This is a genomic window from Geminocystis sp. M7585_C2015_104 (genome assembly GCA_015295805.1).
Lineage (GTDB): Bacteria > Cyanobacteriota > Cyanobacteriia > Cyanobacteriales > Cyanobacteriaceae > DVEF01.
In genome coordinates this window covers 1-46,148 of sequence record DVEF01000096.1, presented here as the reverse complement: position 1 = coordinate 46,148, position 46,148 = coordinate 1, and the positions used below count along the sequence as shown (strand labels likewise).

Genomic DNA, 46,148 nt, shown 5'->3' with positions numbered 1-46,148 from the left:
GGATGGGGGGGCTAGATTGTTGGAAGCTTGGCAGGGGCAGCTAATAAATCCTCCTAAGTGGCTAATTGGCTTTTCTGATGTGACTAGTCTGTTATGGAGTTTGTATCGTCAGGGGATTGTAAGTCTTCATGCCCCGCTTTTGACTACCATTGCCCACGAGTCAGAGTGGTCATTGAATAGGCTTTTTGACTATCTGGAGGGAAACGGATTGCCGCCTTTGAGGGGGAAAGGCTGGGGGGGAGGCAAGGCAAAAGGGAGACTGTTGCCTGGCAATCTCACCGTAGCCACTCATCTGTTGGGCACCCCCCTTTGTCCGGACCTTAGAGGAGTTATTTTGGCTTTAGAAGACGTCCAAGAGGCCCCCTATAGGATTGATCGCATGTTAACCCAGTGGCGACTAATGGGCATTTTCTTGCAGGTGAGAGGCATACTGTTGGGGCGTTTTAGTGGCTGTAATTTCCCCCGTGAAGGTGACAGTTGGACTGTAGAGGAAGTATTGAGGGATAGACTGGGAGATTTGAATATCCCTATTATTAGTGATTTGCCTTTTGGTCATGATGGCGACAACGCCTGTCTGCCGGTGGGGGGATTGGTAGAAATAGATGGGGATGAGGGGGAGGTGCGATTTTTGTAAAAGAGGGAATAGAAATTAAAAAGCCCCCTACTAGGGGCAGTGGTTGAGTCTTAGAGATGGTAATACTCACACGGGTGACATTTACAGAGGACAATAATAGCTAAACGGAAACATCACTCAATTCCCGGGTGAGGTGATCAAAGGGGGAATCGATAAAACTGGTATCTTCGATTCCCTCTTGGGCTGCCATTTCCTTTACAATCTCCTTCATTATCTGAATACCACGGACAGTGGGGCCAATGGGTACACCTAGGGAGTTATAAGTTTCTTTTAATCCCTGTAAAACCCTTTCGTCCAAAACACTATTATTACCGGCCACTAGGGCATAGGTGGCATAACGAAGATAATAATCCATGTCCCTGAGACAGGCGGAATAGCGACGAGTGGTATAAGCATTGCCGCCAGCACGGATTAACTCGGGGATTTCCTCAAATAGCCGACGAGAGGCGGACTTTACAATATCGGCAGAGTTACCGTTAATCATGGCGGCCACTTTCACCCTAGCGGTGCCAGATTTGAAGTATTCTTTTAGAGTATCCAGGGCATCACGATCTAAATAACGCCCTGTCACGTCGTAATTCTTAATAAGACTGGTGACAGCATCCACTAACATTTTTTTTCTCCCTATATAAGCCAACCAGGAAATAATTAGTTTTTAAAATCCGGCCCTCTCCCCACTGACTGAGGCGGCCATTGCCTATATTTTAGAATGGTAGATGGTATGGACAGCGAAACCATTATCTTATTTGTTGGCGTCTGTTGATTAAGAAAAGTATAAAATCTTTACATGGCATTGAAAAACCATGAGGATTCCTAAACCGTTGCGTCAGTTTGTCTCCCATCTACTGGCTTTGGTGGTGGGAATGGGGTTGGCCCTTGGGGGAATGACACATTTAACTGCCCAGGCCCTGGTAGATGAAAGCAGTGTTGCTCAACGTAATATCCCCCTTACAGAAGAGAGTTTTGTCACTAGGGCAGTAGAAAGGGCAGGCAACGCCGTAGTGCGCATTGATACGGAAAAGATAATAACCCTCCGTCCTGCTTTAGATCCCTTCTTGGATGATCCCTTTTTCCGCCAATTCTTCGGGGATAGGTTTCGAGCCCTGATACCCAGAGAGAGAATAGTGCAAGGGTTGGGTTCGGGTTTTATAATTGACAAAAACGGTATTATTCTGACCAATGCCCATGTGGTGAGTGGGGCTGATAGAGTGACTGTAACACTCAAAGATGGTAGGAAGTTCCAGGGCACAGTCTTAGGAAAGGATGATGTAACAGATTTGGCGGTGGTAAAGATAAACCCCCAGGGGCAAAAATTACCTGTTGCCATCCTCGGAGATTCTGACAAAGTTAAAGTGGGGGATTGGGCTATTGCTGTCGGAAATCCTGTAGGATTGGATAATACAGTCACTTTGGGGATTATCAGTACCCTCAATCGCCCCTCCTCCCAGGTGGGGATTCTGGACAAGAGAATTGATTTTTTACAAACGGATGCCGCCATTAATCCTGGAAATTCAGGAGGGCCATTACTGAATGCCTGGGGAGAAGTAATCGGCATTAACACTGCCATTCGTGCCGATGCCACCGGTATTGGTTTTGCTATCCCCATCAACAAGGCTAAGGAGTTAACCCCTATTCTGGCGGCTGGTAAACAGGTACCACACCCCTACATCGGCATTCAAATGGTGAATCTTACACCAGAATTGGCTCGTCAAAATAACCAAGATCCAAACGCCAGCTTTTATCTGCCGGAAATAGAAGGGATTTTGGTAGTTAATGTACTGCCCGACTCCCCCGCTCAAGCCGGTGGTATGCGTCGTGGGGATGTGATCATTAGGGTGGATAATCAGCCTATCAAGGATGCTACCCAGTTGCAAAGATTGGTGGAAAAAAGCAAAATCAACCAAACACTCCGTTTTACCGTCATTCGCAACAACCAACAACTAGAACTGAATATCAAGACTGCCCAACTTCGCTCTTGAAATGCCCTTAAACCCCGTGCCACCCCCGGTAGGGGGACATTTCTCCCTCTGCTGACTCCCAGGCCACAATTTGTTTTATTGTTGTTATTGTAAACCCTTATCCTTGCGGTAGATATAAATGAAACACACGATATCAGTCCTAGTAGAGGACGAGGCGGGGGTATTGACTAGAATCGCCGGCTTGTTTGCCCGTAGAGGTTACAACATCGAGAGTTTGGCGGTTGGACCTGCCGAACAGGAAGGGATTTCCCGCATTACAATGGTAGTGCCGGGCGATGAGAGGACTATTGAACAGCTCACTAAACAGTTGAACAAGCTGATTAATGTTATTAAGGTGTCGGACATAACGGAAGTGCCCTGTGTGGAAAGGGAGTTGATGTTGGTAAAAGTACATGCCAACAGCAGCAACCGGAGTGAAGTGTTACAAATAGTTCAGATATTCAGGGCTAAGGTGGTGGACATATCTGAAGATACCCTCACCCTAGAAGTGGTGGGAGATCCGGGCAAGATGGCGGCCATAATCTCCATGTTAACCAAGTTTGGCATTAAAGAAATTGCCCGCACCGGCAAAATAGCTCTAGTCAGGGAGTCCGGCGTCAACACCGAATATCTCAAAACCATGGATTCTGTGGGCAAAGTCTCCGCCAGTTAAAGGGGTAAGAGGAAAAAGGGGGCACTCTTACCCACAGCATCAATGCTACTAATCTCTATCAATTCCCTAGTCGCGACGGTTTAGGGCAATTAGGAGACGGAGAATGAAAATAAAGAGATTGATGTAGGTCAAATACATGGAGAGGGCCACACTTAAATATTGGTTGTCCCTGTAAGTCCTGGGTAGCACATAGAAGTCTACCACAGAGGCCCCCACAAACAAAAGCACACCCAACCCAGAAATCCCTACTTCTAGCCAACTGGGGGTATAAATGCCGAAAAAGGAGAACACCAGTTGTAGCAACAATACTACCAAAAGGGCCACCATTCCCAGTCCCACGGTGGCCCCCAATGCCCATCCGTCCTCTTTACTCAGATTCGTGCCTATGTTTCTTGCTACTACAAAAGTAATTCCACAACCTAGAGCGGCAAGGGCAACCCCGTTAAAACCAACACCCTCGGTACCGAGAGCTACAAACACAATACCACTTAGAGTATAACCACTAAGGGTACTATAGAGGGCAAGAAGCGGCAGAGCGTTGGCGTTATTCCCCCTTTCGGCTACCCCACTGGCAATGAAGAAGAGAATAAACTCGGCAATAATAGCCAGCCAGAAGGTGGACATGAAAAGGCTAGGGTTGGATTGTATTATGCCCAAGCCTCCATAAACCCCCACTGCGGTGAGGACTAATCCCCCTCCTAAGTAGGGCAGGGCCTTGTCTATCACATTGGGGCCCACTAGCTCGCGGTTTCTGGCCTTTTCAATGGCTTGTCGGAAATCACTGGTCGTGGCCATATTCCCTCCTGTTTTACCTTTCACCTCTATTTTATCCCGTCAGTCCAGGTGGAAAATCCCTTGGCTGACAATAACACATTCTCCTTTTACCCTTATATCTTTTGTTTGTCCAGCCTGTTTAGTAGCAATCACCGTAATTTTACTGGGTCTTTCCATCTCCACCCCCTGAGTGATTTGCCATTCCCATCTACCATCTGTTTCTGGTTGCAGTCTGGCTAAATAGGCTCCAAGGGCGGCGGCTGCTGACCCCGTGGCCGGATCTTCTTTTATACTCAATAGGGGTGCGAACATCCGTACTTGCCATTGTCTGTCACTCAAGGGCACACAAGGGTAAAGGTGAGGGGCCGGGGATTTAGCCAAAATTTCCTGCCAAAAAGGATAATTGATTCTGGCGCGGGAAAGGGCAGAGGTACTGGCAAGGGGTACAATCAGAAAGGGTAGGCCAGAGGATACCGCCTGGGCGGTAAAACTAGGGTGCAGATCTTCCTGAGAAAGAGACAGGATTGCCGCCAGCGTTTCCCTTGGGGGCACATAGTATAAAAAATCAGGAATACTGGGAGTGGTTAATTCGGTTGCTATTACTTGTTCCCCCTGTCTATAGATTTTTACCGGAACTAGTCCTATCTGTTCTTCTAAAATCAGTTGTGTGGAATTGGATTTGTCTAGGTAGGCCAATAAAAAGGCAGTGCCAATGGTGGGGTGTCCTGCAAAAGGAATTTCTCCCGCGGGGGTGAAAATACGCACCAGATAATTGGCATTTTTATGGGAAGGGGGAAAGACAAAAGCAGTTTCAGAAAAGTTGAATTCCCTAGCAATTTTGGCCATTATTTCTGTTTTTAGGCCAGAGGCATCAGGAAAAACTGCTAGTTGATTTCCACAAAAAACTTTATTGGCAAATACATCCAGGGTATAAAAGTTAAATCGCATATAATGAAAGTGGGTATTATTTGTTTTCCGGGTTTTGGAGGGGGTGTAAGGAGGTTTGTATTTCTATAATACTCAGTTAAAACTGTTAACATCATATGGGCGGCTATAATAGGTGCATCAATGACAGGGTTCTAATGTTTTTGATAATTAAAACTAGTTTCTCACATTACTAGTCTGTCAACTGGATCTATTGGCTATTCTTTCACACACCCATGATTATTAGTTATTGTCTCAATCCTAACTGCCCTCAGCCCAGAAATCACCCCAAACTCAAAAAGTGTTATACCTGTGGTTGGAATCTGATTCTAAAAAATCGTTATCGAGCAATCAAGGTTTTGGGTAGGGGGGGTTTTGGCACCACTTTTATTGGTGTAGACTTGACCATTACTGGCAATCCTCTTTGTGTTATAAAACAACTACGACCAAGTACAGACGACCCCCAAGCCTTCAAAACTGCCCTTAGTCTGTTTGAAAGGGAGGCGAAAACTCTAGGACAAATCAATCATCCCCAGATACCTCGTCTATTTGATTATTTTGAAGAAAACGGACATTTTTACCTGATTCAAGAGTTGATAAATGGCCAAAATCTACAAAAAGAAGTAAAGGATGAGGGAGTATACGGCGAGTTGGCTTTAAGAAGATTTTTGGCAGAAATCACCCCTGTTATACAATACATTCACTCCCAGAAAATAATTCACCGAGACATAAAACCTGCTAATATTTTGCGGCGGAAAAAGGATGGGAAACTGATACTAATAGACTTTGGAGCAGTAAAAGACGAGGTAAATACTCAACTGGCAAAAACTTATGGCCAGACGGCTTTAACTAAGTTTTCTGTGGGCACTATGGGTTATGCCCCCCCCGAACAATTGGCCATGCGTCCAGTGTATGCCAGTGATATTTACGCCCTCGGTGCCACTTGTCTTTACCTATTAACCGGAAAGTCTCCTAAAAATTTTCCCATTCACCCGGACACCGGCGAGTTGTTGTGGCAAAATGAGGTTTCCTTGAGCGACAAAATGGTGAAAATCTTAGAGAAGATGTTGGCCATTAACACAAAGGACCGTTACAGAAATGTTGAGCAACTGATGGAAGATTTAGGGATTGAAAATCTGGAGGGAAATATGGTAAAAATCCCCATGGAATCTGGGGTGAACACCGGTATAACCTCTTTGCCAAAAACAGACCTTAGTGTTGGTGGTAACCCCAACACAGAGATTAGCAAAACCGTTTCCCCAGAAGAACAATTAAGGAAAGCCATAGAGAAACGAAAAGAAACTGGCAAGAAAATCGCAATAAAGTGGGATGAGTACAGGTTTATTACAGCTCTAAAAAATGGGAAAAGAGACTTTAGTGAACAGGATTTACAGGGTTTGAATCTTGAGGGGGAAAAACTGAGCAGATGTATATTCCGTTACAGTCAACTCCAAGGGGCTAATTTGAGTCAAGTTCAAGCATGCCAAGGGAATTTCTATGGGGCCGACCTGACCAATGCCAATTTTAGCAAAGCTAACCTGACACAGGCCTATTTTGTCAAGAGCAATCTCCAGAATGCCAATTTTAAGGGAGCCGATTTGACCAGTGCCGATTTTACCAATGCTGACGTTACCAATGCCAATTTTTGTGGCGCTAATCTGAAAAATGCGAAAATAAACCGCGAACAACTGAAAAAAGCAAAAGTAAATGCCTTTACCACTTTCCCCGATGGCAGTCACTTGTGGTGGAAGATATTTTGATGGGCAAAACTTGCCGGCAAAAAGATCAATTTAGGAAGGTTTTATATTAAAATTCAGCAGAGATATTACCCATTTTCTTTGCCAATCTTATGAGTTATTCGAACACAAAAAAGGTATCTGTAGGCATTGTAGGGGCGTCAGGATACGGTGGAGTACAACTGGTGCGTCTTTTGTTAACTCACCCCCAGGTGGAAATAACATACTTAGGAGGGGAAAGTAGTGCCGGCAAGGAATATGGAGACTTATACCCCCATTTACACCATAGGTTGAAAAAGAAAATTGAGCCCATAGACTTAGATACTATTGCCTCCCGTTGCGAAGTAGTATTTTTGGGACTTCCTAACGGCTTGGCCTGTAAAATGGCGCCAACTCTTCTGCAAAAAGGTTGCAAAGTGTTGGACTTGTCTGCAGACTATCGCTTTAGGAATTTGGAGACCTATAGGACTTGGTACAATACAGAGAGGGATGATGGGGAAACGGCGGGTAAAGCGGTATACGGTTTACCAGAATTGTACCGCGAACAAATCAAAAATAGTGTTTTGATAGGTTGCCCGGGATGCTACCCCACTGCCAGTCTATTAGCCTTGGCGCCGCTGTTGAAACAGGGGTTGGTGGTACCAGACAGTATAATCATAGACGCCAAATCAGGCACTTCTGGCGGTGGCCGACAGGCCAAGACTCATTTGCTTTTGGCAGAAGCGGACAATTCCCTTGGGGCATATGGGGTGGCTAAACACCGTCATACCCCAGAAATTGAACAAATTTGCTCAGATTTGGCTCGCCGGGAGGTAAAAGTACAGTTTACACCCCACTTGGCTCCCATGCCCAGAGGAATTCTGGCCACTGTCTATGGTACCCTAACAGATCCTGGCTTAGTGACAGACGACCTTATTACCATTTACCGCGCCTTCTATCGCAATAGTGTGTTTGTGGCTATCCTGGATAGGGGAGTCTATCCCCAGACTAAATGGGCCTGTTATACCAATCTGGCATACATAGGTTTAGAGGTAGACCCCCGTACTGGCAGAGTAATAGTAATGTCTGCCATTGATAATCTCATCAAAGGACAGTCAGGACAGGCGGTTCAGTGTTTTAATTTAATGATGGGATGGCCAGAAGAGTTAGGGCTGCCTACTCTAGCATTTTACCCCTGAAGGGGGACGGGGTTAGTCTCCCAAAAATTCTCCCTTCTACTCTTGCATTATGGACAAGGCAGAGACATGACTTCCCTCTGACTGACAACTCTGCTCTAGACTATTGCATAAAATTATCACTTGTGCCGGTTTTCAGAGGGAAGTAGGTGTGGCAGAAGAGGGCGTAGACTATTTATGCCGGCCAGAATAGCTGTGCCATTGTGGATGATGGTGGCAATAAGGGGATTAATGCCAGTGGTACAGGCGAATATTAGGGCTATGATAACAATTTAATAATACAGATATAGTTTTTCGGATTAAACTCCTGGTTTCTTTGGCAATGGCAGCGGCGTCGAGGAGAGTTAATAAGTTGTCATCCATTATTACTACGTCGGCAGTGTCCAGGGCGATGTCAGAGGCGGAGGCGAAAGAGATAGAGACATCTGCATAAGCCAAGGCGGCAGCGTCGTTCAAACCATCACCAACAAGGGCCACCACTTTCCCCTATTTATGGAGACTGCGGACAATTTTAGCCTTGTCTTCAGGAAAAGCCTCCGCGTAGACTCTCCGAGGAATGCCGAGAATGTTGGCTACTTCCAACGTTCTGGTTTGATCATCCCCTGTTAAAAGATAAACCTGGACGTTTTAAGGGGTCATTGTACTCGATATAACCCAGCAATTTATCGCCCGCTGCCACATACACTGCCCCATTTGGGGGGATAATTTCCACAGGAATCCCCAAGAAACATAGAAATCTTTCAATCCCTACTGTAAGATTTATTACTTCAATAGTAGTAGCAATCCCCGAGCCTACCTGATAACTCCAGTTTTCCCTTGGTAAAATCTCCGCCCCCCCTTGCTGGCTGTAGTCTACAATGGCCCTGGCTACGGGATAGTCGATTCGTTGTTCAGCTGATGCAGCCAATTGTAGCAGTCTTCTGGCAGTTATCCCACTGCAGGTTGGACTTACCCCCACCACCTGTGGGGGTGCCCGTTTTATCGAAGACAATAGTATCAATTTCCGACAACAATTCCAGGGCGCGCCCACCCCTCACCAAAACTCCATGACGGGTAGTGTGGTTTAGTGCGCCCAAAAAGGCTGTTGGAATTGATACTGTGGTTGCCAGTTACAAAGTCCAGAGTCAAAATGGAGGCCGCCCTGGCTCTTTGGTTATTATCAGTACTATTGTCGCTAATAGTAGGCCGGGAAGGAGAAGTTTTTCTGCAATAATGGCGGCATAGTTAGCCATTCTGGTATCATGGACGGGGGCATTAAGTAATAGTTGGATACTGGCGGCAGCCCGGGTTTGATTGCCTACTCTTTCCGCGTGGATTTTTAGTTTCCCCCACCGCACTAGGGTGGAGGCGTAAACATGACTGCCTTTTTGGGCAATTTTGGGCATTGACTCTCCTGTGAGCTGGCTTTGAGCTACACTTGCTAACCCTGAAAATACAAAACCATCTACAGGTATCCTCTCACCGGGGTGGACAATAACAATGTCGCCGACAGTTATCTTTTCACTGGGAATTTTGACGACTTTGCCGTCTCTTTCTACCCAAGCGGATTTGCCAATGGTGTCTAACAGGCTAGCAGTTTTTCGTTCTGTAGCACGGGCGGTGTATTCCCTAATCAAGTCTCCCTTATGACTAGGGCAGAAGTTAAGAGTCTACCCTGTAAACAGCTGAATACCATTGCCGTCAAATCCAGACAGTCAATGTTGAATTTAATGCCCTTTTTGCCACTGGCAAGGCTGCCATTGCCAAGGCGCCTCTAGCTAACCACTTTAGTATTGAGAAGGGATAACGAGTGTTCAAATAGGCTAAGGCTGTAGCAATCAGTGGCAGGGTGATACTGTCAGACAGGTTTTCTCTCTTATCTTCCTCTGACTGTTGAGTCTCCCTGCTGTTACACTGGGGCAGTGGGGAAGAAAACAGTAAATCCAAAAGACTTGTCAGGGAAAGACGGGGGGTGTATCAAATCACAAGACAGGAGGCAGCATGGTTGAAACGATAACTCTCTACCCCCGCTGGATTTGATAAACATCTTGCCAATCCCTCTTCTGTAGTCTTGGTGAGGTTAAATATTCTGAGTCTTACTCTTCCCCTGACTTGATGGACAATTTTATATTGACACGCCTTCATTTTCCCCCCTATTGCGCTTCTGGGTGGTGGGGATGATGGTTTTCTTGTTTGGCTTTTTCGATAATCTCCCGCAACCGCAAACCCAATTCTAATTCTGTGCTTCCTGCGGCGTTGTAGTTTATCACCACGGATGCTACTGTGTGGTTAACACGAACATCCATGACATTTTCATCTTCTCCTAGGAGTTTTTTGAGTCGTTTGGCAAAAATAGCATCTTCTTTAATCCTGGGGATACGCAAACGAATTCTCCCTGGTATTTTATGAACTATTTTCACTTCCTCATTTTCCAAGAGGGAAGGTTGGGAGGGTGGGGGGGAAGTTGTGGCGGTAGTGGGAGTCTTTTTCAACTCTCTAAACAATTGCCCACAGACAGTTGCTACCCCCAGATTCACTAGTAGTGCATTGGCGCCTCGCAACTGGAAACGACTGGTTATTAATAATCCTATCAACACGGGGACAATGGTTTCTATTTCTTCATGTTCCCTCAAAAAGTTTGCTATTTCTGTTGAGGTGTTGGAATGGAATTGTACTATGGTGGAGTCTGTCATTTTCTTCTCCTCAAACCCCGCTTACCTTACAACTCAAGGACATCAATTTGTTGACTATTCTGACGGGGTGACATTAGTGTTGTTTGCGGCTTTTTCTGCCATAACCTCTGCTTTTGCCTCGGCTACTATATCTGCCAATTGTTCTCCCGTTTCTGCCAGAGTTTCCTTGGTTTTCTGATAGATTATTACCCCAGTTTTAATAGTTGCTTTTGCCAATGGTTTTAACAGAGAAATAATAGTGTAACCTAAAACTACTGCCCCCATGCCAAAGGCTATCAATGTTGCGGGGTTTTGATGATAGATATCCTTGTACTCTTTCCAACATTTTTCCCATGCCCCTTCCAGAACAAAATCTCTTTTCAAGGAATCGGTATTACCCAGATGCAATCTGCCGTTTTTCGGTCAAAAGCTGCCCTCCCCCTGTGCACTTGTACCACATAGGAAGGGAATTTGCTTTCCAAAAAAATGGTGCACCCCTCCCTTATCCCCATTGCCACCAAATGGCGGATTAATGCCTCGTCTTGTGTTCTTAATTCTGACACCATTGCTCTTTGTTGTGCTTTCAATTGTGACAGAGGTAAAGGCGACGATTTTTGCATCTTTTTTTTCGTTTTCTGGTGGCTTTTTTTTTGTTTTACCTTCTTTCTCCCATGGGAGTCTGTTTCTCCTTCTAAATCAAGATATGACTCCTGATACTAAAAGCAAATTTTTTTGCCTTTGCTTGTTAGCTCTTACCGGCTTCTGAAAAACTAAATTACATATCCCCCTATAAAGTAAACTTAATCACGTGTTCAGGTAATATGAAATTGACTGAAATAAGAAGAATGACAGTAAGGGATAGAAGTGAAGAACAAAAAAGTGTTTTCGACCGGAACTGAGGATAATATTTAGTTTTTTTCTTACCAGATAATAAACAACATCATAACTTACTTGAAGTTGGAACTTTTGTTTGAGCCACATTTGAACATCTTTGTAACTGCCAAGGGAGGGGTTGTTAGCCAATTCCTGATTGAGTTTGGCAACAACACAGGGGGGTACAAGAGAATTTCTCCCGCCCCTTTTTTTATTTTTTAAAAGTCCTTCTATTCCCTCTTGCTGATAACATTTTAACCAGTACTGAACAGTAACACGGTGTCTACCAACAACCTGAGCCACTTCTGTGATGGTTTTAATTTTCCCGCCCTTTAGTAGGTATAACACCTGTATCTTCTGAAAACGGTCAACGGTTTTTTGTTGCTCTAATAATTTTTTTAGAGTCTCAACTGACTCTAGTATTTTAATATGAGACACTCCTGACATAGTCTATCTGTAAAAACAATTTGACCAACAGCTAGAATACAGTAAACTCCCCAGGAGTTTTCCTCCCGGATTGACAGGAATTATTTTCAGTTATTTTTTAACAAAACTTAACAAAAAAGAAATTACAGAGTAAAGCCAGTAAAAAGAAGAAGGCGGCTAGTGACAAAACCCATAAAAAAGGCAAAGGGAAAGATGAAGCTAACCATTGCTAGGGTAGTTTTCCAACCCCTTTCTTTTAACATCACTTGCAATTGGGCAATGCAAGGAAGAAATAGAGTGAGAATAATGGCACAAACCACTAACTGGTTTACTGTGAGGGTTTCTTGAATATCAAATAAACCGGCGGCGCCATAGTCTCTACGGAAAAACCCATAGAGGAAGACTGGGGAGACGGCTTGAGGTAATCCCAGAAAAACAGTTAGGGGGTTTAACCAGCTGATGATTAAGTCAAATATGCCGGTAATTCTGCCAAACCAGATGAAAATTGAGGCGTAAATAAACAAAGGGAGTATTTCTAGATAATACGCCTTCATGCGGGTATAGGTTTTGATGAATATATTTTCCAGCCTAGGGAGTCTTAATGGTGGAACTTCCATGTAGAAACTAGCGGCCTTCCCGGGTAGAATACGAGAAAGGGTGGCGCCTGAAATAAGGAAAACACTGGTTACAACAGTTGCCCAAACCAATAACCCCCTGGGGTGAGAGGCTAACAATCCTAGGATAACACCCCATTGTGCTGCACAAGGTATGGCTAGTGCCAAAAGGAAGGTGGCAATGAGTCTTTCCCGTTTTGTTTCGAGAGTGCGGGTTACTACAGTGGCCATGGTGTCACACCCCAACCCCAACACAATAGGAATCACCCCCCTGCCAGATAAGCCGATGAGTTTGAATAGTCTATCCAACATGAGGGAAAGCCGTGGCAGATAGCCAGTGTCTTCTAAAAGGGCAAACATGAGAAAATAGGTTGACACGATGGGGAGGATTAGGGCTGTGGCATAACGAATCCCTAGGGTGATAATGCCATACTCGTTGGCAAACAAATCTTGAATGACCGGCCAGGGGAAAATTTGAGCTACTATGCTGTTTACAAGAGGGTTGATTTTTTCTTCAAAGTGTCCTTCAATGGTATCTACTAGGGTGCCCGCCCCAAATTTGCCCACGAATTGATAAACACCGAAATAGACAATGACTATGAGGATGGGGAAGCCGGTGAGAGGGTGAATCATCAACTGGTGTAATTTTTCCCCCATTCCCAAACCGCCATTACCGCTTTGCTGTAACACTTGTTGTTCCAATTCTAGTGCTCTTTGGGCCCTAGTCTCCTGAATGATTTGGCTGAGGGGTTTAGCCAGTTGGGATTCCAATTGAGCAATAAGAATGTGGATGTAGGATATAACTGCCGTCTGTTGGAGGCGGGAGAGGATATCTTTATCCTTCTCTAACACCAGCAGGGATAACCCCCGGGGGGAGAGGTGAGAGTATTCTCGTAAGATATCGGGTGGGAGTTGTTGCAATAATTGTTCAATATTATTGATTACCTGTTCAATTAAGGGGGGATATTTTATCTCATACATAGGCGGCCATTCTCATTTTGAGTTGTTCAATTCCTTGTTTTTTGGCGGCAGACATTTTGACAACGGGAATTCCCAGTTTCTCTTCTAGGGATAACGAGTCGATGGCGATATTCATCCGCTTGGCTTCATCAATCATATTCACTGCTAACAGAAGAGGCAAACCCATTTCCATCAGTTGAAGGGTGAGAGTAAGCATCCTCCCCAGGTTTTTCGCCTCTACCACGTGGATAGCCAAAGAGAGGTTTTCCTCCAGCAACAACTTTTTAGCAACCTTTTCTTCTTCAGTGATGGGGATTAGGGAATACATGCCTGGGGTATCGACAACTGAGACATACTTCTCACCGATTTGGGTTTTTCCCCTAGCAATTTCCACTGTAGTACCCGGATAGTTAGAAACCGTTACATAGGTGCCAGTGAGGGCGTTGAATAAAACACTTTTCCCCACATTGGGCATACCCACTAAAGCCACAACCTTTTCGGGAAAGTGAGTTTTTGAAACTGATGCCCACCAACTAGATTTGCATTTGCTTCCACTACAACTGTGGCAGGACATATCCATCTTTTTGGCAATAAATTCAAGCTACCAGTATTTTAAGTAAATTGCAATTCTTTGTCAACTAATCCTTAAATATTTGTAAAGAGGTTGTCTAGGGGAGAGAAGTCCTGCCGGCATATTTAATGAGAAATTTTTTCGCCACTGAGGATAAATGTGGGGTCAATAGCGGCAAAAACCTGACTAAGCCCGCGGGTTTCGAGGCGGTTACTGGCAGCTTGTACTACTTCCACATTACAGGCTCCCAATTGTGCCAAAGACTCAGATATTTGAAAGAGGCTCTCTAGATTGTTAGCGGTGGCCACAATTCGGCCGCCGGGGGGCAGATGTTCCCATCCCTGGACTAGAATAGTTTTGACGGACTTGCCACCCCCGATAAAGATGCGATCTGGTTCTAGGGGTAGTTTGGAGAAGCACTCTGGGGCACTTCCCTCGAACACTTGGACGTTATCCACCTGGAATATTTGACAATTTTTCCTGATAAGCTGGGCTACGTCGGGGTCCCTTTCAATGGCAATTACCTGAGCCTTAGGGCAGAGAAGGGCAGTTTCAATAGAAATTGTACCAGTTCCGGCGCCTATGTCCCAGAGGATAGATTCTTTTTTCAGGCGTAAGGCGGAGAGGATTAACAGTCTTACCTCTCGTGTGGTGAGGGGAATGCCGGGGAGACGGGCAAAAAATTCATCGGGGATGCCAGGGGTTATGTAGGGCCATTTTACGGTCATAGTACTAATTATTACGTTTCCAGAGAAGGTAAATCAGGAGGAAACAGACAAGGAAATAGGTGGTGGTGATCACCCCATTAAGGTATAAAATGCGGAAAGCCCATACGTCGTTTTCAGCAGTGGCGCCACCTAGAGACAATAGGGTATAGGATACCAGCCAAAACAAACCCCAGAAGAGAGACAAACGTGCTATTTTTTTTTCTCTGATGCCAATGGTGGGATGGGATTGGAGATTTAGGAAACTGAAAACGGGGCCAAAAATAGGCATTAGGTATAAGGAGAGACGGAATTTTTGCCAATTGTCCTGTCTGTCATTCATAGGTTACTACCAGTGAGTATGGTACAGTTAGTGTCATGGTTAGTATCGTTTCATTGCCCTTTGCATTTCTCTTTCTGCCTCGCGGCGTTTGATGGTTTCCCGTTTGTCGTGTAATTTTTTACCTCTAGCCAGGCCTAGACTCACTTTAACCCATTCTCCCTTAAAATACATTTTCAGTGGGACTAGAGTTAACCCCTTTTCCTGGAGTGCCCCTATAAGCTTGTTGATTTCCCTTTTATGTAAAAGCAACTTGCGATCTCGTTTAGGGTCGTGATTAAAATACTTACCAGTGGTGTCACAGGGGGAGATGTGGACATTAGTAAGCCAAGCCTCCCCGTTGCGGATTAGGGCGTAGCCGTCTTTTAGATTAACCTTCCCCTTGCGTATAGATTTTACTTCAGTTCCTAACAATTGGATTCCTGCCTCATAGGTTTGAAGAATATCGTATAAGTGTCGTGCCTGACGATTATCACAGACTACCTTTACTGGTTTATCGGCATCCTTCATAGACAGTTGTTAAAAGGGGATGATCCTCTTATTGTAGCTAATCTTGGGGGGAAAGGGCCCACTGAGGTGGTAACTCGCCGTGTGTGATAATATCTGCCATCTCCTTGGGAGACAGAGGTTGTAGAAGGAATTGGCAACGGAAACAATCCCTGGCGGCGGCGGTAAGGGAATGTATAATTTGGGGGAGAGAGAGAGAGGGAGGGATAAGAGGTTGAGGAGGGGGGGATTGAAATACCTGCTCAAACAGTTGGGGATTAGGGGACAATAGCATAGAACCATGTTGTAGAATAGAATCACCCTGTTTGAGAATAGCACTGCCAATGAGTTTCCCACCGCGGCAATCTACTAGGTCGGCAGCAGTGGCAAGATGAAAACAGTTAGGGGAAGAGAGACAATACTGCTTACTGCCAAAGTGTAATTGTAGACCCAGGCGACGCCAACCTTCAATCAGAAATTGGGAAATTTCGCGATAGATTGTATACAGACTTCCCTTTTCTACAGAGGTAATGACAGCATAACACAAATCCCCCTGATGGAGTACTGCCCTGCCGCCGGTGGGGCGTCTCACCATTGGCAAGGGGATTGTATGCCAATGTGGGGGAAGATGTTTTTTTTGATGCCTGCCTAGGGAGATGGCTGGGGGATTCCAGGTGTAGAAGCGGAGGGTGGGAGGGTGATTGTGACATCTATGTTGTTTCAGTATCCAGGAATCAATGGCCATCTGCAGACGCCCGTCTCCCTCCAGCAGGGGGATAAGACGCCACAGGGGATGTGATTTAAGCGGCATGGCTAGGATTGGTGCTCGAACACGTTGCCGTAAAATAGCAGGTCCAAGTCTACAAATACAGGTATTACGTTAAAACACCGTTGTGCTAATTCCCAACGCCCCTCTCGTTTTAACATTTCTTCCAGTTTTTCTTTGATGGGGATGAGATACAGTACATCATTAGCGGCATAGGCCAACTGTTCAGGGGTAAGACTTTCTACACTCCCCCAATCAGAATTCTGTGCCCTCTTATCCAATTCTACTCCTTGTAAATCCTGCACTAGACTCTTTAAGCCATGACTTTGAGTATAAGTGCGGGCGAGTTTACTGGCCACCTTAGTGCAAAAAATAGGCCTAGTTTCCACGCCAAAGGTGTACTTCAATATAGCTACATCGAAGCGAGCATAGTGGAATATTTTGAGAATGGACTCTGCCTCCAGCAGCCGCTGTAGGTTAGGGGCGGAGGTTTGTCCTTTTTTGATGCGTATAGCGGTGACTAGACCCTGGCGATCGCATATTTGCACCAAACAGAGACGATCCCGCTGGGGTATTAACCCCATAGTCTCCGTATCCATCGCCAGGCAGTCCGCTTTCAGGTACTCTTCTAGCAGTCCAGTTGACAAATCTTCTTCGCAAACCTGGAACTTCTCCGGCAGCATGGCTAGTAGGAATCTTGCTCGTGACGACGGGGATAAATTTGTTCTGCTTCCGGGCAGTCTTCGGAAACAGGTATATCTCCATAGTATCCCCGTGGTACCGATGATAACTTGCGGCTGATGGCGCCTATGCTTTCAAGACGGACAATCTCCTCCCACGAGGAGTTTTCATAGTCTTCCTCCATTTCGTAGCGGATGGTAACGATGTCTCCTTCTATCCCTGTGATTCTGGCATCTTCTATCCAGCGTTGTTGATCCCGCAAGAAAATAGAGACTTCGCACCCTTCCTTGTACAATTGGTAAATCTTGCGGTCTAACATAGACTTCTCCTCTGTTTTAGTTGTACAACATATTACCATCAAAGGGCGACTGGCCCCCTAAGAGGGCTCCGGGTTTATATCTCCCTACCTAGACTAGTGGTCAACCTTCCTATTATAACCTAAAGACGGGTGTGAGGGGTTCGGTTAGGGGTGTTAGGGCTAGTTTAGACTTCCATTTTTTCATTCTTGACTGACCCACTGTATTGTTTACTCTTTCCTTTCCCTTTTCATTTTAACACTGATTCTGACTTACGACACAATTTTCCTCGTGTTTATACAATAATTCTAGTATGTACCTGACCACAGTATCTGTTTGTTCCAGCATAGCAAAATGGCCACAGTTGTCAATTTCAAATACAATCTGTTGGTGGTGTTGGTGGAAGAGGCGGTGAAAACTTGCTAGGTGGTTGACGTATTGGATTTCCATCACCTTGTCTTGCTTGCCTGCCAGAAAGTATACTGGCCGGGATAGACGGGCAACTATTTGTGGTAAGTAGTGCACTTGCTCTTCTGTTGTAGCTTCCAGTAGGGAGGAAATAGCCGCCTGGGCGTTGGCGCTGAGGAAATCTTTTATTCGTTGTCTGCCCCAGTGTTTATCCAGGGGGCGTTGCACCATCATCCTGGCGAAGATTCTATCTAAAAAGGGAACAAATAGCAACCAGGGAGGGCGAAATTTAACTATATTTTCCCCGGCTTTGCGGAAACGTTCAAATTCCTCCTGTAGGTATATGCCCCCACCGGCATTTATACAAAATATTCCCCTTACAATATCGGGACAAATATCAGCAGTCCATAAGGCAATACTAGCACCCAGAGAGTGTCCAATCAACCATGCCTTTTTTATCCCCAAGGCTGTCAATAAAGCTTGTAAATCCTGGGCGTAACTGTGAAGACTGTAAGAGGCATTACAGTGGTTTTTTGTGGAGAAAGGGGGTTGGGATTTACCGAAGCCTCTTAGATCATAACTCAAACAGGCATATTTGTCTTTTAATTGTTCTATCAATGGTAGCCAGTAGCAGTGACTCAGTAGCCAACCGTGGACAAATACTAAAACGGGGCGAGAATTGTCAGCATGTGGAATATACTGGTAGAAGTGGTCAACCCCACGAACGTTGATTGTACTCATTTGTCTGTATTTTTAGCCTCTCCTTACTTATATTCTAGGGTGTTTCGGCCTGTCTGATTCATTTTTGTATCTTTTCTTACCCTCACTGCCGATACTACCCTTTTCTTTTTTTGCCGTGGGAAAGTTTATAATTTCTGATGACCGTTGCTATTTGAATCACAAGGGGAATGCTGTTAACAGATGAGTTGTTGTTTCGCTATAAGCGTTGTCGTCGTCGCGCTTTTTTAGATGTCTATGATTCGTTGACTACTGTAAGAGAGGAAAAGGACTTTTTGGGGATTTTACGGGAGGAAAGAGAATTACACAGTCAAAAGGCTTTGCAGTATTATAACTTGGAGGCTGAGAAACCGAGACTGAGGGGGGAAAGGGATAATAAAAAACTGGCCGCCATCACCACACAGCTGATGAGTCAGGGGGTAAATGGCATCTATCAGGGAGTAGTCAGTGTTGACATGCCTGACAAGGGGGGTAACTCTGTCACCCTTATGGCTTCCCCCACCCTGTTGGTAAAACAAAATATCCCTTCTCGTTGGGGGAATTGGAGTTATTTTCCCGTCAATGCCAGTCTAGGGAGGAATCCAAAACCGGAGTATAAGTTAATTCTCGCCTTCGTGGTAGACATCCTCAACCGCCTCCAGGGGGTAAATATCACTCGCGGAGAAATCTTTCTGAAGGATAATCTTTCCCCCCACCCAGTAGATTTGGGTATATGGTTACCTCGTGCCCGGGAATTGGTCAATGAATGTTTAGAAATGTTAAGAAACAAGGAAATTCCCGACGTCTACATTTCCCGTCAGCGTTGTAGTTTTTGTCCTTGGTATGATGGCTGTTATCAGGTAGCCAAGTCCAGTCTAAATCTGTCTTTAATTCCCGGCATTACTCCCAATAGGTATCAGTTGTTGGTGAGTAATGGTATTCGCAATTTAGAGACTCTCTGTCAAACACCCCTATCCCGTTTAAGGGAAATATTTGCCGCCGAGGGGGAGGTGGCGGCGAGAATAAAACAACAGGCTATTTCCATTTTATCGGGCAAGCCCATTCTAAGGCAACCTAATCTCCTGCCACTTCCTCAGTCTCCTGTGGAAATATATTTTGACATAGAGGCCGACACCAGGAGGAATGTGGATTATCTTTTGGGGGTATTGTGGGTTGACAATGATAACATGAGTCAACAATACCACACTTTTTTGGCGAAATCCCCGGAAAAGGAGAAGTCAATTTGGCGTGACTTTCTCCACTTTATCCAACAGTATCCCCATGCCCCCATTTTCCACTATTCTGAATACGAAGTGGAAACGGTAAAAAGACTGGCTAGTTTCTACAACACTCCTGCTAGCCAATTGCAGTCTCTGTTGTCTCGTCTATTCGACTTACATAAAATCCTCACCCATTCCTTTTTCCTGCCGGTAGAAAACTATTCTCTCAAGTCTGTTGCCAATTACCTAGGCTTCCATTGGCGTAATCCAAAGACTGGTAGTAATTCCTATACCCGTGCTCCTATTGGTGGTGACCAGTGTATTGTCTGGTATGATCAGTGGTTAAAGACAAAAGATCCCTTCTGGTTAAACTGTATAAAGATATACAACGAGGACGACTGTTTAGCTACCTATTATTTGAAAAAGTGGATAGCAGACTTCCAGACGGAATGGGGTTTTTAGATGCCAGTTTTAGACAAGGTAGGTTTCAGGTAAGACGAATGCTACCCACCGGTAAGCCTGGGAGAATAGATTATAATCCTTAAAGAAAAAAACATTGCCCCAACTGTTTTCTAAAGACTCTGTTTGATTGCAGTAGAAAGATATTTTTTCCCTTCCCCAAATGCGATAGATGACAATGTGCCAGTGGTAGCCTCTCTGTCGCATTTCGAAAACCAAATCGGGGAGACGGTTGAAGGTTTCCCCCTTGCCAAAGGGACAACATTCATCCCAAAATTCTGTTATGATGACGGGGCAGTTAGTCTCCCCCATTCCCCGGATTACCTGTAAGTCAAAGCCCTCTGTATCTATTTTTACCAAGCCTATGTCTGTGGGGAGAATGCCACTTTTTTGTAGACTTGCAAAAGTTTTGACTGTTACGGTGACAGTCTCAGTGAAAGACAAGTTTTCCGGCATGGAGTGGGGGATTAGGCTATGGTAAAGACTATCGTCGCCGTATATCTTTGTGGCAGTCTTGTCAGTGGCTAGGTATAGATTGCCGATGGTGTTTTCATTTCCTAGGGCGAAGGGATAACAATGAAATTGTGGGTAGTGGCTAAGACGGGATTTTAATTTCTCATAGGTAGGCAAATAAGGCTCAAAACTATAAACCTCATATCCGGCCCTAAGTAGGCATTCACTCACTTCACCAATATTAGCACCAACATCTATTGCCTTGCGACTAGGCAAGAAGGAGTATAGGTGTCCCATCAAACCCATTTCTGGGTGTTTTAACCCCGCTTTTGAGATGGAAACCACTATTGGTGAGGGTTTTATGTTTTCTACTTGGTTTTCTTTTGTCTTTTTTTCACTGGTAGTGACACACTCTAATGTTTCTTTTAGCCTTGTAGTTTCCTGGTTTAATTTTTCCAGTCTTATTGTTATCTCTGGGATAGATTGTTGCAGTATCGAGTCGGAATTTTTAATTTTTTCAAAAAGCTCATTGTAACTAGAATGCACACTATCCAGTATTTGACTTAGTTTTTCTGCCACTTCTTTTAGGTTAACATTGGCGACAGACAGTTGTTTGTTTTGATTCTCAATACTTTTGAAGATACTTGACTTATTTTTTTCTATTAGGTTTATTATTTCAGACTGTTGGGTATAAATTGTATCGTATAGAACTATAATGGCCTCGGCAATTTCTATCAAGGCCTCCAGAGAGGAGGTGTCATTTTCCACTATGTTGTCTAGTTTTTCTAGTATTAAGTCTTTTACTGTCTTTAGTCTTCTAAATAGGGGCAAATCAGCCAGATAACTCGCTATTCCTCTTGTTGGTGAATTGGAAGACATAGTTGGCCAGGAAATTGAAGTAGGGAAATGAAAAGAGTGGGGGTTATAAGACTGAAAAACAAGTTGTTAGGGATTGTATTAGAAGTCAAGAGTTGTAGTAAGAAGAGAATAATGTTTCAAATCTTAAATCCGCTACTTTCCCCTGAGAGAGAGACTCCCATAACCAATAGTGAATATCTTTGGCGGAAAAATTAGGCGCGATTTTAGACGCCTTTGTTCTCATGGCTTCTTGTGTCTGCGGTTGAATGATATAATCGACAGCGGCGAGGAAACTGTCCGAGTTATAGTCGCAAACCACACCAATCCCAAAATGTTTGACAAAATTGGCGGCGGGAGTGTTTTCATTCCCCATGACAATTATAGGGGTATTGCCGACACAGGCAGCAAAAATTATTCTCCCAGGTAAACTCAAACGGGATAATTCTGGCCTATCATCCCTCCTGTCCAGTGTACCAGTTGGCACCACCACATAGGGGTATTGTTTCAATTTTCCTGCCAATTCCTCTTCCGTCACAACCCCATAGGGATTCAATCCTCTTTTTTGCCGAATTTCCTCTGGGGATTCTATCAGCCAATTGTAAGAATAATTTCCATACCAATCCAACCTGATTTTTGCACCAGTAACTGTATTGCTTAACATTTCAAACCAGTGTGGACTCCATATACTGCCAATTAAAGCACCAATCTTGGCATTCAACAATTTCTCATCAGGGGTGGCAGGGGTGGTATTAATCAAATGGTGGGGCACTACAGCGGGCAAAATGTAGAATGGCAGGTTGTATTTTCCCTGATAGGCATCCCTCAATTCCGGATGAGTAGCCAGTCTCAGATCACACTTGCTGAGAAACTCTGCCATTAAGTCGTCTGGGATTTTGTTTAGTACAATATTTTGGTCATCCATGATATAGACTCCCAAGGGCACATTGAAAATGTCCTTCAGGGCTATACTCAAAAGTAAATCGTCAGGGTAGTAAGGCACACAAAAACCCCGTTTTACCGTAATATCTTCCAAAAGCTCAATGGTAAGCTTATAGGCTTGTATTCTAGTAATTCCCTTGTGGGGGAGACAATAGCTGACATCGCCAAAATTGTGCAGGCCACTATAGTGGTTATCAGTGCGTATAGAATAAATATTCGGGGTGTCGGCAATGATTCTCTTCACCAGTACACCTGTGCCATGTTTATGGTTTACTTCATTATGGGTAATAACCACGGTGGCATCTTTTAACAGTCTACCCAGTTTTTCAAAACGTTGGTCAAATGGGTGTTTTTCCTTTAAAGACTGCCAAATCCATTCTTCCACACCCTGAGACGAAAAAGTGGCGGCTAATTTCAGGGCATTCTTACGGATATACAGTTGAGTTTCCTTTTCGGTAAGCCAGGCTACGGTTTTTTGAAATTGTTGTGTATCATATTGACATACAGTCCCCAATTGGTGTTGTCTGACAAATCTCGCTGCTGCCGTGTCTGGGTTGCCAATCACCAGGATGGGGGTATGGGAGGTGGCAACAATAAAGGGTATACGAGAAGGCAGACTGAGACGCGCGATTTCTTGTCTCTGCTGGGGGTTAAACTCACTGGCGGTGGGTATTACGGCAAAAGAGGCTTCTCTTAGTCTTCCTACTAACTCCTCTTCTGCCAGATAACCATGGAAAATAATGCCATCTGCGGCTAATTCTTTTTCGTTAAAGGAAAGCCACTCTCTGTTGGGATTGCCATACCAGTGAATCGGAATACCACTACTTCTAACTGTTTTCCTTAACTCTTCCAGCCACTGTTGACTCCAAATATTTCCTATAATAATTCCGTGTTTATTATCCCCAGAAGGCATAACGACGTCAGTGTCGACAACAAGGGATGCCGGGGCTACCGGTGGCAAAAACCAGAATTTTCTGTTATACTTCTCCCCATACTCCCTACAAATCTCCCTGGAAACCCCCAGGCATAAGTCTGAATTGGAAATTAACTCCTTCATCAACTCGTCGGGGATTCCTTTTGCGTATATATTTTGGTCGTCCATTATGTATGTGCACAAAGGGACTTCAAATAGCCGTTTGATGGCGATGGCATTTATGACATCATCGGGGAAGTAGGGAATTGCGAGGATTCTTCGAGGCTTGATGTTGGTTATGAGGGATTGTATTTTGGAAATAGCGGCAGAGATGTCTTTGTGATTGTCATGACTGATTAGGAAGCTGAAACGGGCAAAATCCTCTTTTCCATCATACAGATTGTGGGAGCGGACTGAGACTATTTTCTGTTTATCGGGGAAGAGTCTTTTTAAGAGAATCCCTACTCCTTGACGCTGATTTACTTCACAGTGACAGACAATAAAATCATATTCCCGGCTGGTTTGAATTGCCTCTAGCTTCCGTAGTATCTTTTTTAGTTTTCGTCGCAATTGGATTTGATATTCAAACAACATGGTAATATCGTCCGTCAATTAACCAGTTCAGGCCTTCATTGTATTCTACAGCTAGGGGTGTAAAATCCCGGCCTTTCCAAAACTATGTCTGATTGTCTCCCTCATTTTCAGTTTCTTTTTTGAGTATGTTTTTGCAAATCTCCCTTAGTTTCATTCGCTCGATATAGGGCCAACCTCCCACTTCATCAATGTGTTTTAATAACAGATATAGTTGATGTCGGGTGTCTGGTAATGAGGGTTCAAACATTTCTTCCCTGATTTTCCTGTGTAATTTTTCCAATTCTCTTAACACCAAAAGCACGGCAAAAATATCATACTTATACTGGTAAGCCAATTGCCAAATTTGTTGGGTTAGTTTTTCTATTTCTTGTTGGAGGGTTGTTTGACTGGTATTACTATCCATGGGTTTGGGGTAGGTTAGAATAGATAAGCTTGGGGCTGTCACCTAAATCATAACTGTTTGCCTCTTGATTTTGGGGGGGGGAGAGGATTAAACAAGTGCCTTTTTAAGACTAGAACATAAATGGGCAACTGCCGCAAGGCTCTTTTCTGGAGGCTCTTGTGCCAGAATTTTGACAAAGGCACTACCTACAATAACAGCATCTGCACCCCATTCCCTGATTTTCGCTGCTTGTGCTGGCTTGGAAATACCAAAGCCTACACCTATAGGTTTCTCTGTTACAGACTTTAGCCGCTCGAGCAAATCCCTAACTCTTTCTTGCACCTCCTCCCTCATTCCAGTTACCCCTGTGACACTCACCAGATAAATAAACCCCTGGGATTTGCTGGCAATTCGTTTAATTCTTTCCATGGGGGTGGTGGGGGCCACCAACAATGTCACCTCAATGCCCTTTTGCTGGCTTATACTTAAGAACTCCTCTGCCTCTTCCAGGGGCAAATCCGGCACCACCAAGCCTTTTACACCCACCCGAGCGATGGATTCTAGAAAATTTTCCACCCCTCGATGAAAAATTGGATTATAATAGCTAAATAGTATAATGGGCGCCTCTATGTCTTTATTCACCTCTGAGACTAACTCCAAGACATGCTGAAAACGCGTGCCTCGTTTTAACGCGCGGTTGGCTGCTGCCTGTATTACTGGGCCATCGGCTAGGGGATCAGAGTAAGGTAAACCCAATTCTATCAAGTCTGCTCCATTTTCTGCGAGTATTTTTAGGGCTTTTTTTGTCGTGTGTAAATCTGGATCTCCCGCCGTTATGAAGGGAATTAGGGCACATTTGGATTCTGCTCTTATTTTAGCAAAACGCTGAGATACCGAGGTCATTTTTCTGTTTAATTTCCCCCTATTATTTTATTTACTTCTCGAATACAACTCAAAAAAAAAGCTACCCAATTGTAGCAAATAGTGACAAAGAAATAAAAGGTCTTTTCGGGATAGAGCGGCTATTGAAGATTGTCATCTGTCATCAGTTTTTCTAACTCTTCGGGAGACATTTTTTCTAGCTGTTTTGCCAGGAAAGCCTCCTGATACATTCTGACTTGGCGGTGATAAGTCATATTTTTGGTGAAAACTCTAACAATATAGGTGATAACCCAGCAAATTAAACCTAAAACCAAAACTGTCTGACTCCATATCCCGGCGTCGATGGAGTCTAAACCAAAAAATCGGAAAAGAAGATAGGCAAAACCGCCAATAAGGAAAACCCCAAGGGCGATTAAAATAGCATCAATCCTCTTCATATTGTGGTGTTTTCTAGTTTAACTGACGACGACGAGGTCTAAAATTAAGGAAGGGGGCTAATAGTAACATGCCAGGGAAGAAGAAAAACACCAGAAAATACATAAAACCCCTCTCAAAGGAGGAGGCAACATACCATCTACTGTTGAGATAAGAGTATACGATGGCAGGCACAATTAACAGATAGAGGAGACTGATGAGGATGTACAAGCCTGCAGTGATTACAGTCTCTAAGGGAAGCATCTCTAGATTAAAAAGGTTATTCATAATGAGTGGGCAGCTATGGTTCTTCTTCTAGGATACTATTTTAAGGTCTTTTTTAGAAGGCCAAAAGTAGGGTTAACAGGGGGAATATCTATGTTTAAGGATGATAGCCTCAATCTGGCTGATGGTGTCTTCCAATTGGGCATTGACTATCTGGTAGTCGAATTCGCCACTGGCTGCTAATTCGGTTTTTGCCTGTTGTAAACGTTTTGTGATGGAATCCTCACTGTCAGTGCCCCTTTGCCGTAAACGTCTTTCTAATTCTTCCAAGGATGGGGGCATAATAAAGATTCTAACGGCGGAGGGGAAGGTTTTTTTTACCTGTCTTGCTCCTTGTACCTCTATTTCCAGAATAACAGTCTTTCCTTTAGCAATTTGTTCTTTTACTGGTTGACAGGGTGTACCATAATAGTTGCCATTATACTCTGCCCACTCTAAGAACTGGGACTGTCGGATGAGTGTTTCAAATTCCTGACGGGAGAGGAAATAGTAATCCCTGCCGTTAACTTCTCCCTGACGGGGATTGCGAGTGGTGGCGGAAATGGAGAGGAAAAAATGGGGGTGTTTTGCTAATAGCCTCTTGATGATTGTACCTTTTCCTACACCACTAGGCCCGGTTATAACCACTAATTTTCCCTGAGACTGCCCCGAATTGTTATCCATCCCTACAAGACAAAAGAAAAGCTATGGTGACAGGCTTTCCACCCGGCAGAAGGATAGCCACATATATTAGTTTACCGCAAGGACAGGGCAAAACTATGACCCTTGTCTAGCCTTTTTGTTATAATGACAGGGGGTGTGGGTCTTTTTGTCTGTAAATAGGACCAGTCCACCCACAATCAATATACCATTGCAGTTAACTGTCACCTCGTGAGTGTCACGTTTGAAGTGGGTATAATGAGATAATTCTTTTGCGGGAAAAATACAAAAGTTTTAAACTCGCCTGGTGGGTAAATAGGAAAACGCCGGCCAAATGTGAAAGGAGTCGACTATAATCAGCGAATAGAGCTTTTATAGGACTAGAAGGGGAAATATGACAAAACAACCGGACAGAATTATTATATTTGATACCACCTTGAGAGATGGAGAACAATCCCCTGGAGTTAGTTTGAATGTGGAGGAAAAATTAACCATTGCCAAGGCTTTGGCCAAACTAGGAGTGGATGTGATAGAGGCGGGGTTTCCCCATGCCAGTCGGGGGGATTTTGCCGCTGTACAAAAAATAGCAGAGGTGGTAGGCACTGAAAATGGCCCCGTAATCTGTGCCCTGGCGCGTGCTACAAAACAGGATATAAAAAGTGCCGGCGAAGCCCTAAAACCCGCCTGTAAGAGTCGGATTCATACCTTTATAGCCACTTCAGATATACACTTGCAGTATAAATTGAAGAAGACAAGGAAGGAGATACTGGAAATAGTACCAGAGATGGTGGCCTATGCTAAAACCTTCACACCAGATGTGGAGTTTTCTGCGGAGGATGCCGGGCGCACTGACCCAGAATTCCTCTATGAAGTGTTAGAATTGGCAATAGAAGCTGGGGCTACCACTGTTAACATTCCTGATACAGTGGGTTATACTGTGCCCTCCGAATTTGGAGCCCTAATCAAGGGAATCAAGGAAAATGTGCGTAATATTGACAAGGCTATTATATCGGTACACGGGCACAACGACTTAGGCTTGGCAGTGGCTAACTTCTTGGAGGCTATCAAAAATGGTGCCCGACAGTTAGAATGCACTATTAACGGTATTGGGGAAAGGGCAGGCAATGCGGCTTTGGAAGAATTGGTAATGGCTCTACATGTGCGCCGTCAGTATTTTAACCCCTATTTGGGACGTCCTGCTGACTCCACTGAGCCTCTGACTAACATTGACACCAAACAGATATATAAAACCTCCCGTCTGGTGTCTAGTTTGACGGGAATGGTAGTACAACCCAATAAGGCCATTGTAGGAGCCAATGCCTTTGCCCATCAATCCGGCATTCACCAAGACGGGGTGTTGAAAAACCGTCTCACCTACGAGATCATGTCGGCCGAGTCCATTGGCTTGACCTCTAATCAGATTGTACTAGGAAAACTATCTGGACGCAATGCCTTCCGCACCCGTCTTCAGGAATTGGGGTTTGAGTTATCGGAAGAGGAGTTAAACAAAGCTTTTATTCGCTTCAAAGAGTTGGCAGACAAGAAGAAGGAAATCACTGACTGGGATTTAGAAGCCATAGTCAGTGACGAAATCCAGCAACCCCCTGAATTATACCGCCTGGAGTTGGTACAGGTCTCCTGTGGTGAACCTGCAGTACCGACTGCTACAGTTACTGTGAGGACTCCTGAAGGAAAAGATGTGACAGCTGTAGCTATAGGTACAGGGCCAGTGGATGCGGTGTACAAGGCTATAAGTCAGGTGGCAAATATTCCCAATGAGTTAGTGGAGTATTCGGTAAAATCTGTGACTGCCGGCATCGACGCCATGGGGGAGGTAACTGTGCGTTTGCGTCACCAAGGGAAAAACTATTCCGGCTATGCTGCTAATACGGACATTATCGTGGCTTCTGCCCGGGCCTACGTAGCTGCCTTGAATCGCCTGTATGCCGCTACGGTGGGGCGTCACCAGAGCAACAACAATAACAACGACAGTGAGAATACTGCCCAGGAGGTCAATTTAGTGACTCCTGCTTAGTAAAATTGTAAACGGGGGCTAGGGGGATTGGCTCTCCCTGGTTCCCTTTTAAGACAACAGGCGGTTTTCTCACACACCACTAACTATACAAACGTTGCTGGGGGAATTCCCTAATTTAGCTCAGATAACACTGCTAGTCAAACCCTCAACAGGGGAGCGGTGGGGGAGGCGTTTCCGTACACCCTCCATATGGATATGGTATGTTATTTGGGCCAGCAGACGAATTATTGGAGTGGTTGGAGATATGGGGTTGGCCAGGACAAACGAGGGGATTGCACTCAGAAAGGGGACTATTATTGACTTTCAGTTTTCTCCTGGGGCTAATCAAAAGGGCAATAGGGGGAACGGGCGTCGGACAGTCTAGCCATTAGGACTTTCAACCTATTCAAACTATCAACTTGTGTACTCTGCCTCTATCAAAGTTGACAATCCAAGAAACCTAATATACAATGAGGTTAGTAGTATAATGGGCTTTTGCCGTCAAAAATAAGATAAGTTAAGTAAGATAAAGCAAAGGAGGCAGGGGGCAAGATAGAAGTGGTAAATGGGGGATTGTAGGAGGACAGTGCTAGTACTGAATACGGCTGCCATTCGTGTTGCCGTTTTGGACGCTTTTTTCGATGAATTCGATGATCTTGTCGGCGATGTCGATTTGGGTGGCCTTTTCGATGCCTTCTAAGCCGGGGGAGGAGTTGACTTCCATTACTACGGGGCCATGATTGGAACGCAATAGATCCACACCAGCAATACGCAGCCCCATGGCTTTGGCCGAGCGTATAGCTGTCATTCTTTCCTCGGGGGTGAGTTTGACTTTTTCTGCCCTGCCGCCGCGGTGGAGGTTGGAGCGAAATTCGCCGTCAGCACTTTGTCTTTTCATGGCGGCTACCACCTTGTTGCCAATGACAAAGCAACGGATGTCTGTGCCTTGGGCCTCTTTAATGTATTCTTGTACTAAGATATTAGCATTCAAGCCTCGAAAGGCCTGAATGACAGATTTAGCGGCTTGATGGGTTTCTGCCAGCACTACGCCGATACCCTGAGTGCCTTCTAATAACTTGATGACTACAGGGGCGCCACCCACTGCTTTTATTAAACCATCAATGTCTTCGGTGTCGTGAGCGAAACCTGTGACTGGCAAGCCTATTCCCTCCTTAGCTAGAATCTGGATACAACGCAATTTGTCCCTGGAGCGAGAAATAGCTTGGGATTCATTGGCACTAAATACCCCCATTACTTCAAACTGTCTTACCACTGCACAACCGTAGAAGGTGCGAGATGCGGCTATGCGGGGGATAACCGCATCAAAATTTTCTAATTCTTTCCCCTTGTAGACAATAGAAGGCTTGCCGGAAGCAATATTAATGTAGCATCTCAGGTAGTTTATGACTCTCATCTCATGCCCTCTTTTTTCTCCCGCCTCTTTGAGTCTGCGGGTGGAGTAGAGGTGACTATCCTGAGACAAGATGGCAATTTTCATAAAGTCTGCAGTTACTGTGTTTAGCTCCTAATTCTACAATTATCCCTTGCCCTCAGTAGAGACTACGCCAGTCTCCTGAGGGGATAAAGGCAGCCCAGAAGACGGGATGCTGGTATTGTTTACTGTTTAGCATTTCTAATTGTACCTGACGGAGGGCCTGTACTCTTTCTTCACCTCTGGCGAGTCGAAGATAGTATTTACCCATCAACTCCCTGGTGGCATCATCAAAAACATCCCAAAGACTGATTAACTGACTCTCCGCGCCTGCCAATACTAGTGCCCGTCTTAAGCCATATACTCCCTCCCCTTGACGCACCTCTCCCACTCCCGTTTGACAGGCTGACAATACTACTAATTGAGTACCCCACAGGTACAAATTAGTGGCTTCCAAAGCGGTTAAAACGCCTTCCGTTTTCCCCTTACTGGGGTTGAAGCCGGCGAAAGCCAATCCGGAAAACAAGAGGGGGTTGTCTTGAATCGTGGGGTTTTGTCGAGGATTTAGTGGTATGAGGTTAGGGGTTGCGGCGGCGGGGGGAGGTAGGAAAAAGCCATGGGTAGCTATGTGTAGTATCTTTGGAGCTCTGAGGGTAAAAAGTTTATCTACAGTCGCCTCGACTCCCACATAGAGTTGAGAATCGGGGATAAGGGATATAATGGCTTGGGCTTCTTGTTTAGTGCCTTCCAGGGGTGTACAACAACTGAGGTTTCTTAACTGGATGTTTCTTCTAACTCCTCTATTGATAACTTTGACATCTATCTTGTATTCCGAGTCGTAGTCTGGCGCGGCTACAATCACAGGGGGGGAGGCGGAGGGGAAACGATTTTGGATTCTAAGTAGCTCTCTGCCACTGGTAAGATAGTTGAAGGTGTACTCTTCTATGAGATAATTACCCTTATTGTCTTGTAGGGCGGCAAAGGGGATTAAATTTAACTGCCCATCGGGGGATATAAATAGGTTTTTTTTGTCTTGTAGGTAGGGTAATAGGGGTTGAAACAGTAGTTGATATAGTTGTTGGCTAGACTGGGTTAAGACTGTAGAGTCTCCCTCTTCCCCGGCGGCTAGATTGAGGCGAAACTGAGTTATAAGGGAGTCTATTGTCTCTGCTTCTGCCAAGTCTATTCCCTGCACATTGCCGTCTGGATGTAGTAGGTAGGCGGCATAACGGGGTTTTTCCAAGGCAAGGGTTTTGACATTAAGAGGGTGATAGATGGTGTATTCTACCAAAACGGTGTCTTGTGGGAGGGCTTCTCTGACGGCTTCAAGGGCGATAGGTTGAGTCAGGGTTCGATACTGGGCACTTTTGGCAGACAGTTGTGTTTCCAGTTGACGGATTTCCTCCTCCAGGCGAAGAAGGGTTTGTTGGTATATGGGGGGAGGAAGGTTAGTTTTGCCAAGACTAAGACTGGCCAATAGACTTTTCTTTTGGGCTAGACTGTCAAATAGGGCTTCTGTTTGGGGGTTACTGTTTTGACGCAGAGTAGCCATGATATCACTCATGGCGTCTAAGACTCTTCCCTTGCGACGGAGGATGGTGGTTAAAGCCAATTCTGCTGCTTTTTTATTGTCTGGGAGGTAATTTAGGTGAAGGGAGATACTTGCATTAGTAGTACCTTTTAGGGTGTTAAGATAAAGGAGTTTTCGGGATTCATCGCCGATGAAGTAGAGAAACTGACTAAGATTGTATTCTTCCACTTCTGTGGTCTGTTGGAGATAGTCTAATGCCAGGGGATATTTTTTAGTTAGCCAGTAGAGGGAAGCCAAACTCGAGAGGGATTCTGCCAAAATGGGGTGTTTATCCCCCAAAACCTCTCTAGCCAGGTTTAAGCCATTTTGGAATTGGGTTTCTGCTGTTTGGTATTGTCCTAAACGAAGGAAAGATTCGGCCAGGTTTATTAAAATTCGGATGGTGTCGGCATGTTTTTCCCCTACAGTTTGTTTTTGGATTTCTAGGGCTTTGGCGTATAAAATGGCGGCTTGCTGATAATCATGGCTGTCAAAATAAATTCCGGCTATATTGTTGTAAGACTGGGCAACATCAGGATGTATCTCTCCTAGAATTTCCAGTCTGATTTGTAGGGATTTTTCATAAAGGGGTAGGGCTTGATTTGTTTTCCCCTGTTGGCTATAGGATTCTGCTAGATTGTTGAAGGCGGTGGCGGCAATGGGATTTTTTTCCCCCAGCGTTTCCTGGAAAATATATAAGGCTTTGGCAAACAGTTTTTCTGCTTCGGCATAGTTGCCTTGCTGGTAGTATAACAAGCCCAAATTGTTGAGAGAGTAGGCGGTGTCTGGATGTTTATCTCCCAAAACCTCTTGGCGGATGGAGAGGGACTGTTGTAGGAGGGACTCCGCCCTGATATAATTGCCGGCAGTGGTGTAGAGTTGAGCCAGATTGCTGAGGAGGGTGGCAGTGGTAGGGTGGTTGTCGCCAAAGGCCCTCCGGGCCACTATTATCGCCCTTTGATAAAAAGACTCTGCCTGGTCATATCTACCCTGGTAGTAGTATAGCATACCAAGATTGTTGAGGGACTCTGCCACACTACCATCTTCTTCCCCCCTAAGGCGAATTCGTATTTGTAGGGATTTCATTAACAATTCTTCTGCCTGTGGGTACTTACCTTGATAGGAGTATAGCAATCCCAAATTGTTAATGACTGTGGCGGTGTAGGGATGATTTTCTCCCACTGTTTTACTGAGGATAGTAAGGGATTGTTGAAACAATTCCTCTGCCTGGGTATAATTACCCAATTCCTCCTGGAGATGTCCAATGACGTTGATAGCAATAGCCGTTTCCATACTCTGGTGACCAAATTTTTCCTTCACCCTTGCCAACAACTCTTCTGCCAAGACAATGGCTTTTGCATATTCTCCCCGGTGGTATAATAGATTCACCTGGTCGTACAATTGTTGGACATCTGAGGGGTATTGGGATATGAGGGAGGAGGAATAGGGGTTGGGGGGCGTAGGGGAAGTGCTAGAGAAAGCCAAGACAAGGGTGAAAATCCAGGGATACATGACAGGGGAGTCAGCAATCTGTTGTTTCTATTGTGGCATGGGGGAGTGGGAGGCGGCTGAATTATGAAAAAATAAAAAGGTAGCACAAGGCTACCCCAGTCTGAGAGAGATGTTACGAGCTGTTTAGATTATTAAAAACGGCTGGCGTTGGGCTTGTAAACGATAAAGCTGAGGGTTTGACACTGTTTGATGTTGTCAAAGCCAATAACGCGGATATAATGATCCGGGTATTGGGCTTTGCACTCACGGACTTCGTTTAATACCTCTTGAGGGGTTTTAGCATTAAACAGAGGCAGTTTCCACAAAGTCCAGTGGTGATCGGTGGGGGTAGGATCCTTTTCAAATTCTATAGCGGGAATGTAACCCTGATCCAACAGATATTGTATTTGTTTGAGAATCTGTTGGTCAGTCATGGGAGGTAGGTAGGAGAGGGTTTCGTAATGACGTTCTTTTGGTAGAGTTTGCATATGCCTATTCTTCCTTATTGTCTAACGGTTTAGAGTCTATTTCTGGATGAAACTGTTGACTGTCATTAGGGGAGACCTGAGTTAGACTTTCCAGGAGACGGCGACGGTGTTCAATATTGGACTGAAGGATGTTGGTTTTGACCATTTCTGGCAAGAACTCCAGGATATGATTAGCTATATCCTCCCTGACTGTTAAAATCCGTAACACCAGCTCCTTGTTTTCCCCCAACAGCTGGCTAAGATAGCTTTCCCCGTCTTGGACTTTAGTCCGATCACTGTACTGACTTAGCCACATAGCCTGCTGGGGGTTAGTCTCACTGAGTTGACTGATGATTATTTTAACAGCCTGGTAGGTGAGATAGCTTTGTAGCACCCGCGCCGTATCCTTTGCAATGTTTTTGTAGTACATATTTCCAGTGGGGTTTAGCCCTGAAAAGGGGAGAACTCTCTTAATCCATTTATAACCTTTGGTTTATAGCAAGAGCTCTTCCCTTGGGCTGTTACCACTGAAACTTAGAGGGTGTCAACGGTTTCAAACTCGAACTTGATTTCTTTCCAGAGTTCGCAAGCAGCGGCCAATTCTGGGCACCAACGGGCGGCCTCTTTGATGATTTCATTGCCTTCCCGGGCGAGAGAGCGGCCTTCATTGCGGGCTTGTACACAGGCTTCTAGGGCCACACGATTGGCGGTTGCACCAGGGGCGTTACCCCATGGGTGTCCCAGTGTTCCACCACCGAATTGGAAGCAGGCGTCATCGCCGAAGATGTCCAACAGGATGGGCATGTGCCATACGTGAATACCACCAGAGGCCACAGGCAATACACCGGGCATGGAGGCATAGTCCTGGGTGAAGAAGATCCCACGAGAACGATCCTCTTCTACATAGTCCTCCCGCATGAGGTCGATGAAGCCGAGGGTAGCGGCGCGGTCCCCTTCCAGCTTACCTACAACAGTACCACTGTGGAGGTGGTCACCACCAGAGAGGCGGAGACACTTAGCCAATACGCGGAAGTGGATGCCATGATTTTTCTGACGGTCAATTACGGCGTGCATCGCCCGGTGGATGTGGAGTAGTACGCCGTTGTCGCGACACCACTTGGCCAGGGTGGTGTTGGCGGTGAAACCGGCGGTGAGGAAGTCGTGCATGATGATGACGGCACCTATCTCTTTGGCGAATTCGGCCCGCTTTAGCATTTCCTCACAGGTGGGGGCGGTAACATTTAGGTAGTGTCCCTTGATTTCACCGGTTTCCGCTTGGGCTTTTTGCACTGCTTCTTGGACAAACAGGAAGCGATCGCGCCAACGCATGAAGGGTTGGGAGTTGATGTTTTCGTCGTCTTTGGTGAAGTCTAGGCCACCACGGAGACACTCATATACGGCGCGACCATAGTTTTTAGCAGACAGCCCCAGTTTGGGTTTGATGGTGCAACCCAACAGGGGACGACCGTATTTATTCAGCTTGTCCCTTTCTACTACAATTCCGTGGGGAGGTCCCTGGAAGGTTTTTACCAAGGCTACTGGAACACGAATGTCCTCCAGCCGTAGTGCTCGAAGGGCCTTGAAACCGAAAACGTTCCCTACCAGGGATGTTAGCATGTTGGTGACGGAGCCCTCTTCAAACAGGTCGAGGGGGTAGGCTACGAAGGCGAAGTATTGATTTTCTTCCCCTGGTACTGGTTCGATGTTGTAGCAACGGCCCTTATAGCGTTCCAAATCAGTTAGGTTGTCAGTCCAAACGGTGGTCCAGGTTCCGGTGGAGGACTCTGCTGCTACTGCTGCGGCTGCTTCTTCTGGGGGTACTCCTGGCTGGGGGGTTACACGGAAACACGCTAACAGGTCTGTGTCTTTGGGGGTATAGTCCGGTGTGTAGTACGTCAGACGATAATCCTGCACACCGGCCTTAAATCCTACTTGTGCCATTTTTGTATTCCTCCCTATATATCAATTATGCTTATATAGGTTATTGTAGTAACTCCTTTTAGGGAAGTTGGTTTTTCTGTTTTTTCTTTCGAGGGTCCATATTAGCATGAAGAGGATCATTTTCTCTTTTCTTGGACAACTATTTAAGATTATTTTTTTTTCTGACTTTGATTAACTTATCTAATCTGATTGTCTATAGGTATTTATGACAAATCTCCTGGCCAATGGTGTTTATAAGGTGAGTTTATATGTAGAGACAGAGAGGACAATTGGGGTTTGCGGCCATTTGTGGGGAGAGAGAAGAGTGTTTGTCCTGTGGTTGTCGATATAATTATTGTCAAGCCCCGATGGGAGTTTTTATGATGGACGAGGGTAGGTTAAAGAGACTGGAGGAACAATTGTACAATCAAACCCCTTTCTTGGCTGACATGCTGCGGCAAAAGGCGGCAAGGGAGTTACTGGAGGCGCGCCATCCGGATGCCTTGGAATTGGTAATTAGGGCTTATTGTTTTTTTTCGGAAGATAAGGGTTTTCGCAATCTGGTGTTAAATCACCTCAGACAAATTAAAATACAGGATACTGAACTAATTGATGTGGTATGTCGTGTTTGGGCAGAAACGAGGGATGGGGAGTTGGCAAAGATTCTAAAACTGAAGGGTTGGGTTGCGTCCTATCCCTTAAAACTAAGGGTTTTGACTGCCCTCAATGTGGGATGGAAAGGGATTTTGGAGGAAAAGGGCAAGGTTGTTATTTCCCCTTTGCTGGAAATTTACAGTCAGGAGACGGACATATCTCTTAAAAACACTGCCAGGGAGTGGTTGTCTTCCCTGGCCACGGTGGAGTTGCAGGGGGAGATTTGTCGTCTTGCCAGTGAGGAAAACAACACTGCCGCCCTAGAAATTGCCAAGGAGTGTGGCTATATCCCTTCCGAAGCGCCACAGGCGGCTCTTTTTTGTTATTTTACCCAACAGTGGGAGCTTTATCGGCAAATAGATCCAGAATCGGAGTTGATGGCTCAGTTATATCAAAAGGCTTCGCCACAGCTGAGACAAAGAATTGACCAACATGGGGCATCTCTGGGCAGAGTAGAATGGGTTTGGACGGTATTAGGTGGCAAGAAGGGGAAAAGAGTTGGGTTGCTGACTGCAAACCAGTGGCAGGCCATCATTCAAACCCTTTCCCGGGGCAAGGAATGGGAGACGTTGTGGCAGATGCTTTCTTTTGCGCCCCCAGTTTATGGCATCCCCATCATCAAGAAACTGGAAACTAAGCGTTTGTCCATCAAAGATGATTATCTGAAACAGAAAATAGCCGAATTCAGTGAGATTTTAGGGAATATCAAAACAAATACCCCTCCTCAGGGGAACTTAGTTAGATGTCTCCACGTTTTAGAAGGTCATTCCCAGGCGGTAGAGGCGATTGTGGTTACCCCTGATGGTCAGAGTGTAATTACTACTTCCGGGGAATTAATACATATTTGGGACTTGAACTCTGGTAAACTCAACAAAACCCTTAAAGGGCATTTAAAACCCGTTACCAGTCTGTGTCTAAACCAAGATGGTACAATTCTAGCGGCGGGGAGTAGAGACAAAACCGTGTCTCTTTGGCGTCTGCCAGAGGGCAATCTAATAACTCGTCTTTCTGCCAATGTCGCCTCTGTTTGGTCCTTAGCCATGACTAAAAGTGCTAAGCTGATAGCTAGTGCCAGTTACCAAGAGGTGCGTCTGTGGCAGTATCCTCAAGCAAGATTATTTAAGAGTTTAAGGGGTTTTTCGCGGGAGGTGCAAAGGGTAATTATATCCCCGGATGACACCCTGTTGATTGCCTGTGGGGGCAAGAGAGACAATAGTATTCGTGTTTGGCGTTTACCCGAGGGGGACCACCTGTATAATCTTTTTGGACACGAAGACGGGGTATGGGATTTAGCCGTCACCCCAGACAGTCAAATTTTGGCCTCTGCTAGTCAGGATTGTACCATCAAGCTATGGTCCCTAACGGAGGGTGAGGAAATCGCCACTTTGGAGGAACATTTTGGCCCTGTTTGGTGTCTTGGCATCACCCCTGATGGTAAAACCCTGGTTTCTGGCAGTAGTGATGGTACTGTCAAGGTGTGGAATGTTGCCGACAATACCGTGAAGTTTTCTTTGGAGGGGCATTCGGATAGTGTTTTCTGTTTGGACATCAGTCCAGATGGGCGTCTTTTGGCCACTGGCGGCGTTGACGGCATTGTGCAACTTTGGAATTTAGAGACTGGGGAAAATATCAACACCCTTGATGTCCACCAATCCCATATTACGGTTATTAAATTCACTGCGGATGGACGCAATTTGATTACCGCTGGTGGGGATGGCAAAGTAGCGATTTGGGGATGGGATTTATCCCGACTTTGTTATCTTTCTCCCCGTTTGATGACGGAGGAAGACAAAAAATGGTTAGAAGATTCTCTTAAAGAAAATAAGTTTAGTCCAGAGGAGAAACACTGGGTTTTACTGTTAGAAAAAATCCAAGAAATTTCCCAGGGGGAAGGCCTATGAGTTTCTCCTGGAATTAAACTGCTGCTGCCACAGCAGACTGTATTTTTTCCTGGAGGTGTTTATACCATTGTTGCATGCCTTCGCCGGTGCGGGCGGAAACCATAAATATTTCAGCTTGAGGGGCAATGGTTTTTATATTGTTGACAGCCAGTTGATGGTCAAATTCTACCACCTGAGCAATGTCTATTTTATTGATAATAACCACACTTGCCGTCTTGAAGAGGGTAGGGTATTTTAAGGGTTTGTCTTCTCCCTCGGTGACAGATAGAATAGCGATTCTCTCATTTTCCCCCAAATCATAGGCGGATGGACAAACCAAATTTCCCACATTTTCAATGATTAATAGCTGACAGTGATCCAGGTTGAGATTTTTCAGGGCTTTTCTTACCATGTCGGCTTCTAGGTGACAGACATCACCCGTGTTAATTTGTACCACTTGGTTTGTTACCTGTGCTATTTTTTTAGAATCATTATCGGTAGCCAAATCGCCGACAATTACTGCTGTTTTATAGGTATTTTTCAAATCGGTAAGCATTCTCTGAATAAAAGTGGTTTTGCCGGCGCCTGGGGAGGAGAGAATGTTTACAACGTATATGTTTTTTTCCCTGAAGAATTCCCGGTTGTGATGGGCAATGTGATTGTTTTTAGCCAGAATTGACTGGTGGATATGGAGGGTATGGCTGTTGTTTCCTCCTACTGGTTGGTTGTTGATAGATACTTCTTGGGGAGTGACACTGCAGCCGCAATCTGTACACATAGTTTGACAGAAAAATATAACACTACACCGTCATTGTAACCCGCCTTCCCCAGGGGTACACGGTGTTTCCAAAAATCTTAATATTTACCCTTTTCCCCGGATATTGCTATTGTTCTAACCATGAAAATAGAGACAAAAAATGTTGAAGATTATTTTGACATATTGTATAGGGAGCCAAGAGGATTCACAAAAGGAAAAGAGAGAAGATAATTGTGCTATTTGCCTGGAAGGCCAAAGACCAAGTAAACAGAAAAATTAATAAAAAAAAAGGGGCATGTGGACAACAACATACCCCCGGGGTATAAGTTAGGGCGTTAGATTTCCTCCTCGCTGGCGAACTGACGGGCAGTTTGATCGTCGATCAGCACGTCGTCTACTTCTGTTTGAGGGGTATTGGCAGGGGGGGCAGATGACTCTGGTAGACTGCCGCCCACAAGGGAACCATTGGTGCGTGTCGCTCCCTTGTCATTGGCGTCATTGTCGGGGCGCAAATAGGCATTAAAGCCAGTGCCAGCAGGGATAAGACGCCCTATAATCACATTTTCTTTCAATCCCCTCAACCAGTCGCTCTTGCCTTCAATGGCGGCCTCCGTCAGTACCCTTGTAGTTTCTTGGAAGCTTGCGGCGGAGATAAAGCTGTCGGTGTTTAGGCTGGCCTTAGTAATACCCATTACTATGGGGGTATACTGAATAGGGGCACCACCTATGAGGGCTATGTTTTCGTTGTCTTTCTCCACCTGACGCAATTCTACCAGCTCGCCGGGTAGACGAGTGGTATCACCCCCGTCATCCACCCGTACTTTGGTAGTCATCTGTCTTACGATAACCTCGATGTGTTTGTCGGCAATTTCGATGCCCTGGGAGAGGTACACCGACTGCACTTGGTTAACTATAAACAACTGGACTTTTTCCCAGGCAGCCAGGGTAGCCTCATACATGCTCATGTTTTTTTCTTCTAGATAGTAGGAGAAGTAAACATCAAGCAGTTCGTGGGGGTTAGGGATACCATCGGTCAGAGATTGTCCCACTTCCACCCGTTGGTTGTCACTGACGATGACATTTTGATTCTGAGTGAGGGGGTATTCGGCGATGGCACCGTCATCCTCTATTACCTTGATGCAGATGGGGTCTTCATCCCGGTATTCTATTTTACAGATTCCCCCACGACGGGCTATTATAGCTGGTTCTTTTGGCTTCCTGGCCTCCAACAACTCCTCAATTCTGGGCAAACCTTGAACGATGTCACCGGTTTTTGCCCGCTCGAACACGAGGGATGCCAGGACTTCGCCTCGTTGTACCAGTTCCCCTTGAGTTACGTGTAGTATGGCGCCCGCAGATATGCGATAGGGACGAGAACGTCGTAATACAAATTTGTTCCCTTCTATCTTGAGTACTCTTCCTGGTTCGGGTACTGGTACGCCGGGAGCAATGAGGTCTCCTTTTTTCAAAAACTGACCTTCTTTACAAGAGGGTTTTTCCTCTGTTTCCAGTGTATACAGGTCAGAACTGCGGACTACTAGAATTCGACGGATGGATTCCTGTCCTTCCCTTACTCCCTGGACAATACCGTCTTCTTGACACAGCAGTTCGGTAATACCGATGGTTGCTCCAGGAGGTACTTGCTGGCCGTCTTTTACCAAGACTCGGGTAATGATATTAGGTTCGGATTCTAATTCGCGACGGAGGATAATAGATTCCAGAACGACGATTTGAAGACGATAGCAGTTTTCTTTATCTTCTTGGGGTATTAGCTCTATGTCTGCACTCATCCCCTCACTGGCTTCCAACACCAGCTGGGTGCTAACCAGTTGGACTCCGTCTACGCTTTTGACTCTTTCACCGTCCTTGTAGAAGATTTTAAGTACTGGACGGAGGTTTATGGAGGCTCCTTGGGTATTGAAGGACTCTTGGGAGGGGGACTTGGTGCGGTTGACGACGTAGTATTGTTTAATGGGACGGAGTAACAAACCTACTCCTTCGGGGGTGTCTACAAACTGGGCAAAGTATTCTTCTTCTGTTACAACATCGGCACTGATTTGAGTGCCTGGGGGTAGGATAGAGTCTTCTTCAATATGAGCCACATAATCGGGGTCCAGGTCTAAGTATAATTTCCCGGGCTTGATGATTACCTCCCGGAGGATGTCATTTTTCTGGATAACCTCTACTACACCGCTGGACTGACAGTATATATCTTTTACAATTTCGGTGCCGGCTTCTACATATTGTCCATCTTCTACCAGCAGGAGGGAGATGTCTTTATTCACCTCATGGCATTCTTCGGGAATCCAGATTATAGTGCCCTCTTTTAGGACTTCATAACCTTGTTTTTTGTTGCCCCTTCCGGTTTCCAGGCCGGCATAACGGATGATGCCCCCGGTTTCGGTAACGTAGGTATCATCGATGAGTTCGGCTACCACCTGGTTGTTGTATACCTTGGTGCCTTGTAATACCTTGAGGGCGAAACGATCTCCTCGCTGGGTGTGAATGACGTATTGTTGTTGATTTCCGTGTTGTTCCAGGTATACATCTGCCTGATCGAGAGTGACGGAGGCGGTGACGACTTCTATTTCCCCATCTTGTTGCCAGGAGGAGACGCCGCGACAGACGCCGCCACTTTTGGTTTTGAAGAGGGTTTGTGCCAAAACATCCCCTCGTTTTACCTTTTGGCCATTCCTTACTGCCGGTTCGGCCCCAGGTGGCAGGTTGTATACTTGCCCAGAAACGATCCAGATTAGGCCATTGCGGGTGGCGGTAGTAGTGGTATTACCTTGCTTGTCGGTTTTGCTTTCAGGGGAGATATTGTCGAACAGAATCTCGCCAGACAGGTCAGAAACTACGTCTTTAGTTGCTTTTTCCGTGGAACGACTCTTGGGAGGCATTACCTCCGCCAACAGGTCATTTTCCTTGACGATATCCCCGGCCTTTACAGCCAAAAGACTGCCGGCTGGGAGGGATACCTTCTCGCTGCCGACGGTGATCTCACAGGCAGTTTCCAGTTGCATTTTTTGTTCCCCGTGACGGGTTCGGGTTTCTCTGAGTTTTACGCGTCTGGGGAATTTAACTTCTCCTGCCACTGGACTTGTAATACGACGAGCTACTTCTCCGGTAAAGACACCACCGGTGTGGAAGGTGCGCATGGTCAACTGGGTGCCCGGTTCGCCTATGGATTGGGCGGCGATGATGCCGATGGCCTCTCCTAGGTTTACCCATTCACAGTGAGCCAGGGACCATCCGTAGCACTTTTGACACACAGAGCGGGAGCTTTCACAGGTGAGGGGGGAACGAACTTTTACCCCGTCTGTGAGGGAGGCTATTTTCTTAGCCAATTTTTCGTCCATCACAGTGTTGCGGGGGGCAATGAGTTCGCCGGTGTTGGGGTCAACAATATCCTCTGCTAGGACGCGGCCGAAGAGACGGTCGGCCAGTGGCAACAGAACGCGATCGCCGTCTTTGATGGCAGTGAGATAAATGCCCCTGGTGGTGCCACAGTCTGTCTCCCGGACAATGACGTCCTGAGCTACGTCTACTAGACGGCGTGTGAGATAACCGGAGTCTGCTGTGCGAAGGGCGGTGTCTACTAGCCCTTTACGAGCCCCATAGGAGGAGATGATGTACTCGGTAACCGTGAGGCCTTCCCGGAAATTGGTCTTGATGGGCAGGTCGATGATTTCCCCTTGGGGGTCAGCCATTAAGCCCCGCATTCCCACCAACTGACGCACCTGGCTGATGTTACCGCGGGCGCCGGAGAAGGCCATCATGTAAACGGAATTGAGGGGGTCTGTTTCTTGGAAATAGCGTACTACCTCGTCCTTAAGGGCTTCGGAGGTGTCATTCCAAGTGTCAATTACCTTTTGGAAACGTTCCACCTCGGTGATTTCCCCGTTCACGTAGCGCTCTGTTGTTTCCTTTATAGTTTTTTCCGCTGCCGCTAGGAGAGCCTTTTTCTGAGGGGGGACTTTAAGGTCTTCAATGCTGATGGAGACGGCCGCCTGGGTGGCGTAGTGGAAGCCCATGGTTTTCAAAAAGTCGCACATATAGGCGCACCGGGCGGCACCGTATTCGCTGTAGGTGGTAGCGATGAGTTTTTTCAGGGAGCCTTTATCAATTACCTTGTTGTAGAAGACGGGTTTAGGATTTTTGGACTTCATGGCCTGCTAAATGGGTATGGTATATAGGACTGAGGTGTTAAAAGGGGGCAAGGGGCATCTGTTACTATTCCTCGTCGTCCTCATCGTAATCTTCCTGTCCCAGACTGACGAGGTTGTATTCTTCTTTGTAGGTGGGACGTCTTGGCGAGGAACGATGGTCGGACTCCATTAGGTCCACCTCAATATCTTCAACACTTTTATCCTCTCGTTCCACCACCTTGTGGACAGAGACGTCCAGACACAGGGATTGAAGTTCTCGCAATAACACCTTGAAGGACTCGGGGGTTCCAGGTTGGGGTATCGGCTGGCCCTTGACGATAGCATTGAGGGCCTCATTCCTTCCCTGCATGTCGTCAGATTTAATGGTTAAGAGCTCTTGTAGGGTATAGGCTGCCCCGTAGGCCTCCAACGCCCATACTTCCATTTCCCCGAATCTTTGACCCCCCTGTTGGGCTTTACCACCCAGGGGTTGTTGAGTTACCAGGGAGTAAGGGCCGGTGGAGCGGGCGTGGATTTTATCATCTACCAAGTGTACCAGTTTGAGCATGTAAGCCTTGCCCACTGTCACCGGTTGGTCGAAGGGCTCACCAGTGCGGCCGTCATAGAGCTGGATCTTACCGGGATTGTCGGGGTTGAAAATCCAGTCCTTGCCGGATTTTTCGGCGGCCTCCTTCAAAAGGGCATGGACGGTGTGACGGGAAGCCTCTTCCCCATACATCTCGTCGAAGGGGGTTATCTTGAAACGACAACCCAGGTGTTCGGCCGCCCATCCCATCAGACACTCATACACCTGTCCCACATTCATCCGGGAGGGCACCCCTAGGGGGTTGAGTACTATGTCCACTGGCGTCCCATCAGGCAGGTAGGGCATATCTTCCCGGGGTAGGATGCGGGAGATAATTCCCTTGTTGCCGTGTCTTCCCGCCATTTTATCCCCCACCTGGATCTTTCTCTTCTGTGCCACATATACTCTTACAACCATGTTCGCGCCTGGAGGAAGTTCGTCTCCCTGTTCGCGGGTGAAGACACGGACATAGATGACCCGTCCTCTTTCCCCGTTTGGCAGACGCAGGGAGTTGTCTCGTACGTCTCTGGCTTTTTCCCCAAATATAGCACGCAGTAGTTTTTCTTCCGGGGGTTGTTCAGACTCTCCTTTAGGAGTTACCTTCCCCACCAGAATGTCTCCGGCTTCCACCCAGGCGCCGACCCTGATAATTCCATTCTCATCCAGGTTAGCCAGGGCCTCCTCTCCCACATTAGGTATTTCGCGGGTGATTTCTTCTGGCCCTAACTTTGTCTGACGGGCTTCTATCTCATATTTTTCTATGTGTATGCTAGTATATACGTCTTCCTGAACTAGTCTTTCACTGATGAGGATAGCATCTTCATAGTTGTAGCCTTCCCAGGGCATGTAGGCGATGAGGACGTTTTGTCCCAGGGCCAGTTCTCCTCCCTCCGTGGCGGCGCCATCGGCTAATACCTGACCGGGGACTACCTCTTCCCCTTCGTCTACTATTGGTTTTTGGTTCAGACAGGTATCCTGGTTAGAACGCTCGTATTTCTGGAGGTTGTAGACGATTTCCTGTCCGTCCTTAGTTTTTACTTTTATGGTTTTGGCATCCACATAGGTGACCTTGCCGTGATGGCGAGATACCACCACCATACCGGAGTCCCGTGCCGCCTGGGCTTCCAAGCCTGTCCCCACAAGGGGACGAGAGGGGCGTAACAGTGGCACCGCCTGTCTTTGCATATTGGAGCCCATGAGGGCGCGGTTAGCGTCATCGTGTTCTAGGAAGGGGATGAGGGATGTGGCCACGGATACAATTTGCACTGGGGAGACGGCTATGTAGTCCACCTGGTCTGGGGTGGTGGTGGAAAACTCCTGACGGTAGCGGATAGGTACTGTTTCTCCCAGAATATTCCCTTGTTCGTCGGTGGCCACATCCGGGGCGGCTATTCTCTTGTCGTCTTCTTCGTCGGCTGTGAGGTATTCGGGAGGCAGATCCCAACGTACTCTCCCATTCTCTACCTTGTAATACGGCGTAGTTATAAATCCGTACTCGTTTACCCGGGCATAGGTAGCAAGGGAGCCGATGAGACCGGCGTTGGGACCCTCAGGGGTTTCGATGGGGCAAATGCGGCCGTAGTGACTGGGGTGAATATCTCTTACGGCAAAGCCGGCCCGATCACGACTGAGTCCTCCTGGCCCCAGGGCAGAAATACGACGTTTGTGGGTTAATTCTGCCAGGGGATTGGTCTGATCCATGAACTGGGACAGTTGGGAGGAGCCGAAGAATTCCTTAATGGCAGCCACCAGGGGTTTAGGGTTAACTAGGGCGGCCGGGGTGAGGGTATTGGGATCTCCTACTGTCATTCTTTCCCTGATGATTCTTTCCAGACGAGAAAGGCCTATCCTCACCTGGTTTTGTAACAGTTCCCCCACACTTCTGATCCTGCGGTTGCCCAGGTGGTCTATATCGTCCACACTCCCAATGTCGAATTCTAGGTTGATCAGGTAGTCCACCACGGCGATTATGTCGTCCACGGTGAGGGTGCGGACGTTTTCTGGGATGGTAAGGCGTAGCTTTTTGTTGATTTTATAACGTCCTACCTTCCCCAAGTCGTAGCGTTTGGGGTCAAAGAAGCGGCTTTCCAGTAGGGACTGACCACCACTGACGGTAGGGGGTTCTCCCGGACGGAGTTTTTTGTATAATTCCATCAAGGCCTCATCGGTGGTGAAGTTCCCCTCTTTTTCGATGGTTCGGTGGTAGAAGTCCGGGTGGCGCAGTCGGTCAAAAATTTCCTTGTCCGTCAGCCCGATGGCCTTTAACAGTACCTGAGCCGAGATTTTGCGGGTTTTGTCGATTCTGACCCAGACAATGCCATTTTTGTCAGTCTCAAACTTCAACCATGCCCCTCGGTTTGGGATAATGGAAGCGGAGTAGGTTTTTTTGCCGTTTTTATCAACCTCTGACTTGAAATATACCCCTGGCGAACGCACAATCTGATTGACAATTACCCTTTCCGCACCGTTGATGAGGAAGGTGCCCCTGTCTGTCATCAGGGGCAGATCGCCTATAAATACCTCTTGCTCTTTCCTTTCGCCCGTTTCCTTGTTTAACAGTATTGTCGGTACATACATCTGTACCGAATAAGTGGCATCCCTTCTTTTAGCCTCTTCCAGGTCGTACTTGGGCTCTTTTAGACGGTATTTCTCTCCTATGAAGTGGAGTTCCAACTTGCCCGCATAGTCGGTTATGGGGCTGAAACTGTTTAGTTCTTCAATGAGACCTCGCTCCAGAAACCATTTATAGCTGGAGCGTTGGATTTCGATCAGATCGGGTAACAGTTCGTGGGTTCTCATAGGTTGGTGGTCAATGGTATGGTGC

General features: G+C 46.1%; 40 protein-coding genes and 1 pseudogene. 9 read left to right on the top strand and 32 right to left on the bottom strand.

The window, feature by feature from the left end; all coding sequences use genetic code 11:
- Window positions 1-634: LD-carboxypeptidase (locus IGQ44_11905; protein ID HIK38679.1), on the top strand; the 634-nt coding region annotated here is incomplete at its 5' end.
- Window positions 635-734: 100 nt separating this feature from the next.
- Here IGQ44_11905 and apcB read toward each other — a convergent pair.
- A complete protein-coding gene (apcB, locus tag IGQ44_11900) occupies window positions 735-1,247 on the bottom strand; it encodes an allophycocyanin subunit beta (protein HIK38678.1) in 513 nt (170 codons plus the stop codon).
- A 190-nt stretch (window positions 1,248-1,437) separates the two neighbouring features.
- Here apcB and IGQ44_11895 point away from each other — a divergent pair, with 190 nt between their 5' ends.
- Together IGQ44_11895 and ilvN are read left to right on the top strand one after the other, a co-directional pair.
- Window positions 1,438-2,613 (top strand): trypsin-like peptidase domain-containing protein, encoded by a 1,176-nt coding sequence (locus IGQ44_11895; protein ID HIK38677.1) that lies wholly within the window; start codon window positions 1,438-1,440, stop codon window positions 2,611-2,613.
- Window positions 2,614-2,731: 118 nt separating this feature from the next.
- Window positions 2,732-3,265 carry an acetolactate synthase small subunit gene (gene ilvN, locus IGQ44_11890; protein HIK38676.1) on the top strand — a complete coding sequence of 178 codons (534 nt, stop codon included), beginning with the start codon at window positions 2,732-2,734 and terminating at the stop codon, window positions 3,263-3,265.
- Between the two features lie 66 nt (window positions 3,266-3,331).
- Here ilvN and IGQ44_11885 read toward each other — a convergent pair whose 3' ends face one another.
- On the bottom strand, window positions 3,332-4,060 hold the full coding sequence (locus IGQ44_11885) for a US12 family protein (GenBank protein HIK38675.1): 729 nt from the start codon (window positions 4,058-4,060) through the stop codon (window positions 3,332-3,334).
- Between the two features lie 39 nt (window positions 4,061-4,099).
- Entirely contained in the window at window positions 4,100-4,987 is an 888-nt protein-coding gene (locus IGQ44_11880; GenBank protein HIK38674.1) for a PhzF family phenazine biosynthesis protein, read from the bottom strand.
- A 212-nt stretch (window positions 4,988-5,199) separates the two neighbouring features.
- Here IGQ44_11880 and IGQ44_11875 point away from each other — a divergent pair, with 212 nt between their 5' ends.
- Both IGQ44_11875 and IGQ44_11870 read left to right on the top strand, forming a co-directional pair.
- On the top strand, window positions 5,200-6,723 hold the full coding sequence (locus IGQ44_11875; GenBank protein ID HIK38673.1) for a pentapeptide repeat-containing protein: 1,524 nt from the start codon (window positions 5,200-5,202) through the stop codon (window positions 6,721-6,723).
- An 89-nt stretch (window positions 6,724-6,812) separates the two neighbouring features.
- Window positions 6,813-7,877, top strand: a complete 1,065-nt coding sequence (locus IGQ44_11870; GenBank protein HIK38672.1) for an N-acetyl-gamma-glutamyl-phosphate reductase — start codon at window positions 6,813-6,815, stop codon at window positions 7,875-7,877.
- A 116-nt stretch (window positions 7,878-7,993) separates the two neighbouring features.
- Here the strand turns inward: IGQ44_11870 and IGQ44_11865 are convergent.
- From IGQ44_11865 to IGQ44_11800, 14 genes and pseudogenes are all read right to left on the bottom strand, one after another.
- Window positions 7,994-9,998 (bottom strand): annotated as a pseudogene (locus IGQ44_11865) (heavy metal translocating P-type ATPase).
- Window positions 9,999-10,006: 8 nt separating this feature from the next.
- The gene (locus IGQ44_11860; protein HIK38671.1) at window positions 10,007-10,546 is read right to left on the bottom strand and encodes a metal ABC transporter ATPase; all 540 of its coding nucleotides are present in this window, start codon (window positions 10,544-10,546) and stop codon (window positions 10,007-10,009) included.
- A 54-nt stretch (window positions 10,547-10,600) separates the two neighbouring features.
- Window positions 10,601-10,810, bottom strand: a complete 210-nt coding sequence (locus IGQ44_11855; protein ID HIK38670.1) for a DUF5132 domain-containing protein — start codon at window positions 10,808-10,810, stop codon at window positions 10,601-10,603.
- A gap of 95 nt (window positions 10,811-10,905) precedes the next feature.
- Entirely contained in the window at window positions 10,906-11,145 is a 240-nt protein-coding gene (locus IGQ44_11850; GenBank protein HIK38669.1) for a ferrous iron transport protein A, read from the bottom strand.
- A gap of 184 nt (window positions 11,146-11,329) precedes the next feature.
- The gene (locus tag IGQ44_11845; GenBank protein ID HIK38668.1) at window positions 11,330-11,845 is read right to left on the bottom strand and encodes a helix-turn-helix domain-containing protein; all 516 of its coding nucleotides are present in this window, start codon (window positions 11,843-11,845) and stop codon (window positions 11,330-11,332) included.
- A 122-nt stretch (window positions 11,846-11,967) separates the two neighbouring features.
- Entirely contained in the window at window positions 11,968-13,419 is a 1,452-nt protein-coding gene (locus IGQ44_11840) for a ferrous iron transporter B (protein ID HIK38667.1), read from the bottom strand.
- Window positions 13,412-13,972: a 50S ribosome-binding GTPase gene (locus IGQ44_11835; protein ID HIK38666.1), complete on the bottom strand. Its 561-nt coding sequence runs from the start codon at window positions 13,970-13,972 to the stop codon at window positions 13,412-13,414. Before IGQ44_11835 ends, IGQ44_11840 begins: the two co-directional genes overlap by 8 nt.
- 122 nt (window positions 13,973-14,094) lie before the next feature.
- Window positions 14,095-14,697, bottom strand: coding sequence for a precorrin-6Y C5,15-methyltransferase subunit CbiT (cbiT, locus tag IGQ44_11830; GenBank protein ID HIK38665.1), 603 nt, complete (start codon window positions 14,695-14,697; stop codon window positions 14,095-14,097).
- Window positions 14,698-14,701: 4 nt separating this feature from the next.
- On the bottom strand, window positions 14,702-15,016 hold the full coding sequence (locus tag IGQ44_11825) for a hypothetical protein (GenBank protein HIK38664.1): 315 nt from the start codon (window positions 15,014-15,016) through the stop codon (window positions 14,702-14,704).
- Between the two features lie 39 nt (window positions 15,017-15,055).
- Entirely contained in the window at window positions 15,056-15,523 is a 468-nt protein-coding gene (gene smpB, locus IGQ44_11820; GenBank protein ID HIK38663.1) for an SsrA-binding protein SmpB, read from the bottom strand.
- Between the two features lie 37 nt (window positions 15,524-15,560).
- On the bottom strand, window positions 15,561-16,310 hold the full coding sequence (locus IGQ44_11815; GenBank protein ID HIK38662.1) for a lipoate--protein ligase family protein: 750 nt from the start codon (window positions 16,308-16,310) through the stop codon (window positions 15,561-15,563).
- A 2-nt stretch (window positions 16,311-16,312) separates the two neighbouring features.
- Window positions 16,313-16,948, bottom strand: coding sequence for a ribonuclease D (locus IGQ44_11810; GenBank protein ID HIK38661.1), 636 nt, complete (start codon window positions 16,946-16,948; stop codon window positions 16,313-16,315).
- Window positions 16,949-16,950: 2 nt separating this feature from the next.
- A complete protein-coding gene (locus IGQ44_11805) occupies window positions 16,951-17,265 on the bottom strand; it encodes a hypothetical protein (GenBank protein ID HIK38660.1) in 315 nt (104 codons plus the stop codon).
- Between the two features lie 232 nt (window positions 17,266-17,497).
- Window positions 17,498-18,391: an alpha/beta hydrolase gene (locus IGQ44_11800; protein ID HIK38659.1), complete on the bottom strand. Its 894-nt coding sequence runs from the start codon at window positions 18,389-18,391 to the stop codon at window positions 17,498-17,500.
- Between the two features lie 167 nt (window positions 18,392-18,558).
- Here IGQ44_11800 and IGQ44_11795 point away from each other — a divergent pair, with 167 nt between their 5' ends.
- Window positions 18,559-20,049, top strand: a complete 1,491-nt coding sequence (locus tag IGQ44_11795) for a TM0106 family RecB-like putative nuclease (protein ID HIK38658.1) — start codon at window positions 18,559-18,561, stop codon at window positions 20,047-20,049.
- A gap of 9 nt (window positions 20,050-20,058) precedes the next feature.
- Here IGQ44_11795 and IGQ44_11790 read toward each other — a convergent pair whose 3' ends face one another.
- The 7 genes from IGQ44_11790 to gmk all read right to left on the bottom strand — a co-directional run bounded on the left by IGQ44_11790 (window position 20,059) and on the right by gmk (window position 26,429).
- The gene (locus tag IGQ44_11790) at window positions 20,059-21,378 is read right to left on the bottom strand and encodes an FkbM family methyltransferase (GenBank protein ID HIK38657.1); all 1,320 of its coding nucleotides are present in this window, start codon (window positions 21,376-21,378) and stop codon (window positions 20,059-20,061) included.
- A gap of 85 nt (window positions 21,379-21,463) precedes the next feature.
- Window positions 21,464-23,803, bottom strand: a complete 2,340-nt coding sequence (locus IGQ44_11785; protein ID HIK38656.1) for a beta-1,6-galactofuranosyltransferase — start codon at window positions 23,801-23,803, stop codon at window positions 21,464-21,466.
- Window positions 23,804-23,885: 82 nt separating this feature from the next.
- Complete coding sequence (locus IGQ44_11780; GenBank protein ID HIK38655.1) at window positions 23,886-24,206, bottom strand: hypothetical protein; 321 nt, start codon at window positions 24,204-24,206, stop codon at window positions 23,886-23,888.
- Between the two features lie 87 nt (window positions 24,207-24,293).
- Window positions 24,294-25,088, bottom strand: coding sequence for a tryptophan synthase subunit alpha (gene trpA, locus IGQ44_11775; protein ID HIK38654.1), 795 nt, complete (start codon window positions 25,086-25,088; stop codon window positions 24,294-24,296).
- A 119-nt stretch (window positions 25,089-25,207) separates the two neighbouring features.
- Window positions 25,208-25,504, bottom strand: a complete 297-nt coding sequence (locus tag IGQ44_11770) for a DUF3007 family protein (protein ID HIK38653.1) — start codon at window positions 25,502-25,504, stop codon at window positions 25,208-25,210.
- Between the two features lie 13 nt (window positions 25,505-25,517).
- Complete coding sequence (ndhL, locus tag IGQ44_11765; GenBank protein HIK38652.1) at window positions 25,518-25,769, bottom strand: NAD(P)H-quinone oxidoreductase subunit L; 252 nt, start codon at window positions 25,767-25,769, stop codon at window positions 25,518-25,520.
- Between the two features lie 72 nt (window positions 25,770-25,841).
- The gene (gmk, locus tag IGQ44_11760) at window positions 25,842-26,429 is read right to left on the bottom strand and encodes a guanylate kinase (protein HIK38651.1); all 588 of its coding nucleotides are present in this window, start codon (window positions 26,427-26,429) and stop codon (window positions 25,842-25,844) included.
- A 370-nt stretch (window positions 26,430-26,799) separates the two neighbouring features.
- Here gmk and IGQ44_11755 point away from each other — a divergent pair, with 370 nt between their 5' ends.
- Both IGQ44_11755 and IGQ44_11750 read left to right on the top strand, forming a co-directional pair.
- Window positions 26,800-28,440, top strand: a complete 1,641-nt coding sequence (locus IGQ44_11755; GenBank protein ID HIK38650.1) for a 2-isopropylmalate synthase — start codon at window positions 26,800-26,802, stop codon at window positions 28,438-28,440.
- 200 nt (window positions 28,441-28,640) lie between these two features.
- Window positions 28,641-28,811 (top strand): hypothetical protein, encoded by a 171-nt coding sequence (locus IGQ44_11750; protein HIK38649.1) that lies wholly within the window; start codon window positions 28,641-28,643, stop codon window positions 28,809-28,811.
- Between the two features lie 197 nt (window positions 28,812-29,008).
- On the opposite strand, the gene rimK is transcribed toward IGQ44_11750, so the two are convergent.
- The 5 genes from rimK to IGQ44_11725 form a co-directional block, all read right to left on the bottom strand.
- Window positions 29,009-29,917, bottom strand: a complete 909-nt coding sequence (gene rimK / locus IGQ44_11745; protein ID HIK38648.1) for a 30S ribosomal protein S6--L-glutamate ligase — start codon at window positions 29,915-29,917, stop codon at window positions 29,009-29,011.
- Between the two features lie 52 nt (window positions 29,918-29,969).
- A complete protein-coding gene (locus IGQ44_11740) occupies window positions 29,970-32,933 on the bottom strand; it encodes a CHAT domain-containing protein (GenBank protein ID HIK38647.1) in 2,964 nt (987 codons plus the stop codon).
- A gap of 131 nt (window positions 32,934-33,064) precedes the next feature.
- Window positions 33,065-33,400 (bottom strand): ribulose bisphosphate carboxylase small subunit, encoded by a 336-nt coding sequence (locus IGQ44_11735; GenBank protein HIK38646.1) that lies wholly within the window; start codon window positions 33,398-33,400, stop codon window positions 33,065-33,067.
- A gap of 4 nt (window positions 33,401-33,404) precedes the next feature.
- Window positions 33,405-33,809 (bottom strand): chaperonin family protein RbcX, encoded by a 405-nt coding sequence (locus IGQ44_11730; protein ID HIK38645.1) that lies wholly within the window; start codon window positions 33,807-33,809, stop codon window positions 33,405-33,407.
- A gap of 104 nt (window positions 33,810-33,913) precedes the next feature.
- Window positions 33,914-35,320, bottom strand: a complete 1,407-nt coding sequence (locus tag IGQ44_11725) for a form I ribulose bisphosphate carboxylase large subunit (protein ID HIK38644.1) — start codon at window positions 35,318-35,320, stop codon at window positions 33,914-33,916.
- A gap of 362 nt (window positions 35,321-35,682) precedes the next feature.
- On the opposite strand from IGQ44_11725, the gene IGQ44_11720 reads away from it, so the two are divergent.
- A complete protein-coding gene (locus IGQ44_11720) occupies window positions 35,683-37,854 on the top strand; it encodes a hypothetical protein (protein HIK38643.1) in 2,172 nt (723 codons plus the stop codon).
- Window positions 37,855-37,867: 13 nt separating this feature from the next.
- Here the strand turns inward: IGQ44_11720 and hypB are convergent, their stop codons facing one another.
- The 3 genes from hypB to rpoB all read right to left on the bottom strand — a co-directional run bounded on the left by hypB (window position 37,868) and on the right by rpoB (window position 46,123).
- Window positions 37,868-38,611 carry a hydrogenase nickel incorporation protein HypB gene (hypB, locus tag IGQ44_11715; protein ID HIK38642.1) on the bottom strand — a complete coding sequence of 248 codons (744 nt, stop codon included), beginning with the start codon at window positions 38,609-38,611 and terminating at the stop codon, window positions 37,868-37,870.
- Between the two features lie 314 nt (window positions 38,612-38,925).
- On the bottom strand, window positions 38,926-42,759 hold the full coding sequence (locus tag IGQ44_11710; protein HIK38641.1) for a DNA-directed RNA polymerase subunit beta': 3,834 nt from the start codon (window positions 42,757-42,759) through the stop codon (window positions 38,926-38,928).
- 64 nt (window positions 42,760-42,823) lie between these two features.
- Window positions 42,824-46,123, bottom strand: coding sequence for a DNA-directed RNA polymerase subunit beta (gene rpoB, locus IGQ44_11705; protein ID HIK38640.1), 3,300 nt, complete (start codon window positions 46,121-46,123; stop codon window positions 42,824-42,826).
- Window positions 46,124-46,148 lie beyond the last annotated feature (25 nt).

What these genes read in the sequence shown, in the direction of transcription:
- apcB (HIK38678.1), bottom strand. Translation starts at nt 1,247, where the DNA reads ATGTTAGTGGATGCTGTCACCAGTCTTATTAAGAATTACGACGTGACA.
- IGQ44_11895 (HIK38677.1), top strand. Translation starts at nt 1,438, where the DNA reads ATGAGGATTCCTAAACCGTTGCGTCAGTTTGTCTCCCATCTACTGGCT.
- ilvN (HIK38676.1), top strand. Translation starts at nt 2,732, where the DNA reads ATGAAACACACGATATCAGTCCTAGTAGAGGACGAGGCGGGGGTATTG.
- IGQ44_11885 (HIK38675.1), bottom strand. Translation starts at nt 4,060, where the DNA reads ATGGCCACGACCAGTGATTTCCGACAAGCCATTGAAAAGGCCAGAAAC.
- IGQ44_11880 (HIK38674.1), bottom strand. Translation starts at nt 4,987, where the DNA reads ATGCGATTTAACTTTTATACCCTGGATGTATTTGCCAATAAAGTTTTT.
- IGQ44_11875 (HIK38673.1), top strand. Translation starts at nt 5,200, where the DNA reads ATGATTATTAGTTATTGTCTCAATCCTAACTGCCCTCAGCCCAGAAAT.
- IGQ44_11870 (HIK38672.1), top strand. Translation starts at nt 6,813, where the DNA reads ATGAGTTATTCGAACACAAAAAAGGTATCTGTAGGCATTGTAGGGGCG.
- IGQ44_11860 (HIK38671.1), bottom strand. Translation starts at nt 10,546, where the DNA reads ATGACAGACTCCACCATAGTACAATTCCATTCCAACACCTCAACAGAA.
- IGQ44_11855 (HIK38670.1), bottom strand. Translation starts at nt 10,810, where the DNA reads ATGGGGGCAGTAGTTTTAGGTTACACTATTATTTCTCTGTTAAAACCA.
- IGQ44_11850 (HIK38669.1), bottom strand. Translation starts at nt 11,145, where the DNA reads ATGCAAAAATCGTCGCCTTTACCTCTGTCACAATTGAAAGCACAACAA.
- IGQ44_11845 (HIK38668.1), bottom strand. Translation starts at nt 11,845, where the DNA reads ATGTCAGGAGTGTCTCATATTAAAATACTAGAGTCAGTTGAGACTCTA.
- IGQ44_11840 (HIK38667.1), bottom strand. Translation starts at nt 13,419, where the DNA reads ATGTATGAGATAAAATATCCCCCCTTAATTGAACAGGTAATCAATAAT.
- IGQ44_11835 (HIK38666.1), bottom strand. Translation starts at nt 13,972, where the DNA reads ATGTCCTGCCACAGTTGTAGTGGAAGCAAATGCAAATCTAGTTGGTGG.
- cbiT (HIK38665.1), bottom strand. Translation starts at nt 14,697, where the DNA reads ATGACCGTAAAATGGCCCTACATAACCCCTGGCATCCCCGATGAATTT.
- IGQ44_11825 (HIK38664.1), bottom strand. Translation starts at nt 15,016, where the DNA reads ATGAATGACAGACAGGACAATTGGCAAAAATTCCGTCTCTCCTTATAC.
- smpB (HIK38663.1), bottom strand. Translation starts at nt 15,523, where the DNA reads ATGAAGGATGCCGATAAACCAGTAAAGGTAGTCTGTGATAATCGTCAG.
- IGQ44_11815 (HIK38662.1), bottom strand. Translation starts at nt 16,310, where the DNA reads ATGCCGCTTAAATCACATCCCCTGTGGCGTCTTATCCCCCTGCTGGAG.
- IGQ44_11810 (HIK38661.1), bottom strand. Translation starts at nt 16,948, where the DNA reads ATGCTGCCGGAGAAGTTCCAGGTTTGCGAAGAAGATTTGTCAACTGGA.
- IGQ44_11805 (HIK38660.1), bottom strand. Translation starts at nt 17,265, where the DNA reads ATGTTAGACCGCAAGATTTACCAATTGTACAAGGAAGGGTGCGAAGTC.
- IGQ44_11800 (HIK38659.1), bottom strand. Translation starts at nt 18,391, where the DNA reads ATGAGTACAATCAACGTTCGTGGGGTTGACCACTTCTACCAGTATATT.
- IGQ44_11795 (HIK38658.1), top strand. Translation starts at nt 18,559, where the DNA reads ATGCTGTTAACAGATGAGTTGTTGTTTCGCTATAAGCGTTGTCGTCGT.
- IGQ44_11790 (HIK38657.1), bottom strand. Translation starts at nt 21,378, where the DNA reads ATGTCTTCCAATTCACCAACAAGAGGAATAGCGAGTTATCTGGCTGAT.
- IGQ44_11785 (HIK38656.1), bottom strand. Translation starts at nt 23,803, where the DNA reads ATGTTGTTTGAATATCAAATCCAATTGCGACGAAAACTAAAAAAGATA.
- IGQ44_11780 (HIK38655.1), bottom strand. Translation starts at nt 24,206, where the DNA reads ATGGATAGTAATACCAGTCAAACAACCCTCCAACAAGAAATAGAAAAA.
- trpA (HIK38654.1), bottom strand. Translation starts at nt 25,088, where the DNA reads ATGACCTCGGTATCTCAGCGTTTTGCTAAAATAAGAGCAGAATCCAAA.
- IGQ44_11770 (HIK38653.1), bottom strand. Translation starts at nt 25,504, where the DNA reads ATGAAGAGGATTGATGCTATTTTAATCGCCCTTGGGGTTTTCCTTATT.
- ndhL (HIK38652.1), bottom strand. Translation starts at nt 25,769, where the DNA reads ATGAATAACCTTTTTAATCTAGAGATGCTTCCCTTAGAGACTGTAATC.
- gmk (HIK38651.1), bottom strand. Translation starts at nt 26,429, where the DNA reads ATGGATAACAATTCGGGGCAGTCTCAGGGAAAATTAGTGGTTATAACC.
- IGQ44_11755 (HIK38650.1), top strand. Translation starts at nt 26,800, where the DNA reads ATGACAAAACAACCGGACAGAATTATTATATTTGATACCACCTTGAGA.
- IGQ44_11750 (HIK38649.1), top strand. Translation starts at nt 28,641, where the DNA reads ATGTTATTTGGGCCAGCAGACGAATTATTGGAGTGGTTGGAGATATGG.
- rimK (HIK38648.1), bottom strand. Translation starts at nt 29,917, where the DNA reads ATGAAAATTGCCATCTTGTCTCAGGATAGTCACCTCTACTCCACCCGC.
- IGQ44_11740 (HIK38647.1), bottom strand. Translation starts at nt 32,933, where the DNA reads ATGTATCCCTGGATTTTCACCCTTGTCTTGGCTTTCTCTAGCACTTCC.
- IGQ44_11735 (HIK38646.1), bottom strand. Translation starts at nt 33,400, where the DNA reads ATGCAAACTCTACCAAAAGAACGTCATTACGAAACCCTCTCCTACCTA.
- IGQ44_11730 (HIK38645.1), bottom strand. Translation starts at nt 33,809, where the DNA reads ATGTACTACAAAAACATTGCAAAGGATACGGCGCGGGTGCTACAAAGC.
- IGQ44_11725 (HIK38644.1), bottom strand. Translation starts at nt 35,320, where the DNA reads ATGGCACAAGTAGGATTTAAGGCCGGTGTGCAGGATTATCGTCTGACG.
- IGQ44_11720 (HIK38643.1), top strand. Translation starts at nt 35,683, where the DNA reads ATGGACGAGGGTAGGTTAAAGAGACTGGAGGAACAATTGTACAATCAA.
- hypB (HIK38642.1), bottom strand. Translation starts at nt 38,611, where the DNA reads ATGTGTACAGATTGCGGCTGCAGTGTCACTCCCCAAGAAGTATCTATC.
- IGQ44_11710 (HIK38641.1), bottom strand. Translation starts at nt 42,759, where the DNA reads ATGAAGTCCAAAAATCCTAAACCCGTCTTCTACAACAAGGTAATTGAT.
- rpoB (HIK38640.1), bottom strand. Translation starts at nt 46,123, where the DNA reads ATGAGAACCCACGAACTGTTACCCGATCTGATCGAAATCCAACGCTCC.